Source organism: Heyndrickxia sp. FW510-T9 (assembly GCF_058781025.1).
Map to the genome: position 1 here is coordinate 1 of NZ_JBYSWK010000016.1, position 57,671 is coordinate 57,671.

Below are 57,671 nucleotides of genomic sequence, written 5' to 3' on the forward strand. Positions count from 1 at the left end.
TTAATATCCTTACTTTGTTCAAGAATGAAAAACCTTTATAAGTGAAAATGCCTTGAAACTAAGTCCGGATTAAAAAATATAGCCATTTACGAAAAACAACAAGTTAAAATCGGCTTTTGAATTTTAATAAAAATTTCCTTATTTAAACATTAGAGGGAGTTGTTGTGACCATAGAAGGTAATTGAGAAAAAAATTACTGATGGATGAACCGATGGAAATAGTTAAAATTATCATCAACAATCTGGCTTGAAAAACTCGATTTGGTTTTAAAAGCTTTTCAAAATTAAGTGCTTGTACTGACCAAAATGTAATCCCTATGAAAAAAATGTGTACGATAATACTTATTAAAGCTTGTTGTCCAAAATCGGCTATCATTATCTATGCTCCTTTTTCAATCATTGTAAAAAACACCCTCTGCAAAACAGAAGGTGTTTCTTATTATATTAGAAGCGGTTTTCAGCAACATTTATACGATTTATCGCACGCTTGAGTGAAAGTTCTGCACGTATAAGATCAATATCATCTGTTTTAGCTTGAATTCTCTCTTCGGCACGAACTTTTGCTTCTTTTGCACGTTCGATTTCAATGCTTTCTGATTTTTCAGCTGTTTGAGCTAAAATGGTTACTTGTTCAGGTCGCACTTCTAGAAAACCGCCACTTACTGCTACGAGCTCAGTGTCGCTGCCTTTTTTTAACCGAACAGCGCCAATTTGAAGTGGAGCTACGGTAGGAATGTGTCCAGGTAAAATACCTAGTTCACCGCTTTGCGCCTTTGTAATCACCATTTCCACATCTGAACTATACACTGGGCCGTCTGGAGTGACAATACTGACTTTCAATGTCTTCATCTTTGATCCTCCTGGTCCCTTATTATACCTCTACGCCCATCTCTTTAGCTTGTTTAATAACATCCTCAATTGTACCTACAAGACGGAATGCATCTTCAGGTAAATGATCGTATTTACCTTCTAGAACTTCTTTAAATCCGCGAACTGTTTCTTTTACTGGAACATATGAGCCTTTTTGGCCAGTAAATTGTTCAGCCACGTGGAAGTTTTGCGATAAGAAGAATTGAAGACGACGAGCACGAAGTACGACAAGTTTATCATCATCGGAAAGCTCATCCATACCTAAGATTGCAATAATATCTTGCAATTCTCTATATCGTTGTAAGGTTTGTTGCACTTGACGGGCAACATTGTAATGCTCTTCACCAACAATCTCAGGTGAAAGTGCACGAGAAGTTGAAGCTAATGGATCCACTGCTGGGTAAATACCCATTTCAGACAATTTACGCTCCAAGTTCGTTGTAGCATCTAAGTGAGCAAATGTTGTAGCTGGAGCAGGGTCAGTATAGTCATCTGCTGGTACATAGATAGCTTGAATAGAAGTTACTGAACCAACGTTTGTAGATGTAATACGCTCTTGTAATTGACCCATTTCCGTTGCAAGTGTTGGTTGGTAACCAACGGCAGAAGGCATACGTCCTAATAGGGCAGAAACCTCAGAACCTGCTTGTGTAAAACGGAAAATGTTATCGATAAAGAACAATACGTCCTGTCCTTGCTCATCACGGAAGTATTCTGCCATAGTAAGACCTGTTAAGGCAATACGCATACGTGCACCAGGAGGCTCGTTCATTTGTCCAAATACCATAGCTGTTTTCTTGATAACTCCAGAATCCTTCATTTCATAATAAAGGTCATTTCCTTCACGAGTACGTTCTCCAACGCCTGCAAATACAGAAATACCACCATGTTCTTGAGCGATGTTATTAATCAATTCTTGAATTAAAACTGTTTTACCAACACCGGCACCACCGAAAAGACCAATCTTACCACCTTTAATATAAGGAGCAAGCAAGTCTACAACTTTTATACCTGTTTCAAGAATTTCTACTTCTGTAGAAAGTTGATCAAATGTTGGAGCAGTTCTATGAATTGGATCACGGCGAATACCTTCAGGAAGTTCTCCGTCTAAATCAATCGCATCACCAAGTACATTGAATACACGGCCTAATGTTACGTCCCCAACTGGAACCGAAATTGGCTTACCAAGATCCGCAACATCCATACCACGTTGAACACCATCTGTAGAAGACATAGCAATTGTACGAACAGAATCATCACCTAAGTGAAGAGCAACTTCTAAAGTTAGATTGATGTCAACTTCAGTAGATGACTGCGCTTTATATTGAACATTTAACGCATTGTATATATCAGGGAGTTGACCATTTTCAAACTTAACGTCAACAACTGGACCCATTACCTGTAGAACGTGTCCTTTGTTCATCTTTTTACCTCCTATCTTGCATTAAGGCGAACAGAATGTCGCCTGAGCTTTTCTTTACTAAAATTGGCCTTAAGGCAATTCTTTTCTATTCTAGCGCAGCTACACCGCCAACAATTTCTGTAATCTCTTGCGTAATTGCTGCTTGACGAGCGCGGTTAAATTGTAGTGTATAACTGTCGATAAGCTCTTTCGCATTATCGGTAGCATTTTTCATTGCCGTCATACGTGCGGCATGTTCACTTGCCTTACCGTCTAATAGAGCACCATAGATTAAGCTTTCAGCATACTGAGGAAGAAGTACCTCTAATATTTCTTCTGGAGATGGCTCAAATTCATATGAAGTAAGCTTTTTACCAGAACCTATATCAGTTAAAGGAAGCAACTTTTTCTCGGTAACATCCTGCTGAATGGCATTCACATAATGGTTGTAATACATATATAACTCATCAAATGTTTGATCCGCAAACATCTGAACAGTTTTACTTGATATCTTCATAATATCTGCAAATGATGGCTGATCAGGTAATCCGACTATATTCAAAACAACATTTTCATTGCGTTTTTTGAAGTACTCATAGCCAACTCTACCAATTGCAATAATAGCGTATTCATCTTTCGATTTGTGACGGTCTTTAATAGTATTGGATACTAAACGTAAAACACTACTATTATATGCACCAGCTAACCCTCTATCAGATGTAATAACCAAATAGCCAGTCTTTTTTAACGGACGTGAAACTAGCATTGGGTGTGCAATATTACTACCAAGTGCAACATTTGCTACAACATCTTGGATTTTCTCCATATATGGAACAAATGATTTTGCGTTCATTTCGGCCCTATTTAAAGCAGAGGCTGAAACCATTTGCATTGCCTTTGTAATTTGGCTAGTTTTCTTCGTTGAAGTTATACGAGATTTCAAATCACGTAAGGATGCCACTAATTCTCACCACCCTTTTTTTAAGTAAAGAGGTCCCATAAGTGAAGACACCAATACATTTCGAAATAAAGAGCAAATAGTAACTCTTACATATTGAAGTATGGTGCTACACTGTTTTTTGGGACTGCCCTCATTTTCTATACATTATTCAGACTTTGCAAAAGTCTTCTTGAATTCGTTAATAGCTGATGTCATATCTGCGTCTTCTGCTAATTGACCTGTTGTTCTAATTTGTTCTAACAATTGGGCACGATTATGATCTAACCAAGAATAGAAATCTGTTTCAAAACGAACAATGTCTTGAACAGGGATATCATCTAGGAAGCCTTTTGTTAATGCATATAGAATCATAACTTGCTTTTCAACTTTAATTGGTTTATTTAAATCTTGCTTTAATACTTCTACAGTACGAGCACCACGAGCTAGCTTTGCTTGTGTAGCTTTATCAAGATCTGAACCGAATTGAGCAAATGATTCAAGCTCACGGAAGGACGCTAAGTCAAGACGAAGTGTTCCGGCAACTTTTCTCATCGCTTTAATTTGGGCAGAACCACCAACACGAGATACAGATAAACCTGCATTGATCGCTGGACGTACACCCGAGAAGAATAAGTCAGATTGTAAGAATATTTGTCCATCAGTAATGGAAATTACGTTTGTTGGAATATATGCTGAGATATCCCCAGCTTGTGTTTCAACAAATGGTAATGCAGTAATTGAACCCGCACCTTTTGCATCACTAAGCTTAGCAGCACGTTCCAATAAGCGTGAATGAAGATAGAAAACATCCCCTGGGAATGCCTCACGGCCTGGAGGGCGACGTAATAATAAGGAAAGTTCACGATATGCAGATGCTTGTTTTGATAAATCATCATAAACAACTAATACGTGCTTGCCATTATACATAAACTCTTCACCCATTGTTACACCTGCATAAGGAGCTAAGTATAATAATGGAGCTGGTTGCGCTGCAGATGCAGTTACAACGATTGTATAGTCTAATGCACCATGTTTACGAAGGGTTTCAACAGTCTTACGTACAGTTGATTCTTTTTGTCCAATCGCAACATAGATACAAATCATATTTTGATCTGCTTGATTTAAGATTGTATCAATCGCAACCGTTGTTTTACCTGTTTGACGGTCACCAATGATTAATTCACGTTGTCCACGTCCAATAGGCACAAGAGCGTCAATCGCTTTAATACCTGTTTGTAGTGGTTCGTGAACGGATTTACGATCCATTACTCCAGGTGCTTGCCCTTCAATTGGTCTTGTTTTTGTTGTATTAATAGGTCCAAGACCGTCTACAGGTTGTCCTAATGGGTTTACAACACGTCCGATTAATTCTTCACCAACAGGTACCTCCATGATACGTCCAGTACGACGAACTTCGTCTCCTTCTTTGATATCACGGAATGGTCCTAAAATAACGATACCGACATTGTTTTCTTCAAGGTTTTGGGCAAGACCCATTACACCATTTGAAAACTCAACTAGCTCACCAGCCATGGCATTGTCGAGACCATGAGCACGAGCGATACCATCACCTATTTGAATAACAGTACCAACATCGCTAACTTTCATTTCAGACTGATAATTTTCAATTTGCTTTTTTATCAGCGCGCTGATTTCTTCAGCTTTAATGCTCATGAATTTCACCCCTCATTTCTTAACTAATTAACTCACGTTTAAGACGATCAAGTTTCCCGTGTAAGCTTCCATCAAAAATACGGTTGCCTATACGAACCTTTACACCGCCAAGTATGTTTGAATCAATAATATTTTCGATATTTAATGACGTCTTTCCGACCTTTTTCGCAAAAACAGATGAGATAGCTTCACTTTCACTAGCAGTAAGTGGACGAGTAGAATAAACAGTTGCTTCTGCAATTCCACGTTCGTCATTTACAAGTTCTAGAAAACTTTCTGCTACAGCTTCCATTTCATCTACACGATGTGACTCAGATAGTAACATTAAAGTATTTAATACATAAGGTGAAGTTTTTGCGAAAACTTCTTTTAATATTTCTTTTTTCTTTTCAGATGAAAACTTTGGTGATTTTAAAAGACTTTTAAAATCAGCGTTTTCAGCAAGAGCTTTTTTAACTTCACGAATCTCTATTTCATACTGATCTAATTGACTGTTCTCTTTAGCCAGCTGGAAAAGCGCCAATGCATAACGTTTTGCTACCGCACTCATCGCTTTTCTCCTGCCTCTTGAATATAATCATTAATAAGCTTTTCTTGGTCCTGAGCACTTAATTCCTTCTCAATCACCTTAGAAGCAATTAAAACGGATAGGGATGCTACTTGCTCTCTTAACGCAGCAACAGCTTTTTCTTTTTGTTGCTCAATCTCAAGTTTCGCTGCTTCTTTAATGCGTTCTGATTCTTGACGGGCAATCGCAATAATTTCTTCGCGCTGAATATCCCCTTGCTTTTTCGCATTTTCTATCATTGTTTGTGCTTCCACGCGAGCTTCTTTTAAAATAGAGCGTTGTTCTTCTATTAATTTATTTGCTTCAACTCGGCTCTTTTCAGCCGCTTCAATTTCATTTGCAATATGATCTTCACGTTGTTTCATGATGCCCATTAACGGCTTCCATGCAAAGATCTTAAGCAATACTAGCAAAACTATAAACATGATCAGCTGGAAAAGAATATCGCCTGTATTCAAATGTCCATGTGCAGCCAATCCTAGTACAAAGCCACTCGTTAACACTGATTATTCACTCCTTCCAGAGTTGTTGTTCCTATTCCCTTTGATGGGTAGTTCATTAAATTATCCCTGATTATTCAGGATGTTTATCGGGTTTTTACCCTTTTTATCTATACTCATTATCCTTATTATTACTCTACATAAAGGAATGGCGAAGGATTTTTCAAGTAATCTTCGCCATTTTGAAAATGTAAAAACTATTTATTAACAACCATGAATCCGATAACAACCGCGATAATAGGAATCGCCTCAACTAACGCAATCCCGATGAACATAGTTGTTTGAAGCATTCCACGTGCTTCTGGTTGACGTGCAATCCCCTCAACTGTACGACCTACGATAAGACCATTACCAATACCGGCACCGATAGCGGCTAAACCGATTGCAACTGCTGCTGCTAGTAAACCCATTATAAAGTTCCTCCTTCAAATGTATAAAAAATTTATAGTTTTGATATTTACCCTGTATTTTACTACAGGTTATATTAATGGTCGTGGCTAACTTTATGAGCCATATAAACCATTGTTAACATGGTGAAGATAAAGGCTTGAATTGAACCTACGAAAATCGAAAATCCTTGCCATGCAAGTGTCGGGATAATAGCTCCAATTATACCTCCCGTAGAAGTTGCAAGACCTGCAGAAAGTAGACCTAATAAAATCTCACCTGCATAGATATTACCGTAAAGACGCAAACCTAATGTTAATGTATTTGCGAATTCTTCGATAATTTTTAATGGAAATAGTAACGGAATTGGTGAAAAGAATCCTTTAATATAACCAGATAAACCTTTTCGCTTCACACCATAATAATGTGTCAAGCCTACAATCATAACAGCCAACGTTAAGGTTATGACTGGATCTGCTGTTGGTGATTTCCACCAAAGCGTACCGTCAATGACGATGTTAAATGGAAGACCTAGCATATTGGATACAAAGATATACATGATAAGAGTAATTCCTAAAATATGAAATGCTCCACCGGTTTTCCAATCCATATTGCTTTTAATAATATTTTTAACAAAGTCCATAACCCACTCCATGAAATTTTGCATCCCAGTAGGCTTCATAGCTAGTCTCCTTGTAGAAACAACCGCTATAATAAAAACAATTAAAGTAGCAACTGTAATCATAAGGACATTTGCTAAGTTAAAATAAAGACCTAAAAACTGCACCACAGGCGCTTTATGTTCCAACCGAACTCACCTCACTTTCCGCTTCCTTCGTGATTGGATAGTTAGGATAATAAAATCTATCATAATGACGACGTGAGAGGTCATTAATCCCAAAATAACACTAAATACATTGAATGTAACCGGATAGCGTAAAGCCATTAACACACTGACAACAGAGGTTCCCATCCTAACTAATGTCCCCAAAGACTTTGCAGGACGCTTTTCACTTACTACAGCATCGCTGAAACGTTTTGTTTTCCTCATTGTTAACCAATGGTTGTATAGGCTAACAGATGTACCAAGAATCAAACCTAAAAAAATGGAATGATAGGGGGTAAAGCCCCAACCTAAAACGAGGAGGGATAAAAGAAACAGCATAATCTTGCGATGCCTGTTAAATAATTGTTGGAGTTCCGGCATGTCTTTCTAATCTCCTAAAAGAAATGTCGGACTGTTTGAAGCATGGCCCATATACCTGTTACAAGGCCAAGGAGTAGTCCGATTATTAAGAATAGTGGTTCCAAATGAAAATACCCATCTAACCATTTTCCGCCAAAAATCCCAATTAATATAGATCCTACTAATTGAGAAAGTATCGTAGCATATAAGGTCATTGCATGGTAAGGATTCTTGTCCTTTTTTCCCATCATCACGTCTCCACTTTTTAAGAATATTTCACAAAATATTCTTATGTACAAATGATAGAAAAGAAAATTTTCATGTCTTTGAAAACAATTGAAAACCCTATCATTCTATACCCTCAATTAGCATACAATAGGGCAAAATTAATGTCAACGTGTTTCTGTGAAAAACAGAGCAAGCAAAATAAACAGAGTAATAATTGTCACAAATTCATCAAATTTTAAATATTATAATTTTGTCACTAAATTTCGGATAGAGACTCCACTATCTCTAATCCCATTTTAGGAGGAAATTTCAAATTTATCTAGAACTTATTTTTTCCAGTTTTGTATTGATTAGTCTTTATCTTTCTCCTCTAAACTTTGCAACGGAATGGACCATTCCTCAAAATCCTCTTCCCCTCTATTTTTGGCAAATGCCACAGCTGTCAACTTCCTTAAATAACTATACTTTGGCAACTGTACCTGATTTTCTAACATTCCTGCTCCGACATGGTTCTTTACATCCAAAAAGCCCTTAAAGGACATTGTTTCAGAATCAAATAAAGCAATCCCAAATGCTTCTGCACCCATTGGTAAATATGCCTCATATCTTATATATCCCTTATTATCCCCAGGAACAATGGTGAATCCCATTATGCGTGGATAACTTGGCTCTTTTACTGCAAATAAATAGGGGAGCTCAATTTTTTGACTACCAGCTTCTAGTAATAAACTCCCATCTAGCATTTCTTTTTCTCTATGAAAGGGTCTTGTTAATACAACTTTAATAGAGAGATTCTTTTCCTCTTTCGGACCGAGAGTAAATGATCGAGGTAATTCCCATCTAATATTTTGGTCAAACTTTTTTATGTCAAATCGATAGTCAATAGGGGAGCTCGACATGTTTTTAACTGTTATTTTACTTGTTCGGTAATTTCTATCCTGTTTTAATATCCCAAATGAAAGACTTCCCGGAATTACTAATGATTCGCTATTGATCGCCTCTTCAACTTGAATCCTGCCAGCTCCTTGCTCAAAAACTTTATATCGACTTTCATTCTGATCGAAAAGGGATTTTGCGGTATTCATTAGTGCAGATTTAATTTCTGACGGCGTCCAAGTTGGATGTACTTGTTTAATAAGAGCAGCGGCACCTGTAACATATGGAGCAGCCATACTTGTTCCTTGAAGCTCTGTATAACGCCCATACGGAATAGTACTTTTTATCGCTACTCCAGGTGCAGTTACATCCGGCTTAACAGACCAATTTACGGTCACTGGACCACGGGAGCTAAAATCCGCCAACAAATCCGTTTCCTTTTTGTATATGGTTGTTGCTGTTAGTGTTTTACGTTTTACTTCCAAGCGGACCTTCTCCGCTACTTCCTTTGAAATTGACGCTGCAGGAATCGGGCAATTTTTATCAATCATTCCAGCAAATTCACCATTTGTATTATTATACATTATTACCCCTATTGCCCCAGATTTCGCGGCATTGTTTACTTTCTCTGTAAACGATATCCCGCCTCGCTTTATTAAAACAACTTTTCCATTTGCTTCTCTTAGTTCTTCCATTCTCCCCATTCCACCATCCCCTACAAGAACTGTATGATCCAAGTTCCATTCCTTGCTTCCTTGTAAAAGAGAAAGTTGAATGTTTTCTTTTAAATTCGAAATCCTTATATACGGAGTAATTAAGGTAGGTGTAGAAGCACCAACAGATATCGCACTTTCAGATGTACCAGGAGAGCCGACAGTCCACATATTCGGCCCAGAATTGCCATTGGAAGTTACAGCAACAACTCCTTTTGCAACTGCTTTATTTAATGCCATACTGACTGGCAAATCAGGCCCATTAATATTGGTACCTAAGGAGAGATTAATAATATCCATTTTATCCTTAATACTTTGCTCTATTGCAGCTAAAACCTGATCTGTTGTTCCGGTTCCACCTGGTCCTAATACACGATATGAATATAAATCAACCTCAGGTGCCACCCCCTGCATTGTACCATTAGCTGCGATTATTCCCGCCACATGGGTTCCATGAATGGTCATTCCTTTTTGATCCATCGCTTCCATTGGATTACGATCTCCATCCACAAAATCATAACCACCTTTATAGCTTCCTGATAAATCTGGATGATTGTAATCGATTCCCGTATCAATTACCCCAACTTTGATTCCCTTCCCTGTTAACCGATTTCCATATTGATCAAAAATTCCTCTAGCATTTTCTGTACCTATTAATTGGTTGTTTTCGCTATTCGTAAAATCTGTTGTATATACATTTGATTCGAATACAGCTTTTACTTTATTAAATCTTTTCGCAAAACGTACTAATTCTTCCTTCTCACCTTTTAACGAGAATCCGGTAAATGCTTCGGTGAAAAGAAACCTGATTTTCAATGTATGAAAGCTTGAAATGAATTCTTTAATAGCTTTTTCATTTGGGGGCTCAGTTGTAGAAAATATCATGGTTGTTTCTTCATTTGAAGATTGTCTTGGATAAGGAGGTATCTTCCAGGTTTGCGCATTGGAGGAGTGCATCGTTCCTATAAACATATAAGTAAATAAAACGAGTATCCATATTTTTTTCATATTATCTTCCTTTTTATTCTTAGCTTTTCACTTATGAATTGGAATATTCATTATTATCTTCCCTCCTTTCACGTGTTAATGTTGATCCTCGGACAACATTTATCTTAGGAAAAAACTAAGGGTTAAGTGATTTCATCTATTATTGAAATGAAAAAGGGTACTAGGTTTATTCACCTTGTACCCTCTTTAAAATATTCTCGAATGGCATCCACTATACGTAGTGAAGCTTGTCCATCACCATATGGATTTGACGCTTTTGCCATTTTATCATGCTCATGTTGATTGGTAAGTAATTCTGTCGCTAACTGATAAATGGTTTCTTCATCAACCCCAGCGAGCTTTAATGTTCCAGCCTCAATTCCTTCTGGCCGTTCTGTTGTATCACGCAGAACGAGAACAGGAACCCCTAAAGATGGTGCTTCTTCTTGGACACCACCAGAATCAGTTAATATTAAGTAGGCATGATTTGCAAAGTTATGAAAGCCGATAACATCTAATGGCTCTATTAAATGAATACGGGGATCATTTCCCAATATTTCATTCGCTAATTCCCTGACAGCCGGGTTCAGATGAACAGGATAAACAACTTGAACATCCGATTGTTCTTGGACGATCCGTTTAATCGCACGAAACATATTTCTCATTGGTTCTCCAAGATTTTCACGACGGTGAGCTGTAAGTAAAATTAAACGGTTGTTACCTACTCTTTCAAGAATTTCATGAGTATATTCAGTTTTTACGGTTGTTTGCAGAGCGTCAATTGCTGTGTTACCCGTTACATATATACTTTCTTTCCCCTTATTTTCAGAAAGCAAATTTTGCGCTGATTTTTCAGTTGGAGCAAAGTGAAGATCCGCAAGAACCCCTGTTAACATGCGATTCATTTCTTCCGGATATGGTGAAAATTTATTCCATGTACGAAGTCCTGCTTCGACATGTCCAACTACAATTTTATTGTAATATGCAGCTAAACTTGCTACAAATGTTGTGGTGGTGTCACCATGAACAAGTACAATATCTGGTTTTACTTCTTTCATTACTTTCTCAAGGCCAGTAAGACCTCTAGTAGTAATTTCGCTTAACGATTGCCGATCCTTCATTATATTAAGATCATAATCTGGGGTTATCTGAAAAACAGCAAGAACCTGATCCAGCATCTCGCGGTGTTGCGCCGTTACCGTTACAATGGATTCGAACTCCTCAGAGTTTCTTTGTAATTCAAGAATTAAAGGGGCCATTTTAATTGCCTCAGGTCTTGTGCCAAAAATAGTCATGACCTTGATTCGTTTATTCATAATCGTTAGTCTCCCTTAAGAAGGCTTCTTTTTATTTATGGCTGTTTTCATATAGATTTTTAGCTGTTCGTAATTTTTTTAAATCGTAATGCTGATTTGACTTTGAGGCATCTTTTCTTAAAAAGATGATTCATTTTTAACCCGAAATAAGGATGTTCATCAGATTTCCGTCTAAAAAAGCAACATAGTTTAAGAAAAGAGCCTTATACCAATGTTATTTGGTTCCGAATAGTCGATCTCCTGCGTCACCTAAACCCGGAACAATATAGCCGTGATCATTTAACTTTTCATCTAAGCCAGCAATATAAATATCAACATCATCATGTTCTTGCTTGATTGCCTCTACTCCTTCTGGGGCGGCAATAAGACACATAAATTTAATGTTTTTTGCTCCACGTTTTTTTAAAGAATTGATCGCCTCCACTGCTGATCCTCCGGTCGCAAGCATTGGATCGACAAGGATAAAATCTCTCTCCTCTACATCGTTCGGAAGCTTGGCATAGTATTCAACAGGCTTCAATGTTTCAGGATCACGATAAAGACCAATGTGACCTACCTTAGCCGCAGGAATGAGCTTTAATACACCATCTACCATTCCAAGTCCAGCACGCAAAATCGGAACAATTCCAATTTTTTTCCCTGAAAGTGTTTTTGCTTTTGCTTTACATACTGGTGTCTCAATCTCAATCTCTTCAAGATGCATATCTCGAGTAATCTCAAATGCCATCAGAGTAGCAACTTCGTCGACTAATTCACGAAATTCTTTAGTTCCTGTATTTTTATCACGGATGATGGTTAGTTTGTGTTGAATGAGAGGGTGATCGATTACATAAACATTACTCATGAATGATTCTCCTTTTTATGTATTAAACATATTATTATCGTACTTCATTTCACCAATCCAATTTTACACGAAAAAGGAGTTAGACCTCAAGGGTTGACCTCCTTGAGCTAACTCCAAATAGTAATTTTGTTATATAAGAAATAATAAAATTTAACTATGTAGATAAATTTTCAAAAAGTTATCTACGTCTAGCTTCAGCGCCTATCGGCTAGCAGATTTCTACGTCTCCTCCCTACGATAAGTCAACATCAGTTCGTGAACTACCTCACTGTGTTTCCTTTATCTCAGTCGAAGACTACGAAATCCGTACGCCGATGAGCAAGTCGCTTCCGCATTTGATATTATTTATTTGGATAAAGCGAAAACTTGCTTGTAAGTTCAGCTACACGAGTGCTAGCCTCTTCTAATTTTTCCACATTATCATGATTTTTTAATGTGAAGGCGATTAGGGATGCGATTTCATCCATTTCTTCAAGACCAAATCCTCTTGATGTAACAGCAGCAGTACCGATACGAATACCGCTTGTTACAAATGGACTTTCCGTTTCAAATGGAATGGTATTTTTGTTAACCGTTACGCCAATTTCATCCAAAACTTTTTCTGCAACTTTTCCAGTGATGTTTAAAGAACGAACATCTACTAATAGAAGGTGATTATCCGTACCTCCGGATACAAGGTTTAAGCCTTCCTTCTTTAAAGATTCCGCTAAACGTTTCGCATTCTCTACCACTTTTTCAGCATAGTCTTTAAAGCTATCTTGAAGTGCTTCCCCAAATGCAACCGCTTTTGCAGCAATGACATGCATTAGTGGACCACCTTGGATACCAGGGAAAATGGATTTATCAATTTTCTTTGCATATTCTTCTTTACATAAGATCATTCCGCCGCGAGGGCCACGTAATGTTTTATGAGTAGTAGTTGTAACGAAATCTGCATAAGGTACTGGGCTTGGGTGAATTCCCGCAGCGACAAGACCGGCAATATGAGCCATGTCCACCATTAAATATGCGCCAACTTCATCCGCAATTTCACGGAATTTCTTAAAATCTATTTCACGAGGATAAGCACTTGCACCAGCTACAATTAATTTCGGTTTATGTGTACGTGCTTTTTCCAAAACATCATCATAATTAATACAGTGTGTTGTTTCATCTACACCGTATTCAACAAAGTTATATTGAATACCGCTAAAATTCACAGGACTCCCATGTGTTAAATGTCCGCCATGTGATAAGTTCATTCCTAGAACGGTATCTCCTTGCTCTAGAATAGTAAAATAAACTGCCATATTTGCTTGTGCGCCAGAATGAGGTTGTACATTGGCATGCTCTGCGCCGAAAATCTCTTTCGCACGATCACGTGCAAGATCCTCTACAACATCTACGTATTCACAGCCACCATAATAACGGCGACCAGGATATCCTTCAGCATATTTATTTGTTAACACTGATCCTTGCGCTTCCATAACTGCTTCACTTACAAAGTTTTCAGAAGCTATTAATTCAATTTTTGACCGTTGACGACCAAGTTCGTCGGAAATAGCTTGATAAACTGCTTTATCTTGTTGGGCAATGTTGTTCATCTTAATCCCCCTTGTGCAAATATCAGTATGAAAATACTTTTTTATTCTAACATAATTTTTTGAAAGATGGCGATGATTTTGGAATGTTTCATTTATAATAAAAATCGCGGTCTTTCCCATTGGAGATTTATAGTTGTCGTGTGATGGATACAAGTCTAAAGTCATGATTTGCGGGATTAAACGCTAAATTGACAAGATTATTACATAAAATAACGAAATTAGCTGAATAGGGGAGGGTTGGACAAAGTAGAAAAATAAAAGGAGATTCTGCAATTTAGCAAAACCTCCTTTTAAAGCGATTATTCATATACTGCTCGTACGCCGCCAATTAGCTTCGGACGTGTTTTCGCTAAGGTGACATGCGCAGATCCAATTTGATTTATCGAGGCACGGACAGGAATCACCACATGTTTTAAATGCATTCCTATAAAGGTATCTCCTATATCAATTCCTAATTCAGCTTGTATGAATTCGACTAGTAGTGGATCCTCAAGATGTTCATATGCATAAGTCGCCATTGCCCCGCCCGCTTTTCTGACCGGAATAACAGCTACCTCTTCCCAGCCTTTACGCTCCGCTACTTTTCTATCTACAACAAGCGCACGGTTTAAATGCTCACAGCATTGAAAGGCAAGATGAATCCCATGTTTATTAGCAAAAGAATAAAGGTTATTGTAAATTAAAGAGGCTACCTCTAAGGTTCCCGAGGTGCCTATTCTTTCTCCTATTACTTCGGAAGTGGAACAGCCAATTACCAAGATCTGACCTGTCTTAACTGTAACTTGCTGAGAGAAGTCATTTAAAATGGTTTGTAACTCCTTCTCTATTTGTTGTAATTCACTTGTCATAACGGGAAGCCCCCTTATTTATAAGTGCTTTTCCTCATAGTTTGTTAATTTTTCAATACGACGTGAGTGTCGTCCGCCTTCGAATTCTGTTGTCAGCCATACTTTTGCAATTTCTCTAGCAAGTCCCGGGCCAATAACTCTTTCTCCCATCGCTAACATATTACTATCATTATGCTGACGAGTTGCCCTTGCACTGAATACATCATGTACTAAGGCACAACGAATCCCTTTTACTTTATTCGCGGAAATACTCATGCCGATACCGGTTCCACAAATTAAAATACCTCTATCAAACTCCCCGTTTGCAACCTTTTCGGCAACAGGAAGTGCATAGTCAGGATAATCAACTGAATCCTCACATTCACAGCCAAAATCCTCATATTCAAGACCCATTTCTTCTAGTAGTGCTTTCATTTCTTCACGAATATGAATTCCACCATGATCAGATGCTAATGCTATTTTCATTTTGTAATCCCCCGTTTCTTATTCTTCCTTAATTTTTACATAAACAGATGAAAATATAAATAAGAAAGTACTATAGACTTATCGCTTTGTGAGTTTATAAAAGGACACAGATTCCCTTATTTTTAATAAATCACCTAAATTTAAGGGATAAGCGGACACAGAGTACGCTATGTATGAAAAAACTATAGGAAATCACTGCTATTATATGAAATAACGGATCTGGTGTCCTCGAAGTTAAGGAAACAAAAAGATAAGACCAAATCAATATGCGATTTGGTCTGTTAATTAGGCAAATACCTAGACTGCTTATTTTATAAGTGAAAACGCGATATGGTTCCTTTTAATTTTTCGGCGTGACCTTGCAAATCAAATACTAATTGATCAATCGTTTCCATGACATCCGCTTGTTCTTTCGTTGCTTCTGTTACTTCTTCTGCTCCAGCAGAAGTTTCCTCTGCAATCGCTGCAACCTCTTGTGATTGTTGGGAGGTAAGCTGAATGCTTTCCATTTGACTATCCACTAAACCAGAGATACCCTTCACTTTATCGGCTACTTCGTGAATGATTTCTGTCATCTTTTCAATTACTTGATTTGTTTTTGTTCCTTTTTCCGCTTCTTGATTAGCAGAATCTACTTGACTTGAAATATGTTTGACAACACTTTCCACTTCTTGCTGAATGCGGTGAATTAATTCAGTAATGCCTTGTACCGCCTTGGCACTTTCGTCTGCTAATTTCCGTACCTCTTCCGCTACTACAGCAAATCCTTTTCCATGTTCGCCTGCACGTGCAGCTTCGATTGATGCATTCAATGCTAAAAGATTTGTTTGGGCCGCAATATCCCCTACAAGTAAAATAATTTGTTCTACCTCTCTTGCATTGTCCTCCAATCTCTTAACAGCTTGCAAAGATTCATGGTTCTCTTTTGCAAGTTTTTCAATTCCATTCACAAGGGAAAATACAACTTCCTGGCTTTCTTTTAATTCTTCCAACATTTCTGTTGAAACTCTTTCAGATGATCTTGCATTTTCTTGAACCTGCTCTGCAATACGAATCATATCTTGAGCAGATTCTGCTGTTGATTGAATGGCAATTGCTGAACTTTCCGCTCCAGAGGCAATCTCACCAATTGTTAGGGCAATTCCTTCAGCTTGTTTGTTAGCACTTGAAGCTTTTTCGGATATAGTAATAACATTTTCATTCGTTTTTTGAAAATTATCCTCGATACTATGTACCATTTCTCTCAAATTTGTAAGCATTACATTAAACGCTACACCTAACGAGCGAATTTCATCATCTGTCTTCGGTAAGATTACATCTGTATGAATATCTCCGTGACTGGCACTAATTGCCGCTTTTTCTAATCGCTGAAGTGGCTTGGTGATAAAACCAGCTACAAGAAAAGCTAATATACCTGTCCAAATAATTCCTAATAATAAAGTGATGATGGTAAATAATGATTCGTCCATTTTAGTAGCAAAATGACTATACACAAAATCAAGACAAAACATACTAGTTGAATATGTAATGATAGCTAAAATCGTAACAAATAAAACAAGTTTTTTCCGCAGGCTGAATTTATACCGCTTTTTCCCCATTTAAATACCTCTTTCATAATTTTTTCATCATCTCTTTAATAAGCTCTTCCAACTCTTTATACGTTCCTTTGTAAATTTCAAGATTCCCTCCATAAGGATCATTTACATCCATATCCACTTTAGAATCGTAAACAAATTCCTTTAAGGTAAATGTTTTATCTGCAGCAATCGGATATTGGAACACGGTTGATTCTTTGTGGCCTTCTGTCATAGTAAAAATATAATTTGCCCAATTAATATCATCATTTGTTAGCATTTTAGATGTATGTTGATGATGGATATTATTTTCTCGAAGGACCTTTAGTGCATTCTCTGAGGCATTGCTCCCATTAGAAGCAAAAATCCCTGCAGATCTAACCTTTATATCGGCCATTTTTTTATTTTTTAAAATAGCTTCTGCCATCGGGCTTCTGCAAGTATTTCCTGTACATATAAATAAAATGTTCAATGTGTCACAACCTCCAGATCTTGAGGAATTTGTTTTTATTATAGTGGAAAAGTCCTGGTTTCCAAAGTCGGTTTCCGATAAAAAATAAAAATATTTTGTGAATAAATATAAAGAAACACACCTTCCAGTGTGTTTCTTTGAAGTAATACTGCTCTCAATAAATTGCTGATTTTTGTACATTTATTTTAATTCTAATGTGAACTTAGTTTCAAGGTATCATTTCGTAAAGTAGATTTCCGTTCTTAATCAAAATGAAGAAAGTAATTAAGGTTTTCGTCTAAAAAAGCTGCATAATTTACACCTATGGTAAAAGCAATTTAATTCCAAAGGCAAAAAGGATGCTACCACCTAAAACTTCGCTATATGTACCTAGTAGGCCTTGTGCTTTTCGTCCAATAATGAGTCCTGCCCATGTAAGAATAGTTGCAGCAATGCCAAAGCAAATTACAACTGCGGCTGTGCGCGCCCCAAATATTCCAAGTGACAAACCAACTGAAAAGCTGTCCAAACTTACACTAAACGCAAAAAGCAAGAGTCCAATGCCCTCAGGCTTTATCAGATTTCTTTCTTCTTTTTTAAAGCTAGTAATGATCATTTGTATACCTAATACTATGATTAATATCCCGCCTATATATTTCGTTATGGTCCCAAATGTATCGGATAAGAAATGTCCTGCAAGCATCCCAATTAGAGGCATCCAAACATGAAAAAACCCAATCGTTATTCCAATATAAAATATTTGTTTAAACGAGAGCTGAAACATTCCCATTCCTATTCCTATTGAAAATGCATCCATCCCAAGCGCAAAGGCCATTAACATTAATGTGAATAATTCTGCGATGACTTCTGTCATATATTATTTCCTCCTTCGGACATGCCTACTGAATACTTATGCATTCCGAAGTTGGTTTAGAATCATTGAGCAAAAAATCCGTTTAAATCCTCAACTTATTTAGTAGATTTATTTTCATATATCCATTTGTGGCCAGCCGCCTTCTCCAGTCTGTTCATAACAGCAAGTCCTACACCAACAGGTGAGAAAACTTCCGAATAAATAATATCTACATTTTTACTATTGAAGGATCGTAATGTGTCATAAAGCTTATTTGCCACGGTTAATAAATCTTGACGTTTTCCACAAGCCCGCACATAATCAGCATCATACAGATCAGCAGTTTCTTCCGTTGCAATAACTCCAACCACTAAGCCCTCTGCATGACTTTTCTTCACCAGTTGTTGAATAAATTCCGGTGTACCATCTACCAAATAAACAGGTGCATTTGGTGCATAATGTGTATATTTCATACCCGGAGCTTTTGGCTTTGACTTTACATCCTCATGTAAAGCAGGGTCTAATTCCACGTTCCCAATTACGCTTTCCATCGCTTCTTTCGTCACACCGCCGGGACGTAAAATAATTGGTACTTCGCCGGTGCAATCAACAACCGTTGACTCTACCCCAATCCCAGTTTCACCGCCATCGAGAATTCCAGCTATTCGACCAAATAAATCTTCCCATACATGCTTAGCAGTTGTAGGGCTTGGCTTTCCAGAACTATTTGCACTTGGTGCAGCAATCGGCAAATTAGCTGTTTTTATAAGAGCCAATGCCAGCGGATGATCAGGCATTCTGATACCTACTGAATCTAAACCGGGCGTTACCTTTTTGGACAGTGATCCAGGTTTTACTTTGAAAAGGATCGTTAAAGGTCCCGGCCAAAATTTCTTCATTAATTTTTCGGCCTTTTCCGGAATGTCTAAAACTAAATCATGTAATTGAGAAAAATCCGCAATATGTACAATGAGCGGATTATCACTTGGTCGTCCTTTCGCTTCAAATACTTTAGCAATTGCTTCATCAGAAGTAGCATTTGCTCCCAATCCATACACTGTTTCGGTCGGGAAGGCAATGACTTCATTTTGTTTTAACAAATTTGCCGCTTCCACAACCTGTGGATTATTTCCCAAATTACCCACATGGTTATCCACATTCCATTCTAATGTTTTCATTTCTTTTCACCTTTTCTATTTATGACACATCTACATTTATTTTATAGGAAAAAATAGATATTTGTCGAATTGTCTAGACCATTTTCGAAAAAATTATACTGAATACAACAGATTTGAACAACCATTATCCACATACTGTGGATAAATACACAAAAAACAGTGGATAACTATTGGGAATTATGTGAATTAATTTTTGCTATTTAATAGCCCTTGTCATGAAAAATACACCATCTAAAACACATACATGCTTTACATGGCTGGAATACTCCAGCTCTTTTGGAACAGAATCATGCGCAATTCGTTCAAAACCCATGAATTGAAGCAACGGGATAAATGCTTCTTTATTGGTAATTAACATTAATGTGGACAACTTCTTACTTCTCGCTATGTTATACACATGTTGAAAAAGTTGTATAAGCCCTTCTTCTTTAACAGAGGAACTAACAGCGAGCGAACGAAGAACTCCAATACTTTGAACAGGCTCCATTCCTAATACCGATGTTATATTTCCCTCATCATCCTCACTTAAAACAAAATAGTCAATCATTTCTTTAATTCCATCGCAGTTTAATTTCGCATTCGCTAAAAAAGAAATGATTTTATCCACATCCACACTTTCCGCTTGTCGAATAATCTCTACCATTTTCTTATACCTCTCCTAACTATTAGATGGAATCTAGTAAACTTCTATACTTCATCCATATGTGAAGAGAAACAAATTAGAACAAAAAAATAGAAAGCCCAATATAGAGCTTTCTAAAATAACTTTTTAAATAATTCTACAATGAAAAATTTTACTTGTACTTCGTCATCTTTTTCCGCTGTATACACTGGAGATTTGGAATCACTTACTGTAGTTTCCGATTTAATATCTGATGCTGTTGAATCTGTATTATTTTGATTATTGTTTGCTTCTTTTACTGGTTCATCCACTTTCGCTTTTGTTTTGCTTTTTGAACTAGTTTCCATTTTAGTATGATTACTTTCATCAATTCCCGGACTTACGGCAACACCATTTGAAAAATCCAAAAAACATAGCGGCGGAAATAGGACACACCACCAATTTGCCCCCTCGCCTTTACCAAGTGTAATTAGGATTGCTTCATATTCTCCAGCAGGATATAAATATTGGCCATATAGCTTTGTAGGAAACTGGACATGGCTGAATTCTACTTTGACTGATTGGTTGCTATTTTCCTTTTTGACAACCGTCATTGCAATTTGTTCAAGATCCGATAGATGAGATTTAATTACTTTGCGTGCGGTTTTAATAGAATCAATATCTTGCACCCAGTTCGTAATATTTTTGTTTACCTCATCCCTTACTTCTCTCTTTAATGCTTGATCTCCAGGTGTATCACTATTTGCTAGTATTCGCAGCCTAATCGCTTCCTTAGGAATGACAATTGTATCCTTTGCGGCAGTTTCTTGCTCCGGTATATATAAACTTAATATTGTACTAAGTGATAAAACAACGATATAAATCCATGCAATTGATTTGTTTTTCATTTTCCCCACACCATCCTTCTTAAAAACAGTGTGGACAAAATAAGGGAATCTTAAACTAGTAAACTTAAACATTTTTATATTTACTCGAATTATTCATAGGAGCACATTCTTCAAAAGGTGAAAACCAAAACGAACCTTATAAAGGACATCTTGAGCTAGTTTTGTCTTACTTTAAATCGCTGCTCATTATTACATTTTTGGTCGGTTTAGATTAAAGCTATGAATAATTCAGGATGATATCTTTTTTATAAAATAAAATACCGGGTTACTTAGAACCCGGTATCCTGCAAAACACCATTCTGTCTTTCCCATTTATGTCATTTACAATTTCCACAATGCTGTCTAAAAAGGTTTCTTTTAATAGCTTTGCTACTTGTTCTCCTTGGCCAACCCCAATTTCAAAACCTATTAAAGCCCTATTGTTGATGACTAATGGAAGTTCCTCCATAAACCGAATATAAAAGTCTAGTCCTTCTTCACCACCGAATAAGGCAAGATGCGGTTCGTGATCTTTAACTACTACAGAGAGATCCTTTTCGTCCCTGTTTGGAATGTAAGGAGGATTAGAAAGAACAATATCCACTCTTTCTTCATGCTCTATAATCGGTTTTAGCAAATCTCCCTGACTAAAAATTACGTCAGCATTCAGTATTTGAGCATTTTGTTTTGCGACATTTAATGCTTGCAAGGAAATATCCGTAGCCGCAACAGATAGATTCGGACATTCCAGTCTCATGGTGACAGCAATGGCTCCGCTTCCAGTTCCTACATCGACCATTTTTAATTCTCTTTCCTCTACAAAGTGCTCTTTAATTCGTTGAATCGCTCCGATAACTAACTCCTCAGTTTCCGGTCTTGGTATCAAAACATGCTCACTTACTTGAAATTTCCTTCCGTAAAATTCCTCATACCCAATGATGTGCTGAATTGGCACTCCTTCAACATGCTCCTTAACCGCATGCTCAAATTTCATTTGTATATCTTCAGGAAGTTCCATTCTCACATCTGCATAAAGTTGAGCTCTTGATTTATTTAATAAATGGCAAAGGAGGATTTCACCAGCATTTGCATCACGGTCATTTTCTTGTAAAAAAGAAGAAGCCCATTTAAGGGCTTCGAACACTTTAATGTGCTGAACCATTATTCATCCACACTTTCAAGTCTACTGGATTGGTCTTCTAAAATTAATGCGTCGATAATTTCATCAAACTTCCCTTGAAGAATTTGGTCAAGCTTTTGAATCGTCAAACCAATACGGTGGTCTGTAACACGATTTTGTGGAAAATTATAAGTACGAATACGTTCAGAGCGATCCCCAGTTCCAACAGCTGATTTACGGTTCGCATCGTATTCCGCTTGTGCTTCTTGCTGGAATTTATCATAGACACGCGCCCTTAATACCTTCATCGCTTTTTCCTTATTTTTAATTTGGGATTTTTCATCCTGGCAGGAAACAACGGTTCCGGTAGGCAAGTGTGTCAAACGAACTGCTGACATGGTTGTATTAACGCTCTGTCCACCAGGTCCACTGGATGCAAACGTGTCAACCCGAATATCCTTTTCGTGAATTTCAACCTCTACTTCTTCCGCTTCAGGCAAAACCGCTACAGTAGCAGTGGAAGTATGAATTCTACCTCCTGATTCCGTTTCAGGAACCCGTTGAACACGATGGGCGCCATTTTCAAACTTTAATTTTGAATAAGCCCCTTGGCCATTAATCATAAAAATGATTTCCTTATATCCGCCAACGCCTGTAGAACTTGCTTCAATCACATCAATTTTCCAGCGCTGTGACTCCGCATAGCGGCTGTACATACGATATAAGTCCCCAGCAAATAGTGCTGCTTCATCTCCTCCGGCAGCCCCGCGGATTTCCATAATAACGTTCTTGTCATCATTAGGATCTTTTGGAATAAGAAGAATCTTCATTCGTTCTTCGAGATTTTGAATTTGCGCCTCAAGTTCATTGATTTCTTCCTTTACCATTTCGCGCATTTCTGGATCAAGCTTATCCTCCAGCATCGCTTTGGCATCCTTATATTGCTGACTTACTTCCTTGTACTCTCGGTATGCATGAACCGTTTCTTGAATATCTGATTGTTCCTTTGAATATTCTCTTAACTTTTTTGTATCATTTATAACTGCAGGATCACTTAAAAGCTCATTTAGCTTGTCATAACGATCCTCCACTGCTTGTAATCGATCAAACATGACACTTCACCTCTATCATATATCCCTTTCATAAGGGACTGTTGCTTTACATACATTTTTTCCATAACAGTATTATTATATAATACTCAGTAACTACCGTAAAGCGACTATAAAGAAAAGCGAAAGCGGCTTGTTCATCTGCGTACGAATGAGTGAAATTGGCACTCTAATTTTACCAAGCGAAATTTGTACTCCCAATTTCACCTGATGCCCTTACCCGAAAAACGAGGAGACGGAGAAAGCCGCTAGCCGATGTCTGTTTACGCCAGACAATAGTATATAATCTAGGCGTCAGTTATGCTATTTTTCTTCCAGTTTCACATTTATTTTATACTGTGGGAGTACCTGCTTGATTTTTTGAGTAACATCCGCTTCTCTTCTCATTCTTTCATGCGTGTTCATACGATTCCTTGTATGGGCTGTTATCCACATATTATTCCCATTTATAGAAACCGAAACGAGCTTATACTCCTTGTATGATCTAATAACATTTTTCGCCATATTTATTTCTGTCCCTATAGTCTTTGGTTGTCCAGATAAATCCACCTGCTGTTGACTTTTCTTGGCAGAATCTGAACTTAATCGCTGATATTTTATTTGATTCTGTCCACTGTTTTCAGCCTTCTTCTCTTTATGTGGGAAGCTACATCCAGCAGTTAATAGAAGAAATAGTAAAAAGCATACGATTTGTTTCCACATAAAAAAACACCTCCATATGCTTATTATGAAAATTTCTTGATAATTTATCCTGATTACAAAGAAAGACAAAAAAAATAAACCTCCAAAATAGAAGGTTTATTTCGATTTCATCATTTGTTCTAATTGTACGCTCTTTCCGGTTGGTACTTCATGATGGTGGCGACAGCGAGCTTCATACGCTTCCGATGCACCAACTAAAATAACCGAATCTTCATAACAGGCTGGATTGCCGTTAATCAATCTTTGCGTCCTACTCGCAGGGGAGCCGCAAATAGTGCAAACTGCTTGTAATTTTGTCACTTGTTCAGCAATCGACATTAACTTTGGCATTGGTCCAAATGGTTCTCCACGAAAGTCCTGATCAAGACCAGCCACAATAACACGATAGCCTTTGTTTGCTAGAGACTGCACAACATCCACAATATCAGCATCAAAAAACTGTGCCTCATCAATCGCAATGACATCAATTTTTTCATGGATAAAATTATACATGTCTTTTGCCATTTCAATCGGATGGGCAATAACAGTAGTTCCATTATGTGATACTACTGATTCCTCGCTATAGCGATTATCTATTTGCGGTTTAAAAACAAGAATCTCCTGCTTCGCAAATTGTACGCGACGAATTCGTCTGATTAATTCCTCCGATTTTCCGGAAAACATACTTCCACAAATGACTTCGATCCAACCAGTATGGTGATTCAAAATATACATTCTTCCGTTCATCCTCCCCTAATCTAACCAATTATCGTACATTGATTAAGACTGTTTTCATATAAATTGTTGCTTTTCGTATTTTGTTTTAAATCCTAAATTAGGACTAGCTTCGGGGCATCTTTTCTTATAAAGTTTATTCATTTTTAATCTAAATAAAGTTGTTAACTAGATTTCTTTTATGCAAGAGCAATAAAGGTTAAGAAAAGAGCCTTTATTAAATTTATGCGAAATAAAAAACAGGCAAGCACTCTTGCCTGTTTTTCTAGTTATCAAGCTTCAAGCACAATGCTTAAAACTATTCTTATTGTCTAGCTTCAACGCCTATCGGCTAGTGGATTTCTCCGTCTCCTCCCTACGATAAGTCAACATCAGTTCGTGAACTACCTTACTGTGTTTCCTTTATCTCAGTCGAAGACTACGAAATCCATACGCCGATGATCAAGGCGCTTACGCTTTTCTTATTTAAGACCGTATTTTTTATTGAAGCGGTCAACGCGTCCATCTGCAGAAGCAAATTTTTGACGACCAGTATAGAATGGATGGCACTCAGAACATACCTCGATGCGAATCTCATTTTTTACTGAACCAGTTTCAAATTCATTACCACAAGCACATTTAACTAGAGCTTTTTTGTAATCAGGATGAATACCTGCTTTCATTCTTTTCATCTCCTTTGCCCTGAATCATTCGAGACAGAGTTATATATTCTTTTGCGAATAATTCTCGCAAGAATTTACATAAACACATGAATTTATTATAGCAAGCACTCTATCGAAATGCAACTGTGCAATACAATAAATCATTTCCAATTTACTTACATACTTATCCATGATCAATATTTTCTATTTATATTTATCTCTTCCCTGGACCTGAAGTAGTTTTCTTCATTTCCACCGTCAATAAATTAAAAAAGTCCTGATTAGTCTTCGTTTGTCTAAGTTTACGTAAAAGTTTCTCTGCGAAATCCGGTGAATCTGTCATAGATTTACGTATAGCCCATAACTTGTCCAAATGATCTTTTGGTATTAATAATTCCTCTTTACGCGTACCGGAACGACGAATATCAATAGCAGGGAATATTCGTTTCTCTGCTAACGAGCGATCTAAGTGAAGTTCCATGTTTCCTGTTCCTTTAAACTCTTCATAAATCACATCGTCCATTCTGGAGCCTGTATCTACTAATGCAGTAGCAAGAATCGTTAAGCTACCACCCTCTTCGATATTACGTGCAGCTCCGAAGAATCGTTTAGGTCTATGAAATGCTGCAGGATCAATACCACCAGATAGAGTTCGTCCACTTGGAGGAATGACTAAATTGTATGCACGCGCTAAGCGAGTAATACTATCCATAAGGATAATAACGTCTCTCTTATGCTCTACTAAACGCATGGCACGTTCCAGCACTAATTCAGCTACTTTAATATGATTTTCAGGAACCTCATCAAATGTTGAACTAACTACCTCTGCTGCAACGGAGCGTTCAATATCGGTTACTTCCTCTGGTCGCTCATCAATTAATAAGACAATTAATTCCGCATCAGGATGGTTTTCTGTTATTGAATTAGCAATTTCTTTTAATAAAATTGTTTTTCCTGCTTTTGGTGGCGCAACAATTAATCCACGTTGTCCAAAACCAACCGGTGCAATTAAATCCATAATCCTAGTAGAAAGCTTTGTAGGAGTTGTTTCTAAGTTAATTTGACGATCAGGATATAGTGGCGTCAAGGCAGGGAAATGAACGCGTTCCTTCGCAGATTCTGGATTATCTCCATTCACGGCTTCAACATGTAATAAACCATAGTATCGTTCATTTTCTTTTGGAGGTCGAACTTTACCAGATACTTTATCCCCATTACGTAAATCAAATCTGCGAATTTGCGATGCTGAAATGTAGATATCCTCGGAGCTTGGAGAGTAGTTAATCGGTCTTAAGAATCCAAATCCCTCTGACTGGATAATCTCAAGAACACCTTCCATAAAGAAATAGCCTTCTTGCTCTGCTCTAGCTTTTAAAATAGCAAAAATAAGTTCCTTCTTTGTCAATTTACTATAATATGAAATTTTATATTCACGAGCTAATGAATACAACTCTTTTAAGGTCATATTTTCAAGACTTGTAATTGATAAACCTTCCATACAAACACCACACTTTTATATTTTTTGAAATTTTTATTGGTAGGAATAGTTTTTTCGTATTGTTTGAAGAGACTGAATATTAAGAAGTTTATGGAGTACATAAAAAGCTTTCTTATTATTTCATTTTAACAAATGCTCTTTTCTTAAACTTTATTATTTCTTTACTCGAAAATCTATTCATTTCTTCCATCTTCGTTAGAACGAATAATTGAATGAAAAAATGCCCCGAAATTAAACTATATTAATATGTTGAACAAATTACGAAAAAGAAATAATGTATACAGAAAAAAAATTTAAAACAATATCTATTTTAACCATATTTTTTAAAAAGAATCAATATATATTGAAGGAATTGTAATAAATAGTGAAAGGAAGGGACTTTTCTAAACCTCTTTCTCACTTGTTGAAGCTAAAAATTGAGATGCATCGATGAAATGGGTTTATGTCAAGGTGGCCACTAATCCAGCGTACCACCCTAGATCTCACTTACTATGATTTTATAACAAGATTCGGCTTTTTCTTCAAACTATGCTGGCCCTCAATAAATCGAACCGTTCCTGATTTGGCACGCATTACAATGGAATGCGTTGATCCGTAAGAGCCTTTAAACTGAACACCACGCAGTAATTCTCCGTCTGTTACACCTGTAGCCGAAAAAATAGCATCATCGCCACGAACTAAATCACTCATTCTTAATACTTTGTGAACATCTAATCCCATGCCTTTACAACGTTCCACTTCTGCTTCGTTTTGGGGAACAAGTCTACCCTGAATTTCACCGCCTAGACATTTCAAAGCAACTGCAGCAATAACTCCTTCTGGAGCTCCGCCTGAGCCGAATAAAATATCTACACCAGTATGGTCAAAGGCAGTATTAATGGCACCAGCTACATCTCCATCATTAATCAATTTAATTCGAGCGCCTGCTTCGCGGAGCTGGGCTATTATATGTTCATGTCTTGGGCGATTTAAAACTGTCGCCACAACATCTTCTATATCTTTATTCTTTGCCTTTGCAACTGCTTTTAAATTATCAATGATAGGAGCATTGATATCTATTTGTCCAACTGCTTCTGGACCAACAGCTATTTTTTCCATATACATATCCGGTGCGTGAAGGAGGTTTCCATGATCGGCAACGGCTAAAACTGCTAGAGCATTCCAACCACCAGATGCAACAATGTTTGTACCTTCAAGTGGGTCCACAGCAACGTCAACACGTGGTCCGTAACCAGTGCCCAATTTTTCACCGATATAGAGCATTGGTGCTTCGTCCATTTCTCCCTCGCCAATGACAACTGTACCCTTCATTGGAATCGTATCAAAGACATCGCGCATTGCTGATGTCGCAGCATCATCCGCTTCATCCTTTTTACCGCGTCCCATCCATCTTGCAGAGGCAAGCGCAGCAGCTTCTGTGACTCGAACTAGCTCCATTGATAAACTACGTTCCATATCTATTTCCCCCTACTAAATTATTAAACAAATTATTATCAGATCGTCTTAATTGTATAACACATTTATGTATTTATTATAACACAATACGTTTTTAATGTGTTATTCCAATTAACATAATTAGTAGGGAATAATAGATGGATTAATTTTTCAGCTGCTCAATTTCTTCTTCTGTCAATTTTTCGCGCCAAATCGTAGCTCCTAAACCGTTTAGTTTTTCCACTAAATTGCTATATCCTCTATCAATGTGATCAAGACCTGTTACTTCAGTTATCCCTTCTGCCATCAGACCTGCTATCACAAGAGCTGCGCCTGCACGAAGATCACTAGCCTTCACTTTTGCTCCCTGTAATGTAATAGGTCCATTCACAATAGCTGCTCTACCCTCTACCTTTATGTTTGCATTCATTCTTCTTAATTCATCAATATGTTTAAATCTAGCAGAATAAATTGTATCCGTTACAACAGCGGATCCGCCTGCGCGAGTAAGAAGAGAGGTAAACGGCTGCTGTAAATCAGTCGGAAAACCAGGGTAAACTAGTGTTTTTATATCAACAGCCTTTAATTGTTCACCTTTTCCTACGTAGATTTGTTCATCGCCAGTTTCTATCGGAATGCCCATTTCTCTTAATTTTGCAATTAGAGACTCCATATGATGTGGAATGACATTATCAATTAGGACACCTTCGCCAACAGCTGCACCTAAAATCATATATGTCCCTGCTTCAATCCTATCAGGAATGATCGTATGTCTGCAGCCAGAAAGATTTTCAACGCCTTCTATCCGAATTACATCCGTTCCAGCACCTTTGATCTTCGCTCCCATATTGGTTAGAAGAGTAGCAACATCAATAATCTCAGGCTCTTTTGCTGCATTTTCAATAATGGTTTTCCCTTTTGCTTTTACAGCGGCAAGCATAATATTTATCGTTGCACCTACACTGACTACATCTAAATAAATACGTGCTCCAATCAATTCATCTGCACGTAAATATATTGCACCTTGTTCATTCGTAACTTTTGCTCCCAGGGCTTCAAAACCTTTAATATGCTGATCGATTGGTCGTGGTCCTAAATGACAACCACCTGGTAATCCGATAACAGCTTTTTTAAACTTACCAAGCATTGCTCCCATTAAATAATAGGAAGCTCGCAATTTTTTAACCTTACCATTTGGAAGCGGCATGGAAACCATTGAACTTGGATCTACCATCATGTCACCATTTTCAAATGTAACGTTTCCACCTATTTCTTCTAACAATGACTTTAATATTTGTACATCAGAAATATCAGGTAGTCCTTCAATTGTTACAGGGGATTCTGCTAAAATAGTGGCAGGTATTAAGGCAACTGCACTATTCTTTGCACCGCTGACTTTTATAGTGCCTTTTAGTGGGTACCCCCCTGCAATTTTAAGCTTTTCCATTTTAAACTCCCTTCCATGGTTTTATAGTAAATGGATTTATTTACTAAATATTTTCACAATAAAAAAGACAGTATCGTTGTTAGTATAAACTAAATTTCAAAAAACATGTAAAAAATATTGTTTACCTTTTTCGGTATATTTTTACACAATTCCAATTAACTAGTGATGAGGCAATAATTTTATTTGCGATTATTCCAATCATTCAAAAATGCCTCAATCCCTTTTTCGGTTAATGGGTGATTAAATAGTTGCATAATTACTTTGTATGGCACTGTGGAAATATGAGCTCCAGCTAATGCAGCTTCCGTAATATGTTGTGGATGACGAATAGAAGCAGCAATAATTTCTGTATTTATTTCGTGAATAGCAAATATCTCTGCAATGGTCCGAACAAGTTCTACACCATCTTGACCAATATCATCTAAACGGCCTAGGAAAGGTGATACATAAGAAGCACCTGCTCTTGAAGCCATAAGTGCTTGATTAGCACTGAAAATGAGGGTAACATTGGTTTTGATTCCTTCTTTTGAAAAAACACTTACTGCTTTTAAACCTTCAGGTGTCATCGGAACTTTGATAGTTATGTTTGGTGCAATCTTTGCTAGTTCTCTTCCTTCTTTAATCATTCCTTCTGCATCAAGTGCAATTACTTCTGCACTAACAGATCCCGGAACTAACGCCGTAATCTCCTTTAATCGATCTTCAAATGAGATATTTTCTTTCGCTACCAAAGATGGATTTGTAGTAACTCCAGCAATGATTCCTAGTTCGTATGCCATTTCGATTTCTTTCATATTTGCTGTATCTATGAAAAATTTCATTTATCCCACTCCAAGTCTTAAAATTTTGTCTGTGAAAACTTGTCTATTTGTCCAGCTACACCGCCTAGCAAACTTCTGGTCTCCTTCCTACGATAAGTCAACATTGACTCATCGCTCGGAGTGAAATCTGCACTTCAATTTCAATAGTTTGTACGTCGTGAACAGACAGCTTCGCTTTTCTTTTAATACACTGAAACCGCCCGTTAATAGGCGGTTTCTCATTGATGTTTATTCTAAGGTTGTATAAATTATGCTAAAAATAAGATTTATGCTTTATTAGATGAACCAAATTCACGAATTTTACCAACAACTGTTTCTTTTATAACATCACGTGCAGGTCCTAAGTACTTGCGCGGATCGTACACATTAGGGTCTGCTTCTAAAACTTCACGAACGCGTTTTGCAGACGCAATTTGATTTTCTGTATTAACATTAATTTTGGCTGTTCCTAATGAAATCGATTTTTGAATATCCTTTGTTGGAATTCCTGTTCCCCCATGAAGAACTAATGGAAGTCCAGTAGCATTTCCGATTTCCTCCATTTCCTTGAATCCAAGGTTTGGTTCACCTTTATAAGGACCATGAACGGAACCTAGAGCAGGTGCTAGTGTATCTATCCCAGTACGTTTCACCAATTCCTGGCATTCGTTTGGATCAGCATAGATTACTCCATCTGCCACTACGTCATCTTCTTGACCACCAACAGTGCCAAGCTCAGCTTCTACAGAAACACCTTTTGCATGTGCATATTCAACTACTTTTGAAGTGATTTCAATATTCTCTTCAAATGGATGATGAGAAGCATCAATCATAACAGAAGTAAAACCAGCATCAATAGCTTCTTTACATTTTTCAAAGCTTGAACCATGATCAAGATGAATTGCTACAGGTACGGTAATTTTATAGTCCTCCATTAAGCCTTCAACCATTTTTACAACCGTTTTAAACCCACCAATATATTTACCAGCACCTTCTGAAACTCCAAGAATTACTGGTGAATTTTCTTCTTGTGCAGCTAAAAGAATAGCCTGAGTAAACTCTAGGTTATTAATATTAAATTGACCTACCGCATAATGGCCATCTTTTCCTTTATTAAGCATTTCTTTCATTGAAACCAACGGCATAACTAAATTCCTCCTTCGAGACTGTTCAAAATGTTTCCAACAATGCTTATCATCATTATCATTCACAAACATTTTGACTTCATACAAGTTTATTTGGCAATTTCATCATATCAAACTGATGCTTTTTTTACCAATATGGAAGACATAGATTTTGAAGAAGGAAAATTTATAATAGTTATTATTTGTATAATAAAACATCTATGGAGTTTATTATTTTTCTGGTTGCAAATAATGTCTTACTGCTGAACGAATATCATCAATATCAAATGGTTTTGCAAAATGTGTAAGTGCACCTAAATCCTTTGCTTCTTGGATCATATCTAATTCTCCGTAAGCAGTCATGATGATCACACGTATTTCCGGATCGATTTTCCTCATCCTCTTTAAAATTTCAATCCCATCCATTCCAGGGATTTTCATATCTAATAGAACAAGGTCAGGCGAATGCTTTTCTGTAATATCTAGTGCTTGTACACCATTGGCTGCTTGAAAAGTGCGATAACCTTCCTTTTGCATGACTTCATTAAGTAAAATACGAATGCCAAACTGATCGTCTACGATCAGTATTTTTTCTTTCTCTTCTCCCATTTTTTTACCCCCTAATATTCTGCAGAAAATATGTATAGTCTTCTTAATAGTTTAGCTATTTAGAGAAGTCATGGATTTGTCCATCTAGTTTATTACTTTTCACTTTATTCTATGTGTATTGTAATTAAATAAATACTTAGGTCTATTGATCAAACCCCCGCTCTTCATTTGAGTATTTCACTTTGTCATATGATATTAATTGTATTATTCTTCTAAATATAGTTCTATTTAAGTATGTATTTCTCCTGCTAAATGTTAAAGGCTTTCCATTTCTTTATTTGGACAAGACTCTTTACTTAAATATTGTTGCTTTTTAATACAAGAAAACCACACAAACACCCCTAATTAGGTTTAGAATGAAGATCTAATTAAGAAAAGAGTATTCGACAGTTTTAGTATTTTGGACGTAGATCAAAAAGAACAATTTGCACAAAAACAACCTTGGACAATAATTAAAAATGTGAAAGCAATGCATATAAGGTAAGGACGTACTCCAGACAACACTGGACCCAAATGATTTTATACCTATTAGAAAGGTGTGTTAAACCTTGTTGAAAATGTTTTTAACGCAATTAAATGGATTACAACAACGAATTTTTGAGAAAGAGGAGAATTCCATTGAGGATACGGCAAGACTATTAGCACAAGCATCCATTGGTGAAGGAACAATTTATATTAAAGGGTTTACAGAAATGGAAGCTGTATGCAGGGAAGCCTTTTTTGGAGAAGAGCCTTTAAAATTTGCAGCTCCATTCCAGCATTCAGAAGACTTAACAGACACAGACCGTGTTTTGATTATTTCACGTTTTACCACGGACACTGAAGCTATTGTACTTGCGAAAGAATTAAGAGAAAAAGGTATTCCTTTCGCTTCCATCGCAGGCAAGGTAAAAAGTGAAGAAGAAGATTTAGCAGACTTGGCAGATGTGAATATCAATACGACTTTACTAAAACCAATGCTTCCTTCAGAAACTGGTGATAGAGTGGGATTTCCATCAGCATTAGTCGGACTATTTATATATCATTGTATAAAGTTTCAATTAGATGAGATTATGTCTGAGTACCTTGAAGATGAGATGTAAAGAGAGAAAAAGGATAGGAAATATTATTTCCTATCCCTTTTCATTATTTATTATTTAACGTAGCTTCGATAAATCCTCGGAACAATGGCTGTGGTCTTGTCGGTCTTGAAGTGAATTCTGGGTGAAATTGTGATGCAACAAACCACGGATGGTCTTTTAATTCGATAATTTCAATTAAACGTCCATTTGGACTTGTTCCAGAGAATACAAAACCTTCATCTTCCATTTGCTGACGGTAATGATTATTAAATTCATAGCGATGACGATGTCGTTCGTATACAATTTCGTTCCCGTATACTTCAAATGCTTTTGTATCCTTTTCTAATCTACAAGGATATAAGCCTAATCTTAATGTACCACCAAGATCCTCAATTTCTTTTTGTTCAGGTAATAGATCAATGATCGGATAAGCTGTGGTTGGATCGATTTCAGCGGAATGAGCTCCTTCTAATCCAAGTACATTTCGTGCAAATTCAATGGATGCAAGCTGCATTCCTAAACAAATACCGAGGAAAGGAATTTTATTTTCACGAGCATATTGAATTGCAAGGATTTTTCCCTCGACGCCGCGATCACCGAAACCGCCAGGAACTAATACTCCATCTACAGACTTTAATAATTCCTTTACGTTCTCCGGTGTTACGTGCTCTGCATTGATCCAATCAATTTCAACATCTGCATCAAATGTATATCCAGCATGTTTTAAAGCTTCAACGACAGAAAGATAGGCATCCTGTAATTCTACATATTTTCCAACGAGAGCAATTCTGGTAGACCTTTTAAGGTTTCTTACTCTTTCCACAAGCTGAATCCATTCAGTCATATCAGCTTCAGGGCATTGAATCTTCAAATGATCGCAAACAATCTGATCTAGGTTCTGCTCTTGTAATGCAAGCGGAATAGAGTATAATGTATCGGCATCACGACATTCGATAACAGCCTTAGGGTCAATATCACAGAACAACCCAATTTTATCCTTCATATCTTGTGAAATCGGCATTTCTGTTCTTACAACAATAATATTAGGCTGAATTCCTAAGCTGCGCAGCTCTTTAACACTATGCTGGGTTGGCTTTGTTTTCATTTCACCCGCAGCTTTAATAAACGGTACTAAAGTACAGTGGATGTACATCACATTATCACGGCCAATGTCGCTTTTGATTTGACGAATTGCTTCAAGAAACGGCAATGATTCGATATCACCAACAGTCCCGCCAATTTCAGTAATAACTACATCCGCATTGGTAGCTTCTCCTGCGCGGAAAACCCTGCTTTTGATTTCATTTGTAATATGTGGGATAACTTGTACTGTTCCACCTAAATATTCTCCACGTCTCTCTTTTCTCAAAACCTCGGAGTATACTTTTCCGGTAGTTACACTGCTATATTTTGTAACATTAATATCGATAAAACGCTCATAATGTCCTAAATCCAAATCTGTTTCAGCACCATCATCCGTAACAAATACTTCACCATGCTGGTAAGGGCTCATCGTCCCTGGATCGACATTGATATAGGGGTCAAATTTTTGTATCGTAACGGTTAAACCCCGATTTTTTAGTAACCTACCTAATGATGCAGCAGTTATCCCTTTTCCTAAAGAAGATACTACACCGCCTGTTACAAAGATGTATTTTGTCACAATTTTTCCCCCTTCTAGTTAAAAGTTATTGTTCCTCAGGTAATGATTTTGATACACTTCCGGGTCCGTATTCACATCTTCTTTTCTTGTGCAATGCTTGGTGTACAAGATATCAACTCACACGAATAGGAGCAAATCAAATATATATCATTATCCTAAGTGTTAGTTAAAACAAGGTGGTGTAAGTACGCCAGAATACGCTACGGAACAATACTTCAGCGTACAGACCTGAGCCACATCTCGAATAATCTTCCCGAGATCGGGACGATGCGCTCTGTCCCTTTTCCTCTTAAAAACAAAAAAAGCCCCCTCTCACAAAAATGCAAGGGGAGCGTAATTAATATATTATCAGTTCCTTTTGGTGAAATTTGCACTTCAAATTCACTCGTAAGGAGCCCAAATAAAATACTACCTGTCTATAAGAAAGAAGTCAAGTGGATTATTTATCTTCTTCTTCATCCTCATCGAAGTCTTCTTCGTCCTCGTCTTCATCTTCCTCGTCTACATCATCTTCTTCGTCAACATCAAGATCATATTCATCTTCACTGATTAAATCATCGTCTTCTTCAAATGCATCGTCATCTTCATCGTCATCATCATCCAAATCAACGAATCCATCATCTTCATCTTCTTCTAAGTCATCATCTTCAAATTCATCTAAATCATCGTAATCTAAGTCTTCGTCCATTAAATCAATATCTTCATCTTCTTCTTCATAAACCTTCTTAGCCTTTTTCTTTTTAGACTTGACTGCTGGAGCTACCTCTTCATCAATTTGATCATATGGGTACCACGTTCTAAGTCCCCAACGATTTTCACCTAAGCTAATAAAACGTCCATCAATATTTAAATCCGTATAAAATTGTACCATCCGTGAACGTATCTCGTCTTTTGATAATTCCATCATTTCAGCGATTTCATCAACTAGATCTGAAAAAGCATATGCTTGTTTTTTTTCTTCCATTAGCTGATAAGCAAGCTCGATTAGTGACATTTCATTTAAATCTTCTTTTGTTAATTGCTTTAAACTCAACTTCGCACTTCCTTTCTATATTTACACTCATTAGAGTGAAAAAAGGCAAAAAAAACATCATTAGGGCAAAATACATATTTACCATTATAAACAAATTTATAACAATTATGCTAGCAAGGATACCCTTTCAATGTTCTTTGGAAACTTTTTTTCCCTAAAGAGTATGTACGCACACCATTTATCATCAATATTTATCTATTAATTCAATATTCATTTTACCTGTTTTTTAGTCATATGCAACATACAAATGTGCAAGAACCTTGTTCATCCGCTATCCGATAGGCGCTATTTAAATTGTAGTGTATTTTCACCTGGAGCTAGAAGTAGAAATTTTTCCTGAATAGTTATCCACACTTATAAGTTTTATAATTTTTCAAGCAACAAAATAGCCCTGAACAATTAATCAGAGCTATTTTGATTCTTTCCTTACATATTTCTTCTATATTGTCCGCCTACCTCGTAAAGTGCTTGAGTTATTTGTCCAAGACTTGCCACTTTAACCGTTTCCATTAATTCTGCAAAGATGTTACCATTATTCACTGCAGTTTGTTTTAGTTTCTTTAACCCATCCTCTACTTTGTCTTTATTACTTTTTTGGAAACCATGGAGATTGCTAATTTGCGTTTCTTTTTCTTCCGTTGTTGCACGGGCAAGTTCAATATTATTCATCTCTTCCTCGGATGGAGGATTTGGATTTAAATAAGTATTTACCCCAATAATCGGAAGCTCGCCAGTATGCTTCTTCATTTCATAGAACATAGATTCTTCCTGAATCTTACCGCGTTGATATTGGGTTTCCATCGCACCAAGCACACCGCCACGATCATTGATTTTCTCAAATTCTTGAAGGACAGCTTCTTCTACTAGCTCTGTAAGCTCTTCAATGATAAAGGAACCTTGTAATGGATTTTCATTTTTCGTCAATCCATGCTCTTTTGTAATAATCATTTGAATGGCCATTGCCCGTCTTACCGATTCCTCTGTTGGTGTCGTAATCGCTTCATCGTAAGCATTTGTATGAAGAGAATTACAATTATCGTGTAGGGCCATTAATGCTTGTAACGTTGTACGAATATCATTAAAATCAATTTCTTGAGCGTGTAAGGAACGTCCAGATGTTTGAATATGATATTTCAACTTTTGGCTGCGTTCATTTGCTCCGTATTTATCTCTCATGACTGTTGCCCAAATTCTTCTAGCTACTCTTCCAATCACGGAGTACTCAGGATCTAGGCCGTTCGAGAAGAAGAAGGAAAGATTTGGGGCAAAATCATTAATATTCATGCCTCGACTTAAATAATATTCCACATAAGTGAAACCATTTGCCAATGTAAAAGCTAGCTGTGAAATTGGATTTGCTCCTGCTTCTGCGATATGATAGCCGGAGATAGAAACAGAATAATAGTTTCGCACTTTCTGGTCGATAAAGTATTGCTGAATATCCCCCATCATTCTTAGGGCAAATTCTGTTGAGAAAATACATGTATTTTGACCTTGGTCTTCTTTTAAAATATCTGCTTGAACAGTTCCGCGCACAACTTGCAATGTTTGTTCTTTCACTTCTGCAAATTCTTCTACTGTCAAAATTCTTCCAAGCTCGGCTTCTTTCCTTTGAACTTGTTGATCGATAGCAGTATTCATAAACATTGCCAAAATAATCGGCGCAGGTCCATTTATGGTCATAGATACGGATGTGGATGGATGGCATAAGTCAAAGCCATCATACAGCTTTTTCATATCATCTAGAGTACAAATACTCACTCCGGATTCTCCAACTTTCCCATAAATATCTGGACGATAATCCGGATCTTCTCCATATAAAGTGACAGAGTCAAATGCCGTACTTAAACGCTTAGCAGAGTCATCCTTTGATAGGTAATGAAATCTGCGATTGGTTCTTTCCGGGGTTCCTTCACCCGCAAATTGCCGTTTCGGATCTTCCCCTTCACGTTTAAAAGGAAATACTCCTGCCGTAAACGGAAATGAACCTGGAACATTTTCTTTATACACCCAGCCTAAAATTTCGCCGTAATCCTCATATTTCGGAAGAGCCACTTTCGGTATTTTCAATCCGGACAAACTGATTGTTTTTAACTCGGTTACGATTTCTTTATCACGTATTTTCGTGATAAATTGGTCACCCGAATATTTTGCTTTTGTCTCGTTCCAGCTACTTAATATTTTTTTGGATTCCGTTGTAAGTTTTTCTTCCGTATCTTTTTTTAATGCTTCAAGAGAAGAAATAACGTCTTGATTTAATCCTGTTTCCTGCGCAGCTTGGATAGTGCCCTCCAACTGGAAAAGCTTTCTTGCATAACGAACCTGCTCTGTCGCTTTTTTATGATAGCTTCTGACTGTATCTGAAATTTCACGTAAATAATATCTTCTGCTATTAGGAATGATCACGTTTTGCTTTTCAACTTTCGCATCCTTTGAGAATGGTACTTCCCAGTTTATATTCAATTTTTCATTCACTTTTTCAATCAAAGCTGCAAAAAGGGAATTTGTCCCCGGATCGTTAAATTGACTTGCGATTGTTCCATACACAGGCATATTTTTTAATTCTTGCTCGAAAAGCAGATGACTGCGCTGATATTGCTTACGAACTTGACTCCTAGCATCTTCTGAGCCTTGGCGTTCAAATTTATTAATAACGATAAGATCGGCATAATCAATCATATCGATTTTTTCCAATTGTGATGGTGCACCAAACTCACTTGTCATCACATACATAGAGATATCACAAATCTCTGTAATTTCTGCGTCACCCTGTCCGATACCGCTTGTTTCAACAATGATTAAGTCAAACCCGGCAGCTTTCACGACATTAATCGCATCGTAAATAGCAAGGGATAACTCGGTTCTTGAGCCTCTCGTAGCTAAGCTTCTCATATAGACACGAGAGTTAAAAATGGCGTTCATGCGAATTCTATCGCCTAGTAATGCTCCACCAGTTTTTTGCTTTGTTGGGTCAACAGATAATATGGCAATCTTTTTGTCAGGAATTTCATTAAGAAAACGACGAATTAATTCATCTGTTAAAGAACTTTTCCCCGCTCCACCTGTACCGGTAATTCCGATTACAGGGGATTTAGATTCCATTGTTTTCAATGCATGAAAAGCAGCTTCGGCAGCAGTTGTCGCTTCAGCTTCTAGCTCTGATTGATTTTCTGCTAATGTGATAAGTTTCGCTACTGAATTAACATTTCCTGTTTGCAGCTTTTCGATTTCTTCTGGCAAGGATCCTGAAAAAGTAGGATGATCGCATTCTTCTATCATGATATTAATCATCCCTTGAAGACCGTACTTTCTTCCATCCTCTGGAGAGAAAATCCAGGCAATTCCATAATCGTGAAGCTCTTTTATTTCACGCGGAATGATGACTCCGCCTCCTCCGCCATAAATACGGATATGTGATGCTCCTCTTTCCTTCAACAGATCATACATGTATTTAAAATATTCAACATGTCCACCTTGATACGAAGAAATTGCAATTCCCTGTACATCCTCTTGGATAGCCGCATTTACAACCTCTTCCACGGACCTATTATGGCCAAGGTGAATAACCTCTGCTCCGCTTGACTGCAAAATTCTCCTCATTATATTGATGGAAGCATCGTGGCCATCAAAAAGGCTTGATGCAGTAACAAAACGAACCGCATGTTTTGGTCGATAGATTTGAACTGTGCTCATTTTCATCCCCCTGTTCACAGTTGTGTTTGATATTGTTTAAGTCCTGTAAAAATCAAATCGGTTTGTACTTTAATATAGTCGTCGATTGTGTAGCTTTTCCCTAAAGCCCATCTTCTAAATCCCCACATTTGACCTTGCACAAAGATATTATGGGATAATAAATCAATGTGTGCATCGTCCATTACTAGCTCGCCATTATCGATACAGCGTCTAATAATCGTTTCAAACATCCCAACCATTTCCAATTCCTTTTTTAAAACATAAGGAAGAGCATCCTTCGATAATGACTTCGCTTCTTGATACATAACGAGCACTTCATCCTGCATTTCATCCATGATTTTAAAATAATAGGCAATCCCTAGCTTCAAGCTATCCAAGGTTCCCTTATCGACATCCATTCCCTGCAAACGCACGCGTACCTGGTCATAGATGCTATCACAAACTAAATACAAGACATCCTCTTTTGTTCGAATATATTCATATAATGTTCCGATACTGAATCCTGCAGCTTGTGCAATCTCCCGTGTTGTGGTGCGGTGAAAGCCCTTTTGTTTAAAAAGGGCTACAGCACCGCGAATCATTTGATTTCTGCGCATTTTTACTAAACGTTCGTCTTTCACAGAGGCATGGACCGTTCGTTTTTTATTCACTGAATCTACCGCCTCTTTCTTAAAATTTATAGTGGAAAAAATTTATAAATATTTCACTAGATTGGCCTTTGTCTAGCTCCAGGTGAAATTTACAGTTCAATTTCAATAGCGCCTATCGGCTAGCCGATGAGCAAGGCGCCTTCGCTTTTCTTATCACTTTGTCAGCATTCGTGAAATAACTAATCTTTGAATCTCTTGTGTTCCTTCATAGATTTGTGTAATTTTTGCATCACGCATAAATCTTTCAACTGGATAATCTTTTGTATATCCATAACCACCAAACACTTGAACAGCCTCCGTTGTCACCTTCATTGCTGTATCCCCAGCAAAAAGCTTCGACATTGCCGATTCTTTTCCGTATGGCAATCCATTCGACTCTAGCCATGCTGCTTGATAGGTTAATAGACGAGAAGCTTCCACATTTGTTGCCATGTCCGCTAATTTAAATGAAATCCCTTGGTTTGCCGCAATTGGCTTACCAAATTGATGGCGATCTTTCGCATAAGCAACAGCCGCGTCAAGTGCACCTTGAGCAATTCCCACCGCTTGGGCAGCAATCCCATTACGCCCACCATCTAATGTCATCATCGCAACTTTGAAACCATCCCCTTCTTCTCCTAGAAGGTTTTCCTTTGGAACAATACAATCTTCAAAAATAATTTCTGTAGTTGGCGATGAACGGATTCCTAGTTTTTTCTCTTTCTTACCTACGGAGAACCCAGGGAAATCAGATTCGATAATAAAGGCACTGGTACCTTTTTGCTTAGAGGATGGATCTGTTAAAGCAAATACAACATAAATATCTGCAATCCCGCCGTTAGTAATGAAAATCTTAGAGCCATTTAATACATAGTGGTCTCCTTCAAGACGTGCAGTTGTTCTCATGCCACCAGCATCCGATCCAGAGCCTGGTTCTGTTAAGCCATAGCCGCCAATCTTTTTGCCTTCTGCCATTGGACGTAAATATTTTTGTTTTTGTTCTTCGGAACCAAATTTAAAAATCGGCCATCCTGCCAAAGAAGTATGAGCGGAAAGCGTTACACCAGTTGATGCACAAACTCTTGATAGCTCTTCTACCGCAATACAATAAGCCAAATAATCACTACCAATACCACCGTACTCTTCTGGCCATGGAATACCCGTTAGACCAAGTTCGGCCATCTTATCAAAAATCTCACGGTCAAAGCGTTCCTCTTCATCACGTTCCGCAGCTGTTGGAGCTACTTCATTTTCTGCAAAATCACGGACCATTTTTCGAATCATTTCATGTTCTTCAGATAGTTTAAAATTCACTAACTTCTCCTCCTAGACTAAATATTTGCTAATAACAACGCGCTGAATTTCGCTTGTACCTTCATATATTTCGGTGATTTTCGCATCTCGGAATAGCCTTTCTACCGGATATTCCTTCGTATATCCGTAGCCCCCAAACACTTGTATTGCCTCTGTTGTTACCTCTACAGCCGTACGAGAAGCAAATAATTTTGCGATGGAAGCTTCTTTACCACAAGGAAGTCCTCCGGTACGAAGGTTTGCCGCTTGGTATACAAGTAATTTTGCAGCTTCTACACTTGTCGCCATATCCGCCAGCTTAAAGCCAACCCCTTGTTGTGCAGCAATTGGCTTACCAAATTGCTTCCGTTCCTTTGCATATTCAACTGCCTTTTCAAAAGCTGCTTCACCTATCCCAAGGGCTTGGGTAGCTATTCCAATACGTCCGCTATCCAAGTTAGCCATGGCAATTTTAAAGCCTTGTCCCTCTTCACCTAATCGATTTATTACAGGAACCTTCATGTCTTCAAAGGTTAGTTGTACGGTTCTAGAGCCATGTAGCCCCATTTTGTGTTCATCTTTACCGACTATTAGTCCTGGAGTATTCTTTTCTACAATGAATGCGGTGACCTCATCTTGATCTGTTTTGGCAAATACAATGTAGATATCTGCTTCACCGCCGTTTGTAATAAACATTTTCGAGCCATTTAGTATATAATAATCCCCTTGTTTGACCGCTTTTGTTCGAAGGCTTCTAGCATCTGAACCCGCATTTGCTTCTGTTAAGCAAAATGCTCCTAAATATTCCCCTGATGCTAGTTTCGGAACATATTTTTGTTTTTGTTCCTCGGTACCAAAATACAGGATTGGACTTGTGCCCACTGATGTGTGTACCGAAAGAATAACCCCTATTGTTGCACTGACTTTAGAAAGCTCATGTAACGCGATAACATAAGACGTATAGTCCATTCCCGATCCGCCATACTCTTCGGGTACTATAATTCCCATCAAACCAAGCTGCCCCATTTTTCGGAGGATTTCTCTCGGGAATTCACCATTTTCCATTCTTTCTATAAAAGGGACAATTTGTCTTTGCGCAAAATCACGAACCATGTTTCTCATCATGATTTGCTCTTCTGTAAAATGTAGATCCATCCCTGTCACCCCTTTGTTCTATCTAATCTCCTAGTTAGTTATAAGTATAAAATCCGCGTCCTGTTTTCTTACCTAACCAACCAGCTTTTACATATTTTCTGAGTAGTGGACAAGGTCGGTATTTATCATCTCCAAACCCTTCATGAAGGGTTTCCATAATATAGAGACATGTGTCTAAACCGATAAAATCAGCAAGAGTAAGTGGTCCCATTGGATGGTTCATCCCAAGCTTCATAACCTCGTCAATCGCTTCCTTCGTTGCTACTCCTTCATATAATGTATAAATTGCTTCATTGATCATTGGCATAAGGACACGATTGGAAACGAAACCTGGAAAATCATTAACCTCTACTGGTACCTTGTTCAATGTCTTTGTCATATCTTCAATGACTTGATATACCTCATCAGCTGTCGCAAGCCCACGAATGATTTCCACCAGTTTCATGACTGGTACCGGATTCATGAAATGCATACCTATCACTTTTTCCGGTCGCTTCGTAGCTGCAGCGATTTCTGTAATTGGTAGTGAGGATGTGTTGGAAGCCAAAATTGTATGCTCTGGTGCAATTTGATCTAAATCAGCGAAAATTTTCGTTTTAATATTCATGTTTTCAACTGCTGCTTCAATGACAATATCCACTTCTTTGGCATCTTCTAGATTCGTAGATTTCACTAAATTAGCTAGAATGCTATTCTTTTCGGCTTCCGTCATTCTTTCTTTCTGAACCTGACGGGAAAGATTTTTAGAAATAATACCTAAACCTTTTTCCACAAACTCATCCTTTAAATCATTTAAAATTACTTTATAGCCAGCTTGTGCACAAACTTGGGCAATTCCCGAACCCATTTGGCCAGCACCGATAACCATTACTGTTTTAATATTCATTGAATGGACCTCCCTGTTTAAGAGATAAGAAAGTAAAAGTTTTTATCTCAAAGTAATTTAACAAGTGTTGACTCTGTCTAGCTCCGGCGCCTATCGGCTAGCGGATTTCTACGTCTCCTCCCTACGATAAGTCAACATCAGGTGAAAATGGTAGTTCAATTTTCAATAGCTCGTGAACTACCTCACTGTGTTTCCTTTATCTCAGTCGAAGACTACGAAATCCGTACGCCAATGGGCAAGGCGCCTCCGCTTTTCTTACTTAACCTCTATCATAATAGCGTCGCCTTGACCGCCTCCGGAGCAAATGGCAGCTATTCCAATTCCGCCTCCGCGTCTTTTTAACTCGTAAGCTAGTGTTAAAATAATTCTCGCACCACTTGCACCAATCGGATGTCCAAGCGCAACGGCCCCGCCATTGACATTTACTTTTTCCGGATTAAGATTAGCAATTTTACTGCTAGCTAATGAAACAGCCGAAAATGCTTCGTTTATCTCAAACAAATCGATTTCATCCACAGTTTTTCCTGTTTTCTTTAAAAGCTCATTGATGACTAATCCAGGTGTTTGTGGAAAATCTTTCGCTTCTATCGCAATAGCTGTATGGCCCAAAATGTAAGCTAGCGGTTCTTTGCCTTCTTTCTGTGCTCTTTCTTCACTCATTAATACCAACGCTGCAGCACCATCATTGACTCCAGGTGCATTTCCCGCTGTTATCGTTCCGTTCTTATCAAAGGCAGGAGATAATTTTTCCAATTTCTCAAGGGAAGTATCTTTTCTTGGTGCCTCATCATCTTTTATTACAATTGGTTCCCCTTTGCGCTGCGGAACTGCAACAGGGACAATTTCCTCTGCTAACAACCCTTTTTCCGTCGCTTCAACGGAACGTTGATGGCTCCTATACGCCCACTTATCTTGCTCTTCTCTCGTAATCTCGAATTCTTCCGCTGTACTGTTTCCATAAGTACCCATATGAACTCCGCTGAAACAACATGTTAATCCATCATGAATCATAAGATCTTTAAGAGGTGAATCACCCATTCTTAATCCCCAGCGTGCGTTAGGAAGAAAATAAGGTGCATTTGACATAGATTCCATTCCACCTGCAACGATCAAATCCTCATCACCAGCACGAATAATTTGGTCTGCTAGAGTAACGCTTCTCATTCCTGATGCACAAACCTTATTAATGGTTTCTGTTTTAACTTCCCAAGGAATTCCTGCTTCTCTCGCTGCTTGTCTGGAAGGGATTTGGCCTTGCCCACCTTGTAAAACAGTACCTAAAATGACTTCTTGTATCTCTTCCGGTTGGACACCCGCGCGCTGGATTGCTTCTTTAACAGCTATTCCACCTAACTGTGTGGCAGTTAATGAACTTAACCCACCGCCAAATTTGCCAAAAGGTGTTCTTGCACCACTTAGAATCACTGTTCTTGCCATTTCAATCTCCTCCTAATAGAAAAGCGTAGGCGCCTTGCTCATCGGCGTATGGATTTCGTAGTCTTCGACTGAGATAAAGGAAACCGTGCTGAGGTAGTTCACGAGCTATTGAAAATTGAACTACCATTTTCACCGAGTGAAATTTGAAGTACCAATTTCACCTGATGTTGACTTATCGTAGGGAGGAGACGTAGAAATCCACTAGCCGATAGGCGCTGGAGCTAGACAGCTCCTAACTTCACTTCAAATTTTATACTACTTTGAGATTCTGATGGTAACCGCTTTCACTAAAGGCTTTTTTCTTAAACCTTATTGCTTTATTCATCTGATTGTTTGATTTCCTCTGTCAGATTTAGAATAGATATTTCTTTTAAGAAAAGATGCCCCGAACTAAACCATATTAAGATCTTAAACAATATACGAAAAGCAATAATTTGAACAAAAATAGCCTTTAATTAATTGACTGAACGCTCGCTCGACAAATCGTTAATGGAAAAGGGACATGAGAGTCCCTTTTTATTTTTATAATCTTATAATAAATCATTAATAGTGGAAATTGAATTATTTTAGTAAAGATTCACAAAATTATTTATGAAGCAACAGTTGTTTGCTCTGGCTCTCCACATACAGCTTTTTCAAGAAGTTCTGCCACATCATATGTTTTAACTGTGTCTTCTACTTCCTTCGCTTTTGTACCATCCGATAACATGGTTAAGCAATAAGGACATCCAGAACTGATGACAGACGGATTTACTGCTAATGCTTGTTCTGTACGTGTAACATTGATACGCTGACCAGTGTCTTCTTCCATCCACATTAATCCACCGCCTGCGCCACAGCACATTCCTGTTTCGCGATTGCGTTCCATTTCCACAAGTTTAACACCAGGCAATGATTTTAAGATTTCACGTGGTGGATCGTATACATCGTTATAACGTCCCAAGTAACAGGAATCATGGAAGGTGATCGTTTCGTTTACCTCGTATTTTGGTACAATACGCCCTTCAATCAATAATGTATGAAGAAGCTCTGTATGATGATACACTTCTGCTTCAAGTCCAAAGTCAGGATATTCCTTCTTAAAGATGTTATAAGCATGCGGATCAATCGTAACAATTTTCTTTATATCATTTTTCTGGAACTCATCAATATTTTGCTGTGCGAGCTCTTGAAATAGAAACTCATTTCCTAAGCGTCGTGCAGTATCACCAGAGTTTTTCTCTTTATTTCCTAAAATTGCGAACTTAACTCCCGCTGCATTCATAAGTTTCGCAAAAGATAGGGCGATCTTCTGACTACGGTTATCGAAGGATCCCATTGATCCTACCCAGAATAAATACTCAAACTCTTCTCCTGCTTTTTTCGCTTCTTTTACAGTAGGAACATGAACATCTTCTCTTGCTTCACGCCAGTTTTCGCGTTCCTTGCGATTTAATCCCCACGGATTTCCTTGCCGCTCGATGTTTTGCATCGCTCTTTGCGCATCTGGATTCATTTTTCCTTCGGTTAAAACAAGATAACGGCGAAGGTCGATAATCTTATCCACATGCTCATTCATAACCGGACATTGATCTTCACAGTTACGGCATGTTGTACACGCCCAAATTTCTTCTTCTGTGATGACATCACCAATAAGGCTTGAACTGTAGCTAATAGCTGCTGCAGACTCCTCTACTCCCTTTCCAGCACTTGCTAACGCAATTTGATTGCCTTTCGTTTGTGCGAATGCAAAGGTTGGAACCCACGGTTGTCTTGAAGTAACGGCGGCACCATGGTTTGTTAGATGGTCCCTTAACTTCACGATTAAATCCATTGGAGACAGCATTTTTCCTGTTCCAGTTGCCGGGCACATATTCGTGCATCGCCCACATTCCACACAAGCATATAAATCTACTAGTTGGTGTTGTGTGAAATCCTCAATCTTTCCAACTCCGTATGATTCCTGCGATTCATCTTCAAAGTTTATTGAACTTAACTTCCCAACACCATCTAAACGATTTAAAAATACGTTTGCCGGTCCCGCAATTAAGTGGGCATGTTTGGATTGTGGAACATATACTAGGAATGATAGTAAGAAAATTAAATGGATCCACCATGCAATATAGAAAATAACGATAGCCGCTGTATTGCCGACCCACCCGAATGCTAAAGCAATACAAGATGCAATTGGCTCAGTCCAAGACAGCTCTTCACCATGCCAAATGATACCCATTCCACTTCCTACTAAAACAGATAACATTAATCCACTGATAAATAATAAGACAAGTCCTGATTTGAAACCTCTTTTTAAACGAACTAATTTTTCAATATAACGACGATAAAAAGCCCAAAAAGTAGCTACTAAAATAACTAGCGTAACAATTTCTTGGAAAAACGTAAAGCCAGAATACAATGGTCCAAGCGGCAGATGGGAATCAGGCGCTAACCCTCTCCAAATAAAATCGATGGCACCAAATTGGACTAATATAAATCCGTAGAAGAACATGACATGTATCGCACCGCTCTTCTTATCCTTTAACAGCTTTTTCTGTCCAAATACGTTGACCCATATCTTTTGCATCCGTTCTTTCATACGTTTATCAAACTCTACTTTTTTCCCTAGTTTGATATATTGAACCCTCGTTTTGACCACGTACACAAACAAGGATATTGCGTAAGCGGTTACAAAAAGAAATGCAATCCAATTCACCCACAATAACCAATTCATATTTGTGAAAACACTCCCCTCTGAGGTGAATATCCTAAAAAAACATATAAATTTTCTGAATGTTGCTTATCTCCATTATATTATGAATGAGCATTCAGTCAACTGATTTTTTGAAAAATTGTTAAAGTAATTAATAGGTAAAATAGTATTTTATCTCTCCTTTTTCAAAAAAGTATCATTTAGGTTCACTATACAATCGCCTCATGAATCCTACATCTTTTGGCTATAATAGTAAGACTTTACAAAGAGGAGGGGTATGATGATATGGGTTTCGATTTTGATCCTTTTCATTCTAGTAGTCGTTGCCTATTGCATCAGTGACTTTATTTTTGGCAAGAAAAAATTTCACCAGCATAGCCCTTCTAGAGACTATTCTAAACGTAAGGGAGATATTCATCTTATTACACATGGAAAGGATCTTTTTTCATTACTTCTGTCCGATATAAAAGATGCAAAATCAAGCATTCATATACTCTTTTATATTGTAAAAGATGATTTATTCAGCAAAGAGTTTTTACAATTACTTATTAATAAGGCTCAAGAAGGAATTGAGGTTCGTCTTTTATTAGATTGGCTAGGAAGCCACAATACTCCAAAATCACTGGTAATGGAATTAAGAAATGCTGGGGGCCATGTTGCTTACAGTAACCGGTTGAAGTTTCCTTTTCCATTCTTTTCCCTTCAGCAGCGGAACCATCGAAAAATTTCAGTGATTGACGGTAAAATTGGATATGTTGGAGGGTACAATGTTGGGAAGGAATACATTGACGAGGATTCTGTCCTTTCCCCATGGAGAGACTACCATCTACGTATCTTTGGCGAAAGTGTTAAAGATTTGCAGATGGAGTATTTTTTTAATTGGAATCATTCTTCAACCACTTCCATTCCAAAGGATGACAAGTATTTTTCAACACTCCAAACAGGCGAAATGCTTCATCAATTCTTCCCTACAGAGGGCTTGCGCTTAGAACACGCCATATGCGAATTAATTGATTCAGCTACAGAATCAATTTGTATTGGCACACCTTATTTTATTCCTTCTGCAATCATTTTAGAGAAATTAATCGATGCATTAAAGAGAGGAGTAAAAATAAAAATTATTGTCCCTAAAAAAGCAGATCACTTCTTAGTTAAGGAAGCGTCTTTTTCCTATTTTCGTTCATTAATAGGTGCTGGAGGGGAGGTATACCAATATTTAAATGGATTTTATCATGCGAAGATAATCATCGTTGATGAGGAAATTTGCCAAATTGGAACAGCTAATTTTGACCGGAGAAGTATCTACTTGAACCTAGAAATTAATTGTTACATTTATGATAAGGATTTTATTCGTAGAATGGTCACCGTTGTGGAAAAGGATATGTCGGATTCTCATCGACTTACGATTGACGAAGTCGCTAATACTTCGTTTGTTACGAAACTGAAGGAGATTGGAACAAAAGTAATTGTAGACTTGTTATAATAATGTCCCAAATGCAGGCACTGCAGTTGGGACATTTTTGGTTTGGTGGGAATTGTCCATAACGGCTAGATTAGTCCGAGTTTGGGCGGAATTTTCCTTAATGTAAATCTAAATTATTTATAGAATGCTTTTTCCCTTCAGAAGAATAGCTAATACCGCTATCTTCCAGCTTAAAATTTTCCAATTTCTCGTTTTTCCCGGTCTTTATGTGGTAAATATGAGCCTCTTTTTTGTAATCGTCCTTATCTGGACTAGTTTGAATATAGACGATATCGTTGGTTTCTTTATTTATTCCGAAATCAAAAAAATTGCCACCCGAATCATGATAGTTTGTAATTAATTTAACTTTTTTAGAAACCAAATCTAGAATATAAAGTTTGCTTACTGCCGGTTTGTTCATTCCTTTCTTTTTCATGTCAGTATCATAGATTACATAGTTATTTATCCCATATATTTGATTTAAAAAGATGTAATTTTTCTTATTATCTTTCAGAGGTAGTGAAGTTAAATATTCCGAATTCTGAACGCTAATAGTAGAATCTTCATTTTTATTTAAATAAAGCTTATAAGGTTCTTTTGGAACTTTATCTAAGACAGATGATGTGTCTAGCATCTCAATGTCAGGTGCCCATACAATACCTTGGGCAGTCATAGTTGCTAATATGTTATATTTTGTAGGTTCGGCATTATATTGAAAATGATATTCTTTTTGGCCAATCTGTAATGATTCTGTTTTCTCTGGTTCTTTTTGAGCTGCTAATGTTTTATGTAGAACTGGATTTACCTTTTTTATAGTAGGCTGTATAGCAGAATTACAAGCAGTTAAAGTAAAGCAACATGCGGTAACGATTAAAAAAATTAACCTGTTCTTCATTGAGTAATACTCCTTTATCAACAAACTAATAATTTTTAAATATAACGGTATTGTTCTTTATGTTTTTTGAGCTTTTATACCAGTTTAACAGTGAATCATAATCTGCTTTTTGAATATCTGCGGATTGTATTGAAACGGTATTATCATTTACCCACCTATACTCTGTAATTGGCCAAGTAGCTTTTTCTATGAACTCTCCAGATAAGATTTTACTTTTCGGCTTTAATAACTCCATGTTCTTCAAATTAATAGGAATGATGTTATTTCTTATTACAAGATTTCCCTCGTTAACACCATAACGAAAAACCACATTTTCTAGATTTGGAGATTGCTTCATATCTATTAAGATTCCATAACCTAGTTCGGCACTAGAAATAATTTTTTTATCTTTTGATATCTTGATTAGGAGAGTCGAGCATAACTTATTTCCACAGTTATACTTTAATATGTTGTAAAAACTTCCATTTAAACTCTTGAGATTTAGGTAACTAGCTGAGCTTCGATCGATTTCTAGCTTTTTATTGGATTGATCATTTAAATATTTTTCATATATAGGAACCGAGCTAATAGGAATGGGAAATTTATCACCTTTTGCGTCAGCAAGCTGAAGTAGTGTTGATTCTTTTTTTCGCGTTTTCGATGTTTCACTAAATAGATTCCACGTTCTTCCCCCATCATTTGACTCCATGATTTGAGCCGATTTCTCATTTATTCCCCAGCCAATTTGTGAGGATGTGAATTTCAGCTTGTGTAAGGTATATGTTAATGAAGCTTTTTTCTTCCACGAATTCCCGCCATCTTTTGTTTGGTAAAGAGTGGAGGTGTCATTATTTATTGAATGCTTTACATTTGCCCAGCCAATTTTGTTACTTAAAAAAGTTACTTCACCCATTCCGTTTAGCGTGGATAACTGCTTCCAATGGTTCCCTCGGTCTGAAGTGGAATAAATGAGCGTAGTGTTCTTCTTCACTCCCCTTATTGTTACGGTAAGAATTCCGTTAGATTGGTCAAAAAATTGCGGTGCACTATAACCTATAAAATTATCCTCCACTAGTTTCGGCAGTGGGATGTTTAATTGATCCCATGTCCTGCCACCATCATTTGTTTTATAAAAAATGACTTCATGCGGGTCATTTCCAGCACCCGTTAAAAATCCATGTCTTTCGTCAATAAATGTGATAAATCTTGGATCTTTCGTATCCGGAATACCTTTCGTCGTATCATCACCCACATGATAGACTAAATTCCATGAGGTTCCTTGATTCCTTGTTTGATAAATATCAAAAGGGCTGTGTCCTAAGCCATATCCACGATGTACCAACATCCATCCTGCTGTTGGACTTATGAAGGAAATACTATAGATATCCGCCTTACCATCCTTTCTTAATCTTGGGACTAGGGATGAATTCCATGTCTTTCCGCCATCCGTTGATTTATATAAATTTGCTCTATCTGCTGTCCAAACTAATTTCTTATTAAATGCATATAGAGATATAAATTCATTTTGTTCCTTGGAAGCTTTGTGAGGGGTAACTTCCACCCACTTATCCTGATTCTTGGTAAATATTTTTTCTCCAGTTGATGCAAAACCGTCTGTATTATTGACCATAAACAATTGAAAAAATTGATTCTTTGGAGTTGGAGTAGAAACATTAGAGGTTATTTTTGAACTAGTGGTTTCTGAAGAAGTATTTTGCTTGTCTACCCTATGAACATTTTTATGTTCCTTACTTTTTGAGGTGGCAATTTCATTTGTGCTTTGCTTACACCCGCAGATAATCCAGCTCATACAGAGTATTGCTATAATCATCCATATTTTCACTTTCATTCTTTTTCACCTATAAGTATTTCCATTATCCAAACCCCTTTCCAACCAAATTTACAATAGTATTTTATCAAATGTTACAGGAATATTAAATATATTAAAAATATATTTCCATCTCCAAATTTCGACAACAAAAAACAGGTACCATATAGATACCTGTCCTATAAATTACATCTTCTCCGGAGCTGAAACCCCTATAAGAGCTAATGCATTTTTCATCGTTATTTGAACGGTCTTAATTAAAGCAAGTCGAGCATTTGTGAGTTCTTCGTTTTCTTTATCCAATACCTTTTCCGCATTGTAAAAGCTATGAAACGCTTGTGCTAAGTCGTAAATATAATTTGTAATGCGGTGTGGGATGCGTTTTTCAGCTGCTTCCGCAATGGCAGATGGGAAGTCGCCCATTTTCTTCAGCAAATCAATTTCTTTCTCAGCTTGAATTAGCTTCACATTAGCTTTTTCATTTAGGGTGAAGCCTTGATCTTCCCCTTGTCGCAGAATACTGCAAATACGTGCATGAGCATATTGGGCATAATACACAGGATTTTCGTTCGATTGGGAAACAGCTAAATCAAGGTCAAAATCCATATGCGTATCTGCACTTCTCATTGCGAAGAAATAACGTACTGCATCCAAGCCTACTTCTTCGATTAGGTCACGCATTGTAACGGCTTTGCCTGTACGTTTACTCATCTTCATTTTCTCGCCGTTTTTATATAAATGAACGAGCTGAATAACTTCTACCTCCAAGTTATTCGGACCAAATCCAAGTGCTTCCATCGCCGCTTTCATACGTGGAATATAACCGTGATGGTCGGCTCCCCAAATATTGATCAGCTTTTCAAATCCACGGTCAAATTTGTCTTTGTGATATGCGATATCTGGAGTTAAATACGTGTAAGATCCATCGTTCTTGATTAGAACACGATTTTTATCGTCTCCAAAAGTTGTTGATCTGAACCATGTTGCACCGTCTTCTTCATAAATTTGGCCTCTTTCACGAAGCTCTTTTAATGTTTCATCAATCTTTCCATTTTTATAAAGAGAGGTTTCAGAATACCAAACATCAAATGGAACACGGAAGTTCTCAAGATCTGTTTTTAATTTTGCCATTTCGTAGTCAAGACCGTACTGTCGGAAAAATTCATAACGCTCCTTCTCATCAGTCTGAGCATACTTATCCCCATATTGTTCAGCCAGCTTCTTACCGATCTCAACAATATCTTTACCATGGTAACCGTCTTCCGGCATTTCTTTATCTTGTCCAAGCGCTTGGAAATAACGTGCTTCCACAGATAAAGCTAGATTATGAATTTGATTCCCGGCATCATTAATATAGTACTCACGACTTACTTCATAGCCAGCTCTATCTAAAACATTACAAAGGGAATCCCCAACAGCTGCACCGCGGGCATGCCCAAGATGTAAATCACCCGTTGGATTAGCAGAAACAAACTCGACTTGTATTTTCAGTCCCTTCCCTGCATTCGAACGGCCATATTCGCTGTCTTCCGATAAAATAGTAGGAATCAAATCCGTTAAATAACTATTATTCATATAAAAATTAATAAAGCCTGGTCCGGCAAGCTCTATTTTTTCAATCGATGCTTTGGAACGGTCAAAATTATTTATGATTTCCTCAGCAATCATTTTCGGCGCCTTTTTCGCAACACGAGCTAGTTGCATCGCAGCATTTGTTGCATAATCACCATGAGCTTTGTCCTTAGGTGTCTCCAAAATAATTTCCGGAATTTGGTCCGCTGTTGCTAATCCAGCCTTAATGATTGCTTCTTTAATTTCATTTTTTAAATTAGTTTGGATTTGTTCCGATATGTTCATCCGTTTACAACCTCCTTATACTCTAAAACCATTTCATATGTACCGACAATAGACCCTTGCATTTTCAAATCATATTTTAAAATGAACTTACCTGATAATTGGTCGGAATCATTCTTTTTATTCTCTAAACTCTTTGTTTTTGTTGTTAATAATAATGTACCATATTCCCCTTCATAGGAACCGGCCTTTTCGCTCTCTAGATCAAATGCCAAACGCATTTTAATAGAACCACTCCGCAAAATTAATGCTTCTTGTTCTTTTACTTTCACTACCGTTTGAATGGAACCTTCTTGCAAAAGCTCTTCATATTTTAAAAAAACAGCTTGCTCTTTTTGATAATATTCTCCGAATAACGTAAGCTCGTACGATTCAACTTCATCACCATGATCAATGGTTGTCTTTAAGTGAATTTTGACAGGGATGCTCATTCTTGTTTCTACTGTCAAACCATTCACATCCTTTACATTTCATCAGTATAACCTTTTAAGTATAAAAATAATTAGATAGAAAATCAATTTAAAAATTTGATGGACATTCAAAAGAAAAAATATATAAAATGTCCTTCATCTAACGTATGAAGGACAGGTCATGATTAATATACGTGCTTTCTATCCTTCATTACTGAATCGAATTAGAAAATTCACTTCAGCTAAAAAAAAGACACTTATTTTCATAAGTAGTTCGGTTGTGAAGTAGAAAAACTGAATTCACAAGGTCAATATCAAGCTAAATCGCATACTTTTTAGATAATAGAATTACACAGAAAAACGCAAAGGTTTGAGCATCCTCTGCGTTTTTTATAATCAAATGACCAGTTCTTCACCAAACGCAAAAACACATCAATTTTTGCCAAAGAACTTCACTGCAAAAAACAATAAGATGTGATGTCCTTAAACAAGTAACCAGCAAAAGGAAAATAAGCGGAGATTTTTCCGTTAAATGCAGAATAGAGCTCGTTTTTGGGTAAATAAGGGGAGATTTTCCGTTTATTCACAGCAAAATCTCCTAATTTTGCATCTTTCGAGACAATAAGCGGAATCTCTCCCTCTATTTATGCCTTTTTTATTAATAAGTACGAATTAAGCGGAATTTCTCCCTCTATTTATTAGATCGAGTACTTGACCTGTCCCCCAACATAAACTCGATAAGTCTAATAAATGATTACACAATTAACAACGTTTTTGACAATGCTCTTAACACATAACCTGTTAAAACCTGTGCTAAATCTGTTGCTATTTTCAATATTTAAACTTAATAATCCTTGTCATAATAGGAAGCGGATTTATATGCTAATTCGCTTGCTAAAACTCCTTTTCTTTTTATTTTTCTACCTCTGAACCGAACTACTTATTATTTTCATAAGCATCTTTATAAAGTAAGGATTAAAGCGGAAACCGCCGGCGTTAGAATCATAGCTGTTTTTAACACAACCTTTGGAACAAGATTTGTAAATTTCGCTCCGATATATGCTCCTAGCATCGTCCCGATTAAAACCTGTAGTAATAGTATTGGATCTAAATATCCTTCCGTTGTAAAGCCAATTCCACCGCCAATCGCAATTGGGACAATAACAAGCATAGTTGTACCTACTGATTGGCGCAGTGTAAGTCCTAAAAACGTTAGCAATCCTAATTGAATAAATGGTGTTGAGCCAATTCCAAAGGTTCCCGAAAGAACTCCAACGATTATTCCTAATATTGCAGCCTTTAGCACGAACACTACATTTATCCTCATTCTCTCATCTCGTACCGTTTTTTCCTTAAGTAAAAATAATCTTACAACGAGTAACAGCGATGACAGAAACAGCATACCAGCTGTAAAAAAGTGCATGTAATCCGTTGGGATGAGGGCTGCAATTTTGGAGCCTACATAAGAACCTACCGCTCCAAACAATCCCACAATGATACCAACCTTCACCGCCATATTTCCTTCACGATAATGACTAAATGCACCAGATAGACTTGTAAAAGCCATGGCTGATAATGACGTTCCTAACGCAGTATGAATTGGTATTTTAAAAACTAAAGTTAAAATTGCAATTATAAATCCGGATCCACCTGCTCCCACAAAACCTAAAATTGCTCCTAAAACAAGCATAGTTAAAATAATTATCAATGGTGTCACTTCCAAAAATAGTTTTTCATTTTTTTAGTATAAACGAATTTCTGCTCTTTTTGGAGTAATGCATGTTTTAAGTTGTAAAAAAACAAGCCGATAAAAATACCGACTTGTTCATTTAACAGATAAGAATTTTGTCTAGCTACAGGTGAAATTTGCACTTCAATTTCAATAGCGCCTATCGGCTAGCGAATTTCTACGTCTTCTCCCTACGATAAGTCAACATCGACTCGTCCCTCGCCGTGTTTCCTTTATCTCAGTCGAAGACTACGAAATCCGTACGCCGATGAGCAAGGCGCTTCCACTTTTCTTATTTCACCCAGCCAAGAATCATTTCACGAATTAACTTGCTGGCAGTATTTGCTGTTTGTTCAGATGGATCATAGATTGGGGCAACCTCCACAAGGTCACACCCAACAACATTCACATTGGAACGCGCAATCTCATGGATGGATGCAAGTAACTCTTTAGAAGTTATACCACCGCAGTCTACTGTACCTGTTCCAGGGGCATGTGCAGGGTCAAGGACATCAATATCAATCGTGACATATACAGGGCGACCAGCCAGCTTCGGTAAAATTTCTTTCAATGGTTCTAATACTTCAAATTTTGCAATGTACATCCCATTATCCTTCGCCCATTGGAATTCTTCCTTCATTCCAGAACGAATACCAAATGAAAACACATTTTCTCCACCAATTAATTCGGCAGCTTTGCGAATTGGCGTGGAATGAGAAAGTGGCTCTCCTTCATAATCCGTACGCAAATCAGTATGGGCATCCATATGAATAATGGCTAAATCCGGATATTTTTTATACATTGCTTTAATAACCGGCCAAGAGACTAAATGCTCCCCACCCATTCCGATTGGGAACTTATTATCCTTTAAAAGAGAATCAATATAATCCTCAATCATTTCAATACTTCTTTGCGGATTTCCGAATGGTAAAGGAATATCACCTGCATCAAAGTATTTAACTTCTTCTAATTCCCGATCCAAATATGGACTGTACTCTTCTAAACCAATGGACACTTCGCGAATACGGGCAGGACCAAAACGAGAGCCCGGGCGATAGCTTACTGTCCAATCCATTGGCATTCCATAGATTACCGCTTGGCTTTCTTTATAGTTTTGATGGCTGCGTATAAACACATTTCCAGAATAAGCTTCATCAAAGCGCATCCTTACCCCTCCTTAACGAGTTAAATCTTGAACAAACTTCGGTAAAACAAAAGCAGCTTTATGAAGCTCTTTCGTATAGTATTTTGTTTCGATTTCATGGAATCTGTCTTCACTTACTTCTAATGGATCGTATTTTTTGGAACCTAGAGTAAATGTCCACATACCGCTTGGATAAGTTGGTACATTTGCTGTATATAAACGAGTGATTGGGAAGATTTCCTTCACATCTTTTTGAACTTCACGAATTAAATCAGCTTTAAACCATGGATTATCTGTTTGAGCAACAAAGATTCCATCTTCTTTTAATGCCTTTGCAATTCCAGCATAAAACCCTTTCGTAAATAAATTTACAGCTGGACCAACTGGTTCTGTAGAATCTACCATAATAACATCATATTCATTTTCACTTTTAGCAATATGCATAAATCCGTCATCCACGCGAACATCTACACGAGGATTGTCCAATTCACCAGCAATGCTTGGTAAAAACTTTTTAGAGTACTCAATCACTTTTCCGTCAATATCAACTAAGGTTGCTTTTTTCACGCTTGGGTGTTTTAAGATTTCACGGATAACTCCTCCGTCTCCCCCACCAACAACTAGTACTGTCTCAGGATTTGGATGTGTGAATAATGGCACATGTGCAACCATTTCGTGATAAACAAACTCATCTTTTTCGGTTGTC

The 57,671-nt window shown here is 37.4% G+C and carries 52 protein-coding genes (1 of these 52 running past the window's edge); 2 read left to right on the forward strand and 50 right to left on the reverse strand.

Annotated elements, in window-relative coordinates; all coding sequences use genetic code 11:
- Window positions 1-138 precede the first annotated feature (138 nt).
- The 34 genes from AC3WJF_RS10390 to AC3WJF_RS10555 form a co-directional block, all read right to left on the reverse strand.
- On the reverse strand, window positions 139-375 hold the full coding sequence (locus tag AC3WJF_RS10390) for a DUF1146 family protein (protein ID WP_492451831.1): 237 nt from the start codon (window positions 373-375) through the stop codon (window positions 139-141).
- A 68-nt stretch (window positions 376-443) separates the two neighbouring features.
- Window positions 444-848, reverse strand: a complete 405-nt coding sequence (locus AC3WJF_RS10395; protein WP_492451833.1) for a F0F1 ATP synthase subunit epsilon — start codon at window positions 846-848, stop codon at window positions 444-446.
- Between the two features lie 22 nt (window positions 849-870).
- Window positions 871-2,292, reverse strand: a complete 1,422-nt coding sequence (gene atpD, locus AC3WJF_RS10400; protein WP_492451835.1) for a F0F1 ATP synthase subunit beta — start codon at window positions 2,290-2,292, stop codon at window positions 871-873.
- 85 nt (window positions 2,293-2,377) lie between these two features.
- On the reverse strand, window positions 2,378-3,232 hold the full coding sequence (gene atpG, locus AC3WJF_RS10405) for an ATP synthase F1 subunit gamma (RefSeq protein ID WP_492451837.1): 855 nt from the start codon (window positions 3,230-3,232) through the stop codon (window positions 2,378-2,380).
- Between the two features lie 144 nt (window positions 3,233-3,376).
- Entirely contained in the window at window positions 3,377-4,885 is a 1,509-nt protein-coding gene (gene atpA / locus AC3WJF_RS10410) for a F0F1 ATP synthase subunit alpha (protein ID WP_492451839.1), read from the reverse strand.
- Between the two features lie 19 nt (window positions 4,886-4,904).
- The gene (locus AC3WJF_RS10415; RefSeq protein ID WP_492451841.1) at window positions 4,905-5,435 is read right to left on the reverse strand and encodes a F0F1 ATP synthase subunit delta; all 531 of its coding nucleotides are present in this window, start codon (window positions 5,433-5,435) and stop codon (window positions 4,905-4,907) included.
- Entirely contained in the window at window positions 5,432-5,956 is a 525-nt protein-coding gene (gene atpF / locus AC3WJF_RS10420) for a F0F1 ATP synthase subunit B (RefSeq protein ID WP_492451843.1), read from the reverse strand. The genes AC3WJF_RS10415 and atpF overlap by 4 nt, the downstream gene beginning before the upstream one ends.
- Window positions 5,957-6,150: 194 nt before the next feature.
- Window positions 6,151-6,363: a F0F1 ATP synthase subunit C gene (gene atpE / locus AC3WJF_RS10425; protein ID WP_492451845.1), complete on the reverse strand. Its 213-nt coding sequence runs from the start codon at window positions 6,361-6,363 to the stop codon at window positions 6,151-6,153.
- Window positions 6,364-6,437: 74 nt separating this feature from the next.
- On the reverse strand, window positions 6,438-7,148 hold the full coding sequence (atpB, locus tag AC3WJF_RS10430) for a F0F1 ATP synthase subunit A (protein WP_492451847.1): 711 nt from the start codon (window positions 7,146-7,148) through the stop codon (window positions 6,438-6,440).
- Between the two features lie 6 nt (window positions 7,149-7,154).
- Window positions 7,155-7,547, reverse strand: a complete 393-nt coding sequence (locus AC3WJF_RS10435; RefSeq protein ID WP_492451849.1) for an ATP synthase subunit I — start codon at window positions 7,545-7,547, stop codon at window positions 7,155-7,157.
- Between the two features lie 14 nt (window positions 7,548-7,561).
- Window positions 7,562-7,774, reverse strand: a complete 213-nt coding sequence (locus AC3WJF_RS10440) for an AtpZ/AtpI family protein (protein ID WP_492451963.1) — start codon at window positions 7,772-7,774, stop codon at window positions 7,562-7,564.
- A gap of 330 nt (window positions 7,775-8,104) precedes the next feature.
- Window positions 8,105-10,351 (reverse strand): S8 family serine peptidase, encoded by a 2,247-nt coding sequence (locus tag AC3WJF_RS10445; protein WP_492451851.1) that lies wholly within the window; start codon window positions 10,349-10,351, stop codon window positions 8,105-8,107.
- Between the two features lie 170 nt (window positions 10,352-10,521).
- Window positions 10,522-11,646 carry a non-hydrolyzing UDP-N-acetylglucosamine 2-epimerase gene (gene wecB, locus AC3WJF_RS10450; protein WP_492451852.1) on the reverse strand — a complete coding sequence of 375 codons (1,125 nt, stop codon included), beginning with the start codon at window positions 11,644-11,646 and terminating at the stop codon, window positions 10,522-10,524.
- Window positions 11,647-11,860: 214 nt separating this feature from the next.
- Window positions 11,861-12,490 (reverse strand): uracil phosphoribosyltransferase, encoded by a 630-nt coding sequence (gene upp, locus AC3WJF_RS10455; protein WP_492451854.1) that lies wholly within the window; start codon window positions 12,488-12,490, stop codon window positions 11,861-11,863.
- 341 nt (window positions 12,491-12,831) lie between these two features.
- Window positions 12,832-14,073 carry a serine hydroxymethyltransferase gene (glyA, locus tag AC3WJF_RS10460; RefSeq protein WP_492451856.1) on the reverse strand — a complete coding sequence of 414 codons (1,242 nt, stop codon included), beginning with the start codon at window positions 14,071-14,073 and terminating at the stop codon, window positions 12,832-12,834.
- Window positions 14,074-14,372: 299 nt separating this feature from the next.
- Complete coding sequence (locus tag AC3WJF_RS10465) at window positions 14,373-14,921, reverse strand: TIGR01440 family protein (protein ID WP_492451858.1); 549 nt, start codon at window positions 14,919-14,921, stop codon at window positions 14,373-14,375.
- A gap of 18 nt (window positions 14,922-14,939) precedes the next feature.
- Window positions 14,940-15,386 carry a ribose 5-phosphate isomerase B gene (rpiB, locus tag AC3WJF_RS10470; protein WP_492451860.1) on the reverse strand — a complete coding sequence of 149 codons (447 nt, stop codon included), beginning with the start codon at window positions 15,384-15,386 and terminating at the stop codon, window positions 14,940-14,942.
- Window positions 15,387-15,697: 311 nt separating this feature from the next.
- Window positions 15,698-16,984: a methyl-accepting chemotaxis protein gene (locus tag AC3WJF_RS10475; RefSeq protein ID WP_492451862.1), complete on the reverse strand. Its 1,287-nt coding sequence runs from the start codon at window positions 16,982-16,984 to the stop codon at window positions 15,698-15,700.
- 13 nt (window positions 16,985-16,997) lie between these two features.
- A complete protein-coding gene (locus tag AC3WJF_RS10480) occupies window positions 16,998-17,432 on the reverse strand; it encodes a low molecular weight protein arginine phosphatase (protein WP_492451864.1) in 435 nt (144 codons plus the stop codon).
- A gap of 301 nt (window positions 17,433-17,733) precedes the next feature.
- A complete protein-coding gene (locus tag AC3WJF_RS10485; RefSeq protein ID WP_492451866.1) occupies window positions 17,734-18,285 on the reverse strand; it encodes a manganese efflux pump MntP in 552 nt (183 codons plus the stop codon).
- A gap of 95 nt (window positions 18,286-18,380) precedes the next feature.
- Window positions 18,381-19,442, reverse strand: coding sequence for an L-threonylcarbamoyladenylate synthase (locus AC3WJF_RS10490; protein ID WP_492451868.1), 1,062 nt, complete (start codon window positions 19,440-19,442; stop codon window positions 18,381-18,383).
- Between the two features lie 196 nt (window positions 19,443-19,638).
- Window positions 19,639-20,085: a GNAT family N-acetyltransferase gene (locus AC3WJF_RS10495; RefSeq protein ID WP_492451870.1), complete on the reverse strand. Its 447-nt coding sequence runs from the start codon at window positions 20,083-20,085 to the stop codon at window positions 19,639-19,641.
- Between the two features lie 113 nt (window positions 20,086-20,198).
- Window positions 20,199-20,951 (reverse strand): stage II sporulation protein R, encoded by a 753-nt coding sequence (gene spoIIR, locus AC3WJF_RS10500; RefSeq protein WP_492451872.1) that lies wholly within the window; start codon window positions 20,949-20,951, stop codon window positions 20,199-20,201.
- Window positions 20,952-21,216: 265 nt separating this feature from the next.
- Window positions 21,217-22,080, reverse strand: a complete 864-nt coding sequence (gene prmC, locus AC3WJF_RS10505; RefSeq protein ID WP_492451965.1) for a peptide chain release factor N(5)-glutamine methyltransferase — start codon at window positions 22,078-22,080, stop codon at window positions 21,217-21,219.
- 11 nt (window positions 22,081-22,091) lie between these two features.
- Window positions 22,092-23,162, reverse strand: a complete 1,071-nt coding sequence (gene prfA / locus AC3WJF_RS10510) for a peptide chain release factor 1 (RefSeq protein ID WP_492451874.1) — start codon at window positions 23,160-23,162, stop codon at window positions 22,092-22,094.
- Window positions 23,163-23,462: 300 nt separating this feature from the next.
- Window positions 23,463-23,861, reverse strand: coding sequence for a hypothetical protein (locus AC3WJF_RS10515; RefSeq protein WP_492451876.1), 399 nt, complete (start codon window positions 23,859-23,861; stop codon window positions 23,463-23,465).
- Between the two features lie 96 nt (window positions 23,862-23,957).
- Complete coding sequence (locus AC3WJF_RS10520) at window positions 23,958-24,575, reverse strand: thymidine kinase (protein WP_492451878.1); 618 nt, start codon at window positions 24,573-24,575, stop codon at window positions 23,958-23,960.
- A 461-nt stretch (window positions 24,576-25,036) separates the two neighbouring features.
- Window positions 25,037-25,237 (reverse strand): 50S ribosomal protein L31, encoded by a 201-nt coding sequence (gene rpmE / locus AC3WJF_RS10525; RefSeq protein ID WP_492451880.1) that lies wholly within the window; start codon window positions 25,235-25,237, stop codon window positions 25,037-25,039.
- A gap of 193 nt (window positions 25,238-25,430) precedes the next feature.
- The gene (rho, locus tag AC3WJF_RS10530) at window positions 25,431-26,714 is read right to left on the reverse strand and encodes a transcription termination factor Rho (RefSeq protein WP_492451882.1); all 1,284 of its coding nucleotides are present in this window, start codon (window positions 26,712-26,714) and stop codon (window positions 25,431-25,433) included.
- Window positions 26,715-27,203: 489 nt separating this feature from the next.
- Window positions 27,204-28,169, reverse strand: coding sequence for a class II fructose-bisphosphatase (gene glpX / locus AC3WJF_RS10535; RefSeq protein ID WP_492451884.1), 966 nt, complete (start codon window positions 28,167-28,169; stop codon window positions 27,204-27,206).
- Window positions 28,170-28,311: 142 nt separating this feature from the next.
- Window positions 28,312-29,595, reverse strand: a complete 1,284-nt coding sequence (murA, locus tag AC3WJF_RS10540) for a UDP-N-acetylglucosamine 1-carboxyvinyltransferase (RefSeq protein ID WP_492451886.1) — start codon at window positions 29,593-29,595, stop codon at window positions 28,312-28,314.
- A gap of 179 nt (window positions 29,596-29,774) precedes the next feature.
- Entirely contained in the window at window positions 29,775-30,416 is a 642-nt protein-coding gene (gene fsa / locus AC3WJF_RS10545; protein ID WP_492451888.1) for a fructose-6-phosphate aldolase, read from the reverse strand.
- A 266-nt stretch (window positions 30,417-30,682) separates the two neighbouring features.
- The gene (locus AC3WJF_RS10550; RefSeq protein WP_492451890.1) at window positions 30,683-31,540 is read right to left on the reverse strand and encodes a class II fructose-bisphosphate aldolase; all 858 of its coding nucleotides are present in this window, start codon (window positions 31,538-31,540) and stop codon (window positions 30,683-30,685) included.
- 210 nt (window positions 31,541-31,750) lie between these two features.
- Window positions 31,751-32,128 (reverse strand): response regulator, encoded by a 378-nt coding sequence (locus AC3WJF_RS10555; protein ID WP_492451892.1) that lies wholly within the window; start codon window positions 32,126-32,128, stop codon window positions 31,751-31,753.
- A gap of 557 nt (window positions 32,129-32,685) precedes the next feature.
- On the opposite strand from AC3WJF_RS10555, the gene AC3WJF_RS10560 reads away from it, so the two are divergent.
- A complete protein-coding gene (locus tag AC3WJF_RS10560; protein ID WP_492451967.1) occupies window positions 32,686-33,210 on the forward strand; it encodes a DUF2529 family protein in 525 nt (174 codons plus the stop codon).
- A gap of 43 nt (window positions 33,211-33,253) precedes the next feature.
- On the opposite strand, the gene pyrG is transcribed toward AC3WJF_RS10560, so the two are convergent.
- The 9 genes from pyrG to AC3WJF_RS10605 form a co-directional block, all read right to left on the reverse strand.
- On the reverse strand, window positions 33,254-34,852 hold the full coding sequence (gene pyrG, locus AC3WJF_RS10565; protein WP_492451894.1) for a CTP synthase: 1,599 nt from the start codon (window positions 34,850-34,852) through the stop codon (window positions 33,254-33,256).
- A gap of 439 nt (window positions 34,853-35,291) precedes the next feature.
- Window positions 35,292-35,885, reverse strand: a complete 594-nt coding sequence (rpoE, locus tag AC3WJF_RS10570) for a DNA-directed RNA polymerase subunit delta (protein ID WP_492451896.1) — start codon at window positions 35,883-35,885, stop codon at window positions 35,292-35,294.
- A gap of 426 nt (window positions 35,886-36,311) precedes the next feature.
- The gene (icmF, locus tag AC3WJF_RS10575) at window positions 36,312-39,578 is read right to left on the reverse strand and encodes a fused isobutyryl-CoA mutase/GTPase IcmF (RefSeq protein WP_492451898.1); all 3,267 of its coding nucleotides are present in this window, start codon (window positions 39,576-39,578) and stop codon (window positions 36,312-36,314) included.
- 14 nt (window positions 39,579-39,592) lie between these two features.
- Window positions 39,593-40,174 carry a TetR/AcrR family transcriptional regulator gene (locus AC3WJF_RS10580; RefSeq protein ID WP_492451969.1) on the reverse strand — a complete coding sequence of 194 codons (582 nt, stop codon included), beginning with the start codon at window positions 40,172-40,174 and terminating at the stop codon, window positions 39,593-39,595.
- Window positions 40,175-40,381: 207 nt separating this feature from the next.
- On the reverse strand, window positions 40,382-41,521 hold the full coding sequence (locus tag AC3WJF_RS10585) for an acyl-CoA dehydrogenase (RefSeq protein ID WP_492451900.1): 1,140 nt from the start codon (window positions 41,519-41,521) through the stop codon (window positions 40,382-40,384).
- Between the two features lie 12 nt (window positions 41,522-41,533).
- Window positions 41,534-42,655 (reverse strand): acyl-CoA dehydrogenase, encoded by a 1,122-nt coding sequence (locus AC3WJF_RS10590; protein WP_492451901.1) that lies wholly within the window; start codon window positions 42,653-42,655, stop codon window positions 41,534-41,536.
- Window positions 42,656-42,689: 34 nt separating this feature from the next.
- Window positions 42,690-43,541 carry a 3-hydroxybutyryl-CoA dehydrogenase gene (locus AC3WJF_RS10595; RefSeq protein WP_492451903.1) on the reverse strand — a complete coding sequence of 284 codons (852 nt, stop codon included), beginning with the start codon at window positions 43,539-43,541 and terminating at the stop codon, window positions 42,690-42,692.
- Between the two features lie 255 nt (window positions 43,542-43,796).
- Window positions 43,797-44,978, reverse strand: a complete 1,182-nt coding sequence (locus AC3WJF_RS10600; RefSeq protein ID WP_492451905.1) for an acetyl-CoA C-acetyltransferase — start codon at window positions 44,976-44,978, stop codon at window positions 43,797-43,799.
- A gap of 589 nt (window positions 44,979-45,567) precedes the next feature.
- Complete coding sequence (locus AC3WJF_RS10605; protein ID WP_492451907.1) at window positions 45,568-47,685, reverse strand: heterodisulfide reductase-related iron-sulfur binding cluster; 2,118 nt, start codon at window positions 47,683-47,685, stop codon at window positions 45,568-45,570.
- 256 nt (window positions 47,686-47,941) lie between these two features.
- Here AC3WJF_RS10605 and cls point away from each other — a divergent pair, with 256 nt between their 5' ends.
- On the forward strand, window positions 47,942-49,147 hold the full coding sequence (gene cls, locus AC3WJF_RS10610; protein ID WP_492451909.1) for a cardiolipin synthase: 1,206 nt from the start codon (window positions 47,942-47,944) through the stop codon (window positions 49,145-49,147).
- A 97-nt stretch (window positions 49,148-49,244) separates the two neighbouring features.
- Here cls and AC3WJF_RS10615 read toward each other — a convergent pair whose 3' ends face one another.
- From AC3WJF_RS10615 to speE, 7 genes are all read right to left on the reverse strand, one after another.
- The gene (locus AC3WJF_RS10615) at window positions 49,245-50,021 is read right to left on the reverse strand and encodes a hypothetical protein (RefSeq protein ID WP_492451911.1); all 777 of its coding nucleotides are present in this window, start codon (window positions 50,019-50,021) and stop codon (window positions 49,245-49,247) included.
- A 25-nt stretch (window positions 50,022-50,046) separates the two neighbouring features.
- Entirely contained in the window at window positions 50,047-51,849 is a 1,803-nt protein-coding gene (locus AC3WJF_RS10620) for a WD40/YVTN/BNR-like repeat-containing protein (protein WP_492451913.1), read from the reverse strand.
- 165 nt (window positions 51,850-52,014) lie between these two features.
- Window positions 52,015-53,685, reverse strand: a complete 1,671-nt coding sequence (gene argS, locus AC3WJF_RS10625) for an arginine--tRNA ligase (RefSeq protein ID WP_492451915.1) — start codon at window positions 53,683-53,685, stop codon at window positions 52,015-52,017.
- Window positions 53,682-54,140, reverse strand: coding sequence for a YwiB family protein (locus tag AC3WJF_RS10630; protein ID WP_492451917.1), 459 nt, complete (start codon window positions 54,138-54,140; stop codon window positions 53,682-53,684). The genes argS and AC3WJF_RS10630 overlap by 4 nt, the downstream gene beginning before the upstream one ends.
- A gap of 913 nt (window positions 54,141-55,053) precedes the next feature.
- Window positions 55,054-55,800, reverse strand: a complete 747-nt coding sequence (locus tag AC3WJF_RS10635) for a sulfite exporter TauE/SafE family protein (protein WP_492451919.1) — start codon at window positions 55,798-55,800, stop codon at window positions 55,054-55,056.
- Between the two features lie 313 nt (window positions 55,801-56,113).
- Window positions 56,114-56,986: an agmatinase gene (gene speB, locus AC3WJF_RS10640; RefSeq protein ID WP_492451921.1), complete on the reverse strand. Its 873-nt coding sequence runs from the start codon at window positions 56,984-56,986 to the stop codon at window positions 56,114-56,116.
- Window positions 56,987-56,998: 12 nt separating this feature from the next.
- Window positions 56,999-57,671: the 3' portion of a spermidine synthase gene (speE, locus tag AC3WJF_RS10645; RefSeq protein WP_492451922.1), read on the reverse strand. The gene runs 158 nt beyond the window's last position; 673 of the gene's 831 nt are visible here — the last part of the coding sequence; its start codon lies beyond the right edge, outside the window; its stop codon occupies window positions 56,999-57,001.

Bases quoted from the DNA above. Each gene is read 5' to 3' on its own strand.
- rho (WP_492451882.1), bottom strand. From the start codon at position 26,714: ATGGAAGGTTTATCAATTACAAGTCTTGAAAATATGACCTTAAAAGAG.
- AC3WJF_RS10490 (WP_492451868.1), bottom strand. From the start codon at position 19,442: ATGAAAACATTAGAATGGAATGTGGATAACCATGTGGGTAATTTGGGA.
- AC3WJF_RS10605 (WP_492451907.1), bottom strand. From the start codon at position 47,685: ATGAATTGGTTATTGTGGGTGAATTGGATTGCATTTCTTTTTGTAACC.
- atpA (WP_492451839.1), bottom strand. From the start codon at position 4,885: ATGAGCATTAAAGCTGAAGAAATCAGCGCGCTGATAAAAAAGCAAATT.
- AC3WJF_RS10550 (WP_492451890.1), bottom strand. From the start codon at position 31,540: ATGCCGTTGGTTTCAATGAAAGAAATGCTTAATAAAGGAAAAGATGGC.
- AC3WJF_RS10580 (WP_492451969.1), bottom strand. From the start codon at position 40,174: ATGCGCAGAAATCAAATGATTCGCGGTGCTGTAGCCCTTTTTAAACAA.
- AC3WJF_RS10615 (WP_492451911.1), bottom strand. From the start codon at position 50,021: ATGAAGAACAGGTTAATTTTTTTAATCGTTACCGCATGTTGCTTTACT.
- AC3WJF_RS10595 (WP_492451903.1), bottom strand. From the start codon at position 43,541: ATGAATATTAAAACAGTAATGGTTATCGGTGCTGGCCAAATGGGTTCG.
- AC3WJF_RS10440 (WP_492451963.1), bottom strand. From the start codon at position 7,774: ATGGGAAAAAAGGACAAGAATCCTTACCATGCAATGACCTTATATGCT.
- AC3WJF_RS10590 (WP_492451901.1), bottom strand. From the start codon at position 42,655: ATGGATCTACATTTTACAGAAGAGCAAATCATGATGAGAAACATGGTT.
- AC3WJF_RS10515 (WP_492451876.1), bottom strand. From the start codon at position 23,861: ATGTGGAAACAAATCGTATGCTTTTTACTATTTCTTCTATTAACTGCT.
- speB (WP_492451921.1), bottom strand. From the start codon at position 56,986: ATGCGCTTTGATGAAGCTTATTCTGGAAATGTGTTTATACGCAGCCAT.
- glpX (WP_492451884.1), bottom strand. From the start codon at position 28,169: ATGGAACGTAGTTTATCAATGGAGCTAGTTCGAGTCACAGAAGCTGCT.
- AC3WJF_RS10495 (WP_492451870.1), bottom strand. From the start codon at position 20,085: ATGGTAGAGATTATTCGACAAGCGGAAAGTGTGGATGTGGATAAAATC.
- rpiB (WP_492451860.1), bottom strand. From the start codon at position 15,386: ATGAAAATAGCATTAGCATCTGATCATGGTGGAATTCATATTCGTGAA.
- prfA (WP_492451874.1), bottom strand. From the start codon at position 23,162: ATGTTTGATCGATTACAAGCAGTGGAGGATCGTTATGACAAGCTAAAT.
- cls (WP_492451909.1), top strand. From the start codon at position 47,942: ATGATGATATGGGTTTCGATTTTGATCCTTTTCATTCTAGTAGTCGTT.
- wecB (WP_492451852.1), bottom strand. From the start codon at position 11,646: ATGAATAAACGAATCAAGGTCATGACTATTTTTGGCACAAGACCTGAG.
- AC3WJF_RS10475 (WP_492451862.1), bottom strand. From the start codon at position 16,984: ATGGGGAAAAAGCGGTATAAATTCAGCCTGCGGAAAAAACTTGTTTTA.
- AC3WJF_RS10600 (WP_492451905.1), bottom strand. From the start codon at position 44,978: ATGGCAAGAACAGTGATTCTAAGTGGTGCAAGAACACCTTTTGGCAAA.
- argS (WP_492451915.1), bottom strand. From the start codon at position 53,685: ATGAACATATCGGAACAAATCCAAACTAATTTAAAAAATGAAATTAAA.
- AC3WJF_RS10415 (WP_492451841.1), bottom strand. From the start codon at position 5,435: ATGAGTGCGGTAGCAAAACGTTATGCATTGGCGCTTTTCCAGCTGGCT.
- AC3WJF_RS10435 (WP_492451849.1), bottom strand. From the start codon at position 7,547: ATGCCGGAACTCCAACAATTATTTAACAGGCATCGCAAGATTATGCTG.
- AC3WJF_RS10555 (WP_492451892.1), bottom strand. From the start codon at position 32,128: ATGGGAGAAGAGAAAGAAAAAATACTGATCGTAGACGATCAGTTTGGC.
- AC3WJF_RS10445 (WP_492451851.1), bottom strand. From the start codon at position 10,351: ATGAAAAAAATATGGATACTCGTTTTATTTACTTATATGTTTATAGGA.
- upp (WP_492451854.1), bottom strand. From the start codon at position 12,490: ATGAGTAATGTTTATGTAATCGATCACCCTCTCATTCAACACAAACTA.
- AC3WJF_RS10395 (WP_492451833.1), bottom strand. From the start codon at position 848: ATGAAGACATTGAAAGTCAGTATTGTCACTCCAGACGGCCCAGTGTAT.
- icmF (WP_492451898.1), bottom strand. From the start codon at position 39,578: ATGAGCACAGTTCAAATCTATCGACCAAAACATGCGGTTCGTTTTGTT.
- fsa (WP_492451888.1), bottom strand. From the start codon at position 30,416: ATGAAATTTTTCATAGATACAGCAAATATGAAAGAAATCGAAATGGCA.
- AC3WJF_RS10465 (WP_492451858.1), bottom strand. From the start codon at position 14,921: ATGACAAGTGAATTACAACAAATAGAGAAGGAGTTACAAACCATTTTA.
- AC3WJF_RS10485 (WP_492451866.1), bottom strand. From the start codon at position 18,285: ATGACAGAAGTCATCGCAGAATTATTCACATTAATGTTAATGGCCTTT.
- atpE (WP_492451845.1), bottom strand. From the start codon at position 6,363: ATGGGTTTACTAGCAGCAGCAGTTGCAATCGGTTTAGCCGCTATCGGT.
- glyA (WP_492451856.1), bottom strand. From the start codon at position 14,073: ATGAACAACATTGCCCAACAAGATAAAGCAGTTTATCAAGCTATTTCC.
- AC3WJF_RS10390 (WP_492451831.1), bottom strand. From the start codon at position 375: ATGATAGCCGATTTTGGACAACAAGCTTTAATAAGTATTATCGTACAC.
- rpmE (WP_492451880.1), bottom strand. From the start codon at position 25,237: ATGAAAGCAGGTATTCATCCTGATTACAAAAAAGCTCTAGTTAAATGT.
- AC3WJF_RS10520 (WP_492451878.1), bottom strand. From the start codon at position 24,575: ATGTATATTTTGAATCACCATACTGGTTGGATCGAAGTCATTTGTGGA.
- AC3WJF_RS10620 (WP_492451913.1), bottom strand. From the start codon at position 51,849: ATGAAAGTGAAAATATGGATGATTATAGCAATACTCTGTATGAGCTGG.
- spoIIR (WP_492451872.1), bottom strand. From the start codon at position 20,951: ATGAAAAACAAATCAATTGCATGGATTTATATCGTTGTTTTATCACTT.
- murA (WP_492451886.1), bottom strand. From the start codon at position 29,595: ATGGAAAAGCTTAAAATTGCAGGGGGGTACCCACTAAAAGGCACTATA.
- AC3WJF_RS10560 (WP_492451967.1), top strand. From the start codon at position 32,686: ATGTTTTTAACGCAATTAAATGGATTACAACAACGAATTTTTGAGAAA.
- atpD (WP_492451835.1), bottom strand. From the start codon at position 2,292: ATGAACAAAGGACACGTTCTACAGGTAATGGGTCCAGTTGTTGACGTT.